This window comes from Ruegeria sp. E8, from assembly GCF_056533985.1.
The window spans coordinates 54,203-107,295 of record NZ_JBQFOY010000013.1 but is presented as its reverse complement, the minus strand read 5'-3'; the positions used below and the strand labels follow the sequence as shown (position 1 = coordinate 107,295).

Sequence of the window (53,093 nt, the reverse complement as noted above, 5' to 3'; positions counted from 1 at the left end):
TCGTCGCTGAAATCGCCGAACGGGCCATCCACCGGCAATACGCCGTGGGTGCGGCAAGCGGCGACGATGGCGGCCTGCGCCCAATGCCACGGGTCGGACCAGTGCTTTTCGCCTTCGCGCAGCATGTAATAGTTTTCCTGTGTGCCGCCGATGCCGGTGGTCTGCATCCCCATCGAGGCGGCAAAATCCGCCGCCCCAAGGCTCATGGCCTGTAGGCGGGGGGACGAGGCTGCGATCTCTTCGACATGAGCAATACCGGCAGAAGATTCGATGATAACTTCGAAGCTGATCGGTTTGGTGCGGCCCTTGGCGCGCTCGATCGCCGTGACCAGGGCATCCACCGCATAGACATCCGCCGCGCAGCCGACTTTGGGGATCATGATCTGATCCAGCCGGTCGCCTGCCTGTTCCAGTACATCAACAACGTCGCGGTACCAGTAGGGCGTATCCAGCCCGTTGATGCGCACGGACATGTATTTGTTGCCCCAGTCCACGGTGTTCAGCGCGTCGATGACATTGGCGCGTGCTGCATCCTTGTCCGACGGTGCGACCGAGTCCTCAAGGTCGAGGTTGATTACATCCGCAGCAGAGGCTGCCATTTTCGGGAACAGTTTGGTGTTTGAACCCGGTCCGAACAGCTGACAGCGATTGGGGCGCGCAGGGGCGGCGGGTTGAATGCGAAAGCTCATTTGGACCTCGTTCGGGAAAGGAAGTTGCGATTTTCTTGCTCAATGAGGTATTAAATTGCGCGCATCTTCGCAAGAACCTTTGTGCACCTGCGGCAATGCGGTCGCAGCAATCACTGCGAAAGGCGGGTATTGAGGTGGTTAAAGTTTAATCAGTTTTAAAACTTGGGAGATTCTTGCGCGATCATGCGAATTTGCGGGAAAAATTACAACGCAGTGCAATGTTGCCGGATAAAAACGCGAAACACTCGCTGAGCGCGTCTCATAGGGTGCGTCGGAATCAAAGGAGTGACCGCAATGATCGAGACACCGTACCTGCTGTTTTTGGGCGATGCGCCCGACCAATTGGCGGCCAAAGTGGCCATCGGAATCCGGGACTGGCGCCCGGAGAACGCCGTAGGCCAGTACCGTATGGAGGCCTGCAAGGCCGATCTGGGCATGAAAGACATGACTCTGGCCGAAGCCAAAGCGGCCGGAGCGAAAACTCTGGTCATCGGCGTTGCCAACCGTGGTGGCGTGATCAGCGAAGCCTGGAAGGAGGTTCTGATCGAAGCGCTGGAAATGGGTTACGATATCGCATCGGGGCTGCATAATCTGCTGCGCGACGAAGGCGATCTGGTCGCTGCCGCGCAGACGCATGGCTGCACCTTGCATGATGTGCGCGTGCCTACAGTGGGCTACCCAATCGCAAATGGTCGCAAGCGCACTGGTAAGCGGTGCCTCGCTGTCGGAACCGATTGCTCGGCGGGCAAGATGTATACGGCGATGTCGATGGATGCCGAGATGCGCAAGCGCGGTATGAAGTCGACGTTCCGTGCGACGGGCCAGACAGGCATCCTGATCACCGGTCAGGGTGTTCCGCTGGACGCAGTCGTTGCCGATTTCATGGCTGGTTCGGTCGAATATCTGACGCCGAACAATGATGAGGATCACTGGGACCACATCGAAGGTCAGGGCTCGCTGTTCCACGTGTCTTATTCGGGTGTAACCATGGCACTGGTCCATGGCGGTCAGCCTGATGCGCTGATCCTGTGTCATGAACCGACCCGGACCCACATGCGCGGCCTGCCCGAATATTCCCTGCCCACATTGCAACAGCTGCGTGATACCGCCCTGCCACTGGCGCGGGTCGGTAACCCGGACTGTCAGGTTGCAGGTGTGTCGGTCAACACGCAGCACCTGAGCGAAGACGAAGCCAAAGCGTATTTGGCAAAGGTAGAAGAAGAGATGGGTCTGCCCGCGACCGACCCGTTCCGCTTCGGTGCCGGTAAACTGGTGGATGCGCTGGCCGCATTGTGATCTAAGCGCCGCGCCGGAGGCGGAGTTGTCCGCCTCCGGCGGGAGTATTTGGAAAAAGATGAAGGAGCGGCTGCGTGCAAGTAGAAGTCTCTCGGGATGTATTTCGGCTAGCGCAGGTGTTCACCATCTCGCGCGGGTCGCGAACCGAAGCAAAGGTTCTGACGGTTCGGATTTCAGATGGAACCTATCAGGGATGGGGTGAATGTGTTCCCTATGCGCGCTACGACGAGACGCTCGAATCGGTTGAAGCCGAGATTGCCGGGCTTCCTGCCGAGTTTACCCGCCAGTCGCTGATGGATCTGCTGCCCGCTGGTGCCGCACGCAATGCCGTCGATTGCGCGCTGTGGGACCTTGAGGCCAAGCGTGCCGGGAAACGCGCGTGGGAATTGGCCGGGTTGCCGGTGCCGGGCCCCGAGATCACTGCCTATACGCTGTCGCTGGATACGCCTGAAAAGATGCAGGCTCAGGCGGCTGAGAATGCGCATCGCCCCTTGCTGAAGATCAAGCTGGGAACGCCGGATGATATGCCCCGGCTAGAGGCCGTTCGTGCGGGCGCGCCGGAATCGAAAATCATCGTGGACGCGAATGAAGGCTGGTCCGCCGAAGTGTATGCCGATCTTGCCCCGCATCTGGTTCGCTTGGGCGTTGCGTTGGTCGAACAGCCTCTGCCCGCCGGGGAAGACGATGCGTTGATTGGGATGAACCGCCCGGTGCCCGTCTGTGCCGACGAATCCTGCCACGACCGGTCCAGCCTGCCTAAGCTGAAAGGCAAGTATGATGTGGTAAACATCAAGCTGGACAAAACAGGCGGCCTGACCGAGGCGCTGGCGCTGCGTCAGCAGGCACTGGCGGAAGGCTATCGCGTGATGGTCGGTTGCATGGTTGGTAGCTCACTTGCAATGGCGCCTGCGACATTGTTGGCGCAGGGTGCGATGGTAACGGACCTTGACGGCCCGCTTCTGTTGGCCGAAGACCGCGACACCCCGCTGATTTTTGATGATGCCGGAGTGCACCCGCCTGTTGCGGCGCTCTGGGGGTGACGAACGTCTGGAAAACGATCCAGTGGATCGTTTTCAGTGAGGATCGGGCGAAGCCCGGAGACGAAAAGGATATGACATGACCCGTACCGTTTACGTAAATGGCGAATACCTGCCCGAGACCGAGGCCAAGGTGTCCATCTTTGACCGTGGCTTTCTGTTCGCAGACGCCGTTTACGAAGTGACCAGCGTTCTGGACGGCAAGCTGATCGATTTCGAGGGTCACGCTGTGCGCCTCAAGCGGTCACTGGATGAGCTGGAGATGGCCGAGCCCTGCACCAAGGACGAGCTGCTGGAGATTCATCGCAAGCTGGTGGAACTGAACGGCATTGAAGAGGGCCTTGTTTACCTGCAGGTCAGCCGCGGTTCGGACGGCGACCGGGATTTCGTGTTCCCTTCGGCGGATACAAAGCCCAGCCTTGTCCTGTTCACCCAGAACAAACCCGGTCTGGCCAACAGCCCGGCGGCGCAAAAAGGTGCCAAGGTTATCTCGATCGACGATATCCGCTGGGGTCGCCGCGACATCAAGACCGTGCAGCTACTCTATCCGTCGATGGGTAAGATGATGGCCAAGAAAGCGGGTTGCGACGATGCGTGGCTGGTTGAAGACGGTTACGTGACCGAAGGCACCAGCAACAACGCCTATTTCGTCAAGAACGGCAAGATCGTCACCCGCCCGCTGTCCAATGACATCCTGCACGGGATCACCCGTAAAGCAGTTCTGCGCATGGCGGCTGAGGCGCAGATGGAAATCGAAGAACGTCTGTTCACCATCGACGAAGCCAAAGAGGCCGACGAGGCCTTCACCACGTCAGCCAGCGCCTTCGTCATGCCGGTGGTCGAGATTGACGGTGTGGCGCTGGGCGATGGTACGCCAGGGCCGATTGCCAAGCGCCTGCGCGAGATTTACCTGGACGAAAGCCGCAAGGCGGCAATTTAAAGAAAAGGCCCGCCATATCGGCGGGCCTTGTTCGTTTCAGGGCTCAGCCCTTTTTGGTGACGTTCTCGTCGAAGGCAACTTTGAAGGCGGCCTGTTTCTCGGGGCTGGCCTCGGTTTGGTAGTTGGCTTTCCATTCATCCATGGTCATGCCGTAGAAAACCTGACGGGCTTCGTCCTTGCCCATCTCGATGCCTTTCTCATTGGCGGCTTCCTGATACCAGCGCGACAGGCAGTTGCGGCAGAACCCGGCCAGATTCATCATGTCGATATTCTGAACGTCGGTGCGGTCTTCCATCAGGTGTTTTTGCAACCGGCGGAAAGCGGCGGCCTGAAGTTCGATTTCGGTTTGCGTGTCCATGATGCGGCTCCGGGTGGCTTTGTGTGCTGTGCCTGACCTAACAATCCTGCTGCCCTGATACAACAATCGGACACAGGATCCGAACCTGCTTACATCAGTTTCAGGGCCAGCCAGGGCACAATGCAAAAGATCAGTGTGAGGATTTTGTAGTTGGCGAGGTATCTGAAATAGGCACGTTTCACGTCGGGGCGTTCCATCTGAAACATCCTGCCGTGAAGGCCTGCGATCCAATCCTGCAAAAGCAGGATCATGACGGTGGTGGTCAGAAGAACTGCGATATTGAGTGCCGCCATCCAGCCGAAAAACGTCGTCAGAAATTCATGTGTCACGATGATCCCCTTTCCCGGATGAGATGGGGATCAGAGGGCGCGTTCACAATGGCGTGAGGCGTAGAAATCCTGTGCAGGACTTGCGGTTAAAGGTCGCTGGCCTCTAACGCGTCCTGAAGGATCGGGGCCAATCTCTCGGCCCATTCCCTTTGCCCGGCATGGTCTGCGATCAGGTCGTTGCGCAGTTCAATGAGGGCGTTGGGACGGCCAAACGCGGTACAGTGCTTGTCAATCGCATCGCCCGGCAACACCCCGGTGTAAGGCTCGTTGACGCCGACACACAGATCGTCCTCGGCCTGAAGCCGGTTGATCAGAGGGCGTGAGAACCTCTCGTCCGGGGTGTGCAGCACGCCGATATGCCAGGGCCGCGGGTCACGTCCGCGCAGTTGACGGGTGAAAGAGTGCATCGAAACGATCACGGCGTGGGGCAAGGCGGCCATCTGAGCCAATGCGTCGTGATAGGGGCGATAGCACATGTTCAACCGACGCTCGCGCTCGGCGGCATCCGCATGACGATTGCCGGGAATGATCGAGCCATCATAGAGCTTCATCAGCAGTGTCGGGTCATCTTCCCCACGGTTGGGATCGATGACGAGGCGCGAGAAGTTGGCCGCAATCACCGGCGCGTTCAGGATCTCGCCAAGATGTTTTGACACCTCATACGCACCGACATCGTAGGCGATGTGGCGTTCCATATCTTCACGCGGCAGGCCGAGGTCACCGCTGCTCACCTCGGGGGGGACGGTATTGGTTGCGTGGTCACATGTGATCAGCCAGCGGGATGGACGATCCTCGCCGTGGACGAAAAACGGGGTGTATGTCATGAGCCTGTCATCTAGTTTGTCGCAGGTGTAGGCCAGTTGCTTTGAAAAGGGAATTGCGCAATAAGCATCCTTGCAATGTTTGCGGTAACACTTCGCAGTACCGTATCCGCTACCTAAGACGACGTGAGGAGGCCAAGACCAATGCGACGCCTGAGAAATGTAAAGATCGTGGCGACGCTGGGACCGGCGTCCAATGACTATGACACCATTCGCGCCCTGCACGAGGCCGGGGCGGATGTATTCCGACTGAACATGAGTCACGGCAGCCACGACGAGATTCGCGAACGGCACAAGATTATCCGGCAGGTTGAAAAGGATCTGGACAGCCCGATTGCCATTCTGGCCGACCTTCAGGGCCCAAAACTGCGCGTTGGTGTCTTTGCCAATGACGCGGAGGAATTGGAAGAAGGTGCCAAATTCCGTCTCGACCTTGATCCCGCTGCTGGGGACATCACTCGGGTCTGCCTGCCACATCCCGAGATTTTTGCAGCGCTCGAGCCGGGCGCGCGCCTTCTGGTGAATGACGGCAAGATTCGTTTGACCGTTCAGGACTGTGGTCAGGATTTTGCGAATTGCACGGTCGAAGTGGGCGGTACGATTTCAAACCGCAAGGGCGTGAATGTTCCCGATGTGGTGCTGCCGCTGGCGGCCCTGTCGGCCAAGGATCGCGATGACCTTGAATTTGTCTGTCAACTGGGCGTTGACTGGCTGGCACTGAGTTTCGTGCAGCGCGCCAAGGACGTGTTCGAAGCCCGCGCGCTGGCCGATGGTCGAGCCGCGATCCTGTCCAAAATCGAAAAGCCCGCCGCGGTCGAGGCATTTGGCGATATCCTGGATGCATCAGACGGGATCATGGTGGCGCGGGGCGATCTGGGTGTTGAACTGCCGGTGTCTGCTGTACCTCCGATCCAGAAACGTCTGGTCCGCAAATGCCGTGGCGCCGCCAAACCGGTTATCGTTGCGACGCAGATGCTGGAAAGCATGATCGAAAGCCCGATGCCCACTCGGGCCGAGGTCTCGGACGTGGCCACCGCGATCTACGAAGGAACGGATGCCATTATGCTCAGCGCTGAATCCGCCGCCGGTTCCTACCCGATCGAGGCGGTGCAAACGATGAACAAGGTCGCCATCGAGGTCGAAGCAGACCCGACCTACACCCAGATCATCGCGGCATCGCGGTCCGCCAAGGGCAGCACTGTGGCCGATGGCATCGTCGCGGCTGCACGCGAGATCGCCGAAAAGACCGATATCAAGGCGATCTGTTGCTTCACTCAGAGCGGCACAACAGCCTCGCTGACAGCGCGTGAACGCCCCGGAGTGCCGATCATTGCCATGACCTCGCAACGGGGCACCGCACGCCGGTTGTGCCTGAGCTGGGGCTGCAATTGTGTGATGACGCCGGAACTGCAACGGTTCAAAGGGGCAGTGGTCAACGCAGCCCGTGCGGCGCGGGCGGGTGGTTTCGCCACCGAGGTGGATCAGATCGTGGTTACCGCCGGTGTACCTTTCAACGTTCCCGGCACCACCAACATTTTACGGGTGGCCCCGTGTGACGAACGTCTGATTTACAGCACCGATCCCGAGTAATTCAGGCCTCATTTGCTCGGGAAAGGCCCCTTGCAAACGGCTGCACCATCGCAGCCGTTTCTGCTTTTCCGGATGAAAAACTTGATATTTAAGAGAAAATTGACCCGAGGGGATGAATTTGGCAGAATGCCGTACATTCTCAGGTAGAATTTCCTGAAGATTTTAACTGGGCAGTCTTTAGCCAAAGTTCCAAGTTCCGGCTGCCCTGCCGGGGGCGTGGGCCCCGGACCTAACAAAAATAACGGAGGAACAAGATGACAACAAAGATTGTCATAGGACTCGACGGGACAGAGACCGGTGAGCGTGCGATTGCCTTTGCCAAAGACCTGGCAAAGCTGATCGGATCATGCGAGCTGCTGGTCGCCTATGTGATTGAATGGTCCCCTTACACATTTCAGACACCGGAAGAAAACGCCTTACGCCACAAAAGGCGCGAGGAAGAGGTTGAGCTGGCAACGTCACGCATCGTGACGCCTGCGGTCGATACCCTCAAAGCGGCTGGTTTCGAGGCGCGCGGCATCGTTCGTCACGGCGACGTGGCCGAGACCCTGAACGCCATCACCGTTGAAAACGGCGGCTCTCAGATCGTAGTGGGCCGGTCTTCGGCGGATGGGATCAAGAAACGCATCTTCGGCAGTTCGACACAGAACCTTGTGATGCATGCCGACGTTCCGGTCACAGTTGTAAATTGAGGTGGGCAGAAACATGAAAACGCTTCAACACATTTACCTTTCGGCGGCGGCTGCCATGATGGCCACCGCTGCTTCGGCGCAAGAGGCTCCGGGCCTTGATGACAAGATCAATCAGGCCTTTGCCGATGCAACGGGGCCCTTCGTCAGCTTTATCTTCGCGCCCTTCCCGGGAACCGGTTTCCCGTGGATCGTGGGCTGGCTGGTGGTCGCGGCCACGGTTTTCACGCTGTATTTCGCATTCGTGCAGTTCCGCTTCTTTGGACACTCGATCAGCCTTGTCAAAGGAGACTATTCCGACCCGAACGACGCAGGTGAGGTTAGTCACTTTCAGGCGCTCGCCACGGCGCTGTCCGGTACTGTTGGTCTGGGTAATATCGCCGGCGTGGCGGTGGCCATCGGGATCGGTGGACCGGGTGCCACATTCTGGATGATCGTCGCGGGCCTGCTGGGCATGGCGTCGAAATTCACCGAATGTACGCTGGGCGTGAAATACCGTAACGAATATGACGACGGCACCGTTTCCGGTGGTCCGATGTACTATATGTCCAAGGGCTTTGCCGAGCTGGGCCTGCCCGGTGGTAAGATTCTCGCGGTTCTGTTCTCGATCTTCTGTATCCTCGGCGCGTTGGGCGGGGGCAACATGTTCCAGGCCAACCAGGCGCACCAGCAGATTGCCGGGATTGTCGGCGACTATCCGGGCTGGATCACAGGTCTGGTCTTTGCGGGCATCGTCTTTGCAGTCATCGTGGGTGGCCTGAAATCCATCGCGCGTGTGACCGAAAAGGTCGTGCCGTTCATGGGTGTCATGTACGTGCTGGCGGCGCTGGTCATCATCCTGATGCACGCGGACCAGATCGGCTGGGCCTTCGGCCAGATTTTCGCGGGTGCCTTCACCGGCCTCGGCGTTGCAGGCGGCATGGTAGGCGCGCTGATCCAGGGCTTCCGCCGTGCGGCGTTCTCGAACGAAGCGGGTGTTGGTTCGGCAGCGATTGCCCACTCGGCGGTACGGACCAAGGAACCGATCACGGAAGGGTTTGTCTCGCTGCTTGAGCCGTTCATCGATACGGTCGTGATCTGTACCATGACCGCGCTGGTCATCATCATCACGCAACAGCTGATCGTTGATCCGGCAACCGGCAACTACATGCTGAACGAAGCAGGCAATGCGATTGCGACCGTTGATGGCAATACCGGCGTCAGCCTGACCTCGGCAGCCTTCGGCAGCGCGTTCAGCTGGTTCCCGTTCATCCTGGCGATTGCCGTGGTGCTGTTTGCATTCTCGACCATGATCAGCTGGTCCTATTACGGCCTCAAGGCCTGGACCTACCTGTTCGGCGAAGGTCACACCAAGGAACTGGTGTTCAAGATCATCTTCTGCGTCTTCGTGGTGATCGGTGCCGCGGCCAACCTTGGCCCGGTCATCGACTTCTCGGATGCGGCGATCTTCGCCATGGCTGTGGTGAACGTCTTTGCGCTCTATTTCCTGATGAAAGTGGTGCGTCAGGAGCTGGCATCTTATGCCGAACGGCTGAAAACCGGTGAAATCCGCAAGTTCGAGCACTAATCCAATCCACCGGGGCGGCATTTGTCGCCCCGGTGCCTGACCGCCCTGCGAAAAGTGCAGATTCCGGTCTCAGACCCCTTGCCAGTATGACAAAACTTGCGTAAACGGCGCTTCTGATCGCGTGACCGGCCGAGATGGCATGCCGAGTCGCGTTTGGAACCGAACCCGGAAAAGGAGACGGAAATGCCTAAGATGAAGACCAAATCGAGCGCCAAGAAGCGCTTCAAGGTGACTGCGACCGGCAAGGTCATGGCAGGCCAGGCCGGTAAACGGCACGGCATGATCAAGCGGACCAAGAAATTCATCCGCGACGCCCGTGGCACCACCACCCTGTCCGCCCCCGACGCCAAGATCGTCAAGGGCTACATGCCCTACGACCGCTAAGAGGAGATTAAGAGATGTCCCGCGTTAAAGGTGGAACCGTAACTCACGCCCGTCACAAGAAGGTTATCAAGGCCGCCAAAGGTTACTATGGCCGCCGCAAGAGCACCTTCAAGGTTGCCCGTCAGGCCGTCGACAAGGCCAACCAATACGCAACCCGCGACCGTAAGAACCGCAAGCGCAACTTCCGCGCGCTGTGGATCCAGCGTATCAACGCTGCTGTCCGTTCGCATGACGAGGCACTGACCTATTCCCGCTTCATCAACGGCCTGAACCTGGCCGGTATCGAAGTGGACCGCAAAGTTCTGGCCGACCTAGCCGTGCACGAACCGGAAGCGTTCGGCGCGATCGTCGCCAAAGCTCAGGCCGCTCTGACTGCCTGATCCTCTTTCGAGAGACAGTGAATGAAAGGCCGTCCCGTTGGGGCGGCTTTTTTTTGTTCAAGCACCGGGGCGATCGCACACCGGTGACCAAAACTCCATTACACAGTGCGCAGCCGAGAGAGCATTGGGCAGTAAACGTTTCCGCTTTCACAGTTTGCTGTGAGCTTTTTCAACGCCACTTCCAAACGCTTAAGTTCTGTTATCTTTTCGCGCACGTTGGAAATATGAAGCTCGGCCAATCGCTTGACGGATTGGCAATCCTCGCTATCGCCCTCGGACAGATCGAGAAGTGTTTTTGCGTCTGCAAGTGGAAAACCCAGATCGCGACACTTCTTCAGAAAACGAAGCCGTTCAATATCGTTTGTGGAGTACATGCGCCGATTTTTTGGTGTCCGTTCCGGCTTTGGCACGACCCCTTCGCGTTCGTAGTAGCGGATAGTTTCAATTCCCACGCCGCTTTGCCGGGACGCTTCTCCGATCGCAAACATGTGAGCTTTCCTGCCTTGCTCCTGTAGTGGCTACAGAAGTTATACGAATGGACACTGCCACGACAACGGGGGGTGATCAGAGCCATCAGGGGGGGCGGAATGCCAAAATACCTAAGCCTCAGTTATTTTGGGTCGCTGTCGGCGCTAGGGGTCGCGACTTGCTGCGTGCTGCCCATGGTGATGATGCTGTTGGGGTTGGGCGGCAGTTGGATGGCGATCTTTGGAAGGATTGCTGCAATAAGCTACTATGTTCTGGCGGTTTCGACCGTGCTTGTCGCGGTGTCGTGGCTGATATCCTATCGCCGCGGATCACTGCCAAAACTGAAATGGTGGCTTTGGGGAACGACCGCGATGACCATCCTGGCCTGGTTTGTTGTGTTCTACGAGGCTCGGATCAACGACTACCTGATTATGCAGATGTGAGACCATGACAGACCAGACTGTAGTGCTTGAAAGCACCCTGACCTGCCCAAAGTGCGGGCACAGCGAAACCGAGGAAATGCCGACGGATGCCTGTCAGTGGTTCTACGAATGCAAGTCCTGCGGCACGGTATTGAAGCCGAAGGAAGGCGACTGTTGTGTTTACTGTTCGTACGCCACAGTGCCGTGCCCGCCAATTCAGTTGGGTGATTGCTGCTGTGGATGATACTTAGGGCGCTTGCCAGTAGGCCCGGCCACATAAAACCGAGCCTATCAACAGAAAACCGGCGCGATTTCCGCGCCGGTTAGTTGGTTCAATCCTGCTAAATTCTACCCAAATACACGTCCCAATGCGCCATCGACCGCGTCGGTGATCTGGTCGATATCATCCGCCGTCGCGATCAGCGCGGGCGAGAAGCACAGCGTGTTGTTGCGGCTGGGGATCGAGCGGTTGGTGACGCCGATGATCACGCCCTGATTCATACAGTCGGCCACAACTGCTTGCGCCAGTTTCTCGTCCACCGGTTCTTTGCTGCCGCGATCTGCGACCAGTTCAGCGCCCAGGAACAGGCCCTTGCCGCGCACGTCGCCGATGACCTTGTGCTTTTCCATCAGCGCCTGAAGGTTACCCATCATGCGGTCACCCATGGCTGCGCAATTGTCCAGAAGGTTTTCATCCTGAATAATGCGCATGTTTTCGATCGCCGCAGCTGGGCCGGCGGTGCAGCCGCCAAAGGTCGAGATGTCGCGGAAATAGCTCATCGGGTCCGAGGCATCATCCTTGAACATGTCAAAGACTTCTTCGGTGGTGACCATGCAGGCAATCGCGGCATAGCCCGAGGCAACGCCCTTGGCCATGGTCACGAAATCGGGTTTGATGCCGTATTGCTGATAACCGAACCAGGTGCCGGTCCGGCCCACGCCGCAGACAACCTCGTCGATATGCAGCAGCACGTCGTATTTCTTGCAGATCTCCTGCACACGCTGCCAATAGCCCTCGGGCGCTTCGATGACACCACCGCCTGCGGTTACAGGCTCAAGGCACAGGGCACCGACGGTGTCGGGACCTTCGCGCAGGATAACCTCTTCGATCTGATCTGCGGCCCATTCACCAAAGTTCTCTTCGGGCGCGCCGTCCAGCTCGTGCTTGCGGTATTCCATGCAGTGGGGCACCCGTACGAAATCAGGCGCGAAGGGGCCGTATTGCGCGGTACGCTCGTCCTGACCGCCCGCCGACATGGTCGCCAGGGTCGAGCCGTGGTAGTCACGGTCGCGGTACAGGATCTTGGTTTTCTTGCCGCCGTATTTCTTGTGCGCGATCTGGCGCACCATCTTGAACGCTTTCTCGTTCGCCTCGGATCCCGAGTTGGTGTAGTAGACGCGGCTCATGCCGGGCATCTTTTCGATCAGTTGCTCGGCGAAAATCGCGCCGGGAATCGAGCCGGCCGAGTTGGCGAAATAGCACAGCTTCATCAGCTGGTCGTAAACCGCCTTACAGATCGATTCGCGGCCATAGCCCACGTTCACTGTCCAGACACCGCCGGAAACCGCATCCAGATGCTCTTTGCCTTTCTGGTCCCAGACTCGCATGCCCTTGCCTTCGACAATGATGCGCGGATCATTGGTTTCAAAGGGTTTATGCTGGATCAAGTGATGCCAGATATGGGCCCGGTCGGCTTCGACGACGCGGGATAGATCGTTTTCGTTGAACGTGCCGTCCATGACATGTCCTTTCAATGAGGTGCGGTGCACGGGATATGGAAATGCCATCTCCCGGCATGTGTTTAAGATGCTTCAGATCACCGCGAAAGGCCCTGTGTAGATAGGGCCAGATCGCATCATCCCGTATCGCCAGACGACAGTGCTGCCGTATTTTTACGGGTTTGTCAGCGCGCCCGCTTTGTGCTCAAGTCGCGCAAACTGCGACTGGGGAGGATCAGCGAATGGCAGCGGCAAACATCTACGAGCGTCATTTGGACAAATGTCGGGCGAATTACACACCCCTGACGCCTTTGTCGTTTATCGAGCGCACGGCGCAGGTCTATCCGGATTACCCTTCGGTGGTCTATGGCGAGCGCCGTTACACATGGGGCGAAACCTACGCCCGGTGCCGTCGGCTGGCGGGGGCGCTGACGGCGCGCGGTATTGAAAAGGGTGATACCGTTTCAATTATCGCGGCAAATATTCCCGAGATGTATGAGGCCCACTTTGGCGTGCCCATGTCCGGGGCCGTTCTGAATGCCATCAACACACGTTTGGATGCGCCGAGTGTTGCTTTCATTCTGAACCACGCCGAAGCGAAGGTGCTGTTGGTCGATCCCGAGTTTTCAGGCGTGGTAAAAGACGCGTTGGAGCAAGTTGATCGTGACATTCTGGTCATCGATATCGAAGACGCCAGCTATGACGGCGGTGAAAGACTTGGCACTCTGACCTATGATGCCCTGCTTGCCGAAGGTGACCCCGAGTTTGACTGGACGCTGCCGGACGATGAATGGGACGCGATCACGCTGAACTACACTTCAGGTACGACGGGCAACCCCAAAGGCGTGGTCTACCATCACCGGGGCGCGACCCTGAACGCGCAGTCGGACTTGCTGGACTGGAATATGCCCCAGCATTCGATCTATCTGTGGACGCTTCCAATGTTTCACTGCAATGGCTGGTGTTTCCCGTGGGCCATGGCAGCCAACGCTGGCGTTTCCGTGTGTTTGCGCGCTGTAAGGGCCGAACCGATCTATGCCGCGTTCCGCGATGAGAAAGTTACCCATTTCTGCGGTGCGCCCATCGTTCTGAACATGCTGGCCCATGCGCCGAACGAGCTGAAAGATTTCGAACACCAGATCAAGGTGATGACGGCGGGGGCTCCGCCGCCTGCGGCCGTGATCGAAGCGATGGAGGCGATGGGCATCGCAGTCACCCATGTCTATGGCCTGACCGAGACCTACGGGCCCTCGGTCGTTTGCGCCTGGAAAGACGAATGGAATGCCAAAGGGCCGGTGGAAAAGGCTGCTCTGAAAGTGCGGCAGGGGGTTCGGTATACGGCCCTGTCCGGCCTGATGGTGGCCGATCCCGAAACAATGGAACCCGTGCCTGCGGATGGCGAAACCATGGGCGAGATATTCATGCAGGGTAACGTGGTGATGAAAGGGTATCTCAAGAACCCAGACGCCACGGACGGGGCCTTTAAAGGCGGTTGGTTTGCATCCGGCGATCTGGGCGTTCTGCACCCCGACGGCTATATTGCGCTCAAGGACCGCTCAAAGGATATCATCATCTCGGGCGGCGAGAACATCTCGTCTGTCGAGGTCGAGGGTATCCTTTATAAACACCCGGCGGTAATGGAAGCGGCCGTGGTTGCACGTCCAGATGAAAAATGGGGTGAAACCCCCTGCGCCTTTGTCGAGCTGAAGCCCGATGCAGCCGCGACCGAAGCGGAACTGATCGCCTTCTGTCGGGATCACATGGCCCATTTCAAAGCGCCCAAGACCGTGGTGTTCTGCACCCTTCCGAAAACATCGACTGGCAAGGTGCAAAAGTTCGCTCTGCGGGATCAGGCGCGGGCGCTCTAGGCGTCCGTCTCGTCGAAGATCGACAGGTCCAGATCCAGCAACTCACCCATCCAGAGCGCGTGATCCCGGTGATCGGCCAGAGGATCACCGGTGTTCGGGTGGGTGAACACTGTCAGACCCCGCCGGTTCAACATCAACCAGGGAATGACCTGATCGAACGCGTCGGTGGCAAAGCCCAATTGGCAACTCCAGCGCGGGTGGGGGCCGACATTGCGGGCATGCATGCGGCCCATCTGAACGCGGAACAACCGGGCAGCCTCTTCACAGATCTGTTGCGCCACGTCCTGTGTGTCGGCATCGAAGTAAACATGGGCGTGGTAGCCGGTGATCTCGGACATTGGAACCTCATTTCTCTGATGGAGCCAAGGTAAGACCGATCAGACCGGACGCATAGGCCGACGTGCACACAGGGTCTGTGCAATGTTATTGGGGCGCGTGTGCGTCAGGATGCGCTGCGACAAAGGCCGGGTGACTGGCGCAGGCCGCCTCGACGCCCAGAAGGTGGGGCATGTCCGACAGATCAACCTGCCAGCGGCGCGCGTTATAGATTTGCGGGATCAGGCAGATATCGGCAAGGCCGGGCCGCGCACCAACACAATAGGGGGCCTGTTCAAACTCACCCAACATGGCCTCAAAGGCCTGCAAGCCGGGCCGGATGAAGTGCCGCATCCAATCTCCGGGCATATCAGCTGCGCCTTTGCTGAGGGCGGTCGCATGACGCGCCACCGACAGGTTGCAGACCGGGTGAATGTCCACCGCAATCGCATATGCCAGCGCCTGCACATGTGCGCGCTCTGCCGCGTCATCGGGCAGAAGGTTCATTTGGCGGGTCTGGTCCAGATAGTCGAGGATCGCCAAAGATTGCGTCAGCCGCCGCCCGTCAATATCCAGAACCGGCACAAACCCCTGTGGATTTCGCGCGATATGTTCGTCGCTTTTATGGGCGCCGCCCACCAGATCGACGACAACCGCGCGGTAATCGATTCCGGTCAGATTCAGGGCGATTCGCACCCGATAACTGGCCGAGGATCGCCAATAGTCAAAAAGGACGGTTTCGTTCACGCAGGAACCCTTCACTTGTCGGTCAAAGCTGCGGCACGAATGGCGTCAGACAATATTGCTTCGTCGCCGATGTGGTTGGCCAGAACCAGCACCAACCGGGCGTTCAGCGCGTCGCTGTCGGCTTTTTCAAGCCCCTCATGCGCTGCCAACAGCTCGGCATAGAAGTCGTCGGCTTTGTCGATATTCGGAGTTAGAATCAGATCTGACATGGCGCTTACTCCTTACCACAGGCTCTGCGGATCGCATGCCGGAAACTGTTTTCTTCAAAATTGTCCCGCCGCGCCGCCACGTGCTGATCCGGGCGGATCAGGTACACCGCGCTGGTGGCATTGCCCAAATAACGGCGCTTAAGAGCCAGTGTCTGGTCGTCCTTTACCGAAAGTGCCAGCCGCGTGACCTCAACCCCGTCTTCTTCCAACACATCCGGCGCGTCCGCGTCGATGGTCAGCAGGGTAAATTTGCCCGCCAGTTTGGGCAGCAGGAATTCATCACCCAGCGGCGCGTCCGGGCAGGCCGAGCCGGGGCGTGTTCCTGCCGGGCCGTCCAGGGCATCGGCAGAATTAAGAGTTGAGCCATCATAGGTGCAGGGCTGGCTCAGGCGTCCCGAATTCACAAGCGGCCGTGCAAACTCGTACTGTTCGCTCAGGTCCAGCACAGCATCTCGCAGAACCCGGGACATCTCGGATTTAGGCGTGATGAAATCGGTCGACTGGCTGGATTTCTGAATGTTCTCGTCGGCGCCGTGCACGCGTTCTGAATTGTAGCTGTCCAGCAGGCTTTCGGGGGCTTTGCCTTCAAGCACCAGTTTCAGTTTCCAGCAGAGGTTGTCGGTGTCCTGCAGACCGGAGTTGGCCCCGCGTGCGCCAAACGGGCTGACCTGATGCGCGCTGTCACCGGCAAACAGAACACGGCCCTTGCGGAAGCTTTCCATGCGGCGACACTGGAAGGTGTAGATCGAGACCCACTCCAGCTGAAACTCGACGTCGTCGCCCAGCATCGCCTTGAGGCGGGGGATCACATTCTCGGGGCGCTTTTCACGTTCCTTGTCGATGTCCCAGCCCAGTTGCAGGTCGATACGCCAGACATTGTCGGGCTGTTTGTGCAACAGCGCGGATTGTCCCCGGTTGAATGGCGGATCGAACCAGAACCATCGTTCCGAGGGGAAATCCGCGTCCATGACCACATCGGCGATCAGGAAGTTGTCTTCGAATACTCGCCCCTCGAAATCGATACCCAGCATGCGCCGGGTGGGTGACGTCGCACCGTCGCAGGCAATCAGCCATTCGGCCTCAAGCGTATACGGGCCTTCGGGTGTTTCGACCTCAAGCCGAACGTGATCGTCATGCGTGCCGATTGCATCGACCTTGTTACGGCCACGGATTTCTATCGGGGCACCCTCTGCCTGCAACTCCCGCACCCGTTGAACGAAGGAATCTTCGAAATGGTATTGCTGAAGATTGATGAAGGCGGGATTGGCATAGCCTTCATCCGGTTGCAGGTTGAAGTCATAGACCTGACGATCATCGAAAAAGACTTTGCCGCGGTCCCAGAGCACACCTTTGTCGACCAACCGATGCCCGCAGCCCAGCCGGTCCGCAATTTCCAGGGTACGTTGAGAAAAACAGATGGCGCGGCTGCCAAAGCTGACCTTGTCATTCTCGTCCAGAATCACAACTTCGACCCCGTGTTGGGCCAGATCGATGGCGGCTGCCAGACCAACCGGACCGGCCCCGATGACGACAACTTTGCGCCTGACGGGCGTCGGGCTGTCCTGATCCGGGCTGCGTTCATATCCGTAAAGCGGTGTTTCAAAGATCTTGTTCATGGGCTCCCCCAAACAGACGCACCAAGGTGCTGCATATCTTGTCCCCGGCGACAGGCGCCGGAGGCCTTGGCTTATGGTTTCACTGAATCCCGCCGCGTAAAACGATCTGGATCAAACTCGGCCGTTTTTCCTCAGCTTTGCAGGGCTTCCCACATCTCAAGGTCGCGTTGGGCGGTCCAGATGCGGGGCGTGTCGATGCCGCGCGCCTCGTCATAGGCGCGGGCCACGTTGAACGGCAGGCAGTGTTCGTAGATCGCGTAGTCGGCGAATTTGGGGTCACATTCCGCGCGCACGGCGTCCCAGGCTTCTTTCAGGGATCCGCCACGTGCGGCCACCTTTGCTGCGGGACGGTAGGTGCTGCTGACGAAATCGCGGGTGTTTTCGATAGCGGCGTTGACCATATCCTTGCCGACCAGCGCATCACCCCGACCCGGTGCAATGGCGTCCACATCGAACCATTTGATCGCGTCCAGAGTGTCGCCCCAGTCGTTGAAATGCCCGTCTCCGCAATAGCAGGCCGAGTGGTATTCGACGATATCACCGGTAAACATGACGTTCTGGTCTGGCACATGGATCACGATATCACCGGCAGTATGTGCGCGGCCCAGATGCATCAGGTCAACGCGGCGGTTGCCCAGATAGACGGTCATCGTGTCGCTGAACGTGGTTGTGGGCCAAGTCAGGCCGGGGATGCTTTCATGCCCTTCGAACAGGCGCGGAAAGCGTTGGAACTCGCTGTCCCAATCCTCCTGCCCGCGCTCCACCACCATGGCGCGTGCCATGTCCGACATCAGAATCTGCTGCGCGCCAAACGCGCTGGCGCCCAGAACGCGTACGGCGTGGTAATGGGTCAGCGCGACATGGGTGATCGGTTTGTCGGTGACCGACCGGACGCATTCGATCACCTTGTTGGCCAGACGTGGGGTCGCCTGTGCCTCGACGATCATCACACTGTCATCGCCGATGATCACGCCCGAATTGGGGTCGCCTTCGGCAGTAAAGGCATAAAGCCCTTCGCCGACCTCGGTGAAGCTGATCTTTTTCTCTGACATGTCCCCCTGGGACGCGAATGCTTTGGCCATGTTGGTTTTGTCCTTTTGCGGTTGCACGGAAAGCAGAGGTTGGATGCCTCCGGCGGGAGTATTTGGAAAAAGATGAAATTCAGTGCGTCATCGTTCGAAAGGGGAAGTGAAGGCGGGTAAAACGGTGCCAATGCATTCACCGAACCCGATTGTGTAGCCGTCGCCATTGGCCGCGCCGGTCAGGGTCAGGGTGTCGCCATCTTCGATGAAGCTGCGGGTTTCGCCGGTGTCCAGCGTCAGCGGCTCCTTGCCACCCCAGCTGAGTTCGAGAAGGGAGCCGCGTTCCGGTTTTGTCGGCCCGGAAATCGTGCCCGATCCCAGCAGGTCGCCGGCATTCATCGGACATCCGGATGTGGTGTGATGGGCCAGTTGTTGCGCGGCGGAATAGTACATCTGATTGTAGTTGGTTTGCGCAATTGTCGTGGCAGGTTGCCCGGCGGGCGCCATGGTGACCGACAGGTCAATGTCGTAGAGCATCGGGCCGCAATCCTTGAGGTGATCCAGCAGCTCGAACTCACGGGCTGGCGTGCCACAGCGGAACGGCTCAAGCGCTGCCTTGGTCACGATCCAAGGGCTGATCGAGGTCGCCGTTGCCTTGGCCTGAAACGGGCCCAGCGGCTGGTATTCCCAGGCCTGGATGTCCCGCGCTGACCAGTCGTTCAGCAGGACATAGCCAAAAATGTTGTCATCCGCTTCCTGCACAGTGATCGGACCATCCGAAGGGGTGCCGACAATCGCGCCCATCTCAAGTTCGATGTCAAACCGGCGGCTGGGCAGAAAGGCGGGCAGGTCCTGATCGGGGGCTTTCAGCTGACCCCAGGGGCGGCGAATATCGGTGCCCGAAACCACGACCGAAGACGCGCGGCCGTTATAGCCAATGGGAATATGCAGCCAGTTCGGCGGCAATGCGTTTTCCGGACCGCGGAACATGGTGCCAACGTTGAAGGCATGATTCCGCCCGGCATAGAAGTCGGTGTATTCACTGACCGCGAAGGGCAAGTGCATCTCGGCGTCGTCTTGCCTGACTAGCAGCGGTTCAACCTTGCTCCGTTCGTCCGAGCCTTCGGTCAGCAGACTGATCAACCGTTCACGCAGGGCAGCCCAGACAGCCGGGCCTTCCTCCATCAACGGGTTCCAGAATGGCATGTCGAACAGTGGCTCATCGCTCAGGTCAATCAGACCTTCAGCTTCGGCGGCAGTGACGTCGAGGATCATGTCACCGATGGCCACACCGCAGCGGGGCTCGCCGCCCTCGGTCGAGAATACGCCGTAAGGCAGGTTGTTCAGTGGGAACGGATGCGTCGCGTCATTGGCCGACGTCACCCAGGATGTCACTAAAGGCATACGATGTCCCTGTTTTTGAAGGTTAAGAAGGGGTTCGGAGGGATTTCAGCCCCAACAAGATGGCAGCCAGGATCATGAAGCTGCCGCCAATTCGATCAAGCCAAAGATTAGCCGGGCCTTGCAATCGACGGGCCAGCCAACTTGCGCTGCTGCCATATGCGGTCAGGAACATTCCGTCGATGACCAGATAGGTCGCCGACAGAATGGCGAATTGCGGCCAGAAGGGCAGCGTGCCATCGATGAACAGTGGAAACAGCGCGGCAAAAAAGACCACGGCCTTGGGGTTGGCGGCAGAGGTAACAAAACCCTGCATCCAAAGCGCCTTGCGGCTGGCCTTGGGCGCGGTTTGCGAGGCAGACACGCGCGCCTTAAGGATCTGTTTAACGCCGAGGTAAACCAGATAGGCGACACCAAGCCATTTGATGACGGTCAACGCGGTGGCGGATGTGGCGATCAGGGCGGCCAGGCCAAGCCCAGCCGCCAGCATCTGCAGGAAGTTCGCCGTCAGATCCCCGACAGCGGTGAACATCCCGCGCCGCAGCCCGTTAGTTGCCGAGTTTGATAACATCAGCAACTGGCTGGGCCCCGGCGTGCTCATCAACAGCAGGACAGTTGCGACATAGGTGAACCAGATGTCCAAGCTCATTTTTTCCCGGGGCTCCCGTCGAACTTCTTCTCCAGCGATGTCCAGCAGTCGATATAATCATCCTGCAACGGCGCTTCATTGGCCGCAAAGGGTGTCAGGTGCTGCGGGAAGCGGGTTTCAAACATGAACGACATCGTTTGATCCAGCTTGTCCGGCCCCAGATTTGCGTTGGATGCCTTTTCAAAGGCTTCCTTGTCTGGGCCGTGTGGGATCATCATGTTGTGCAGGCTTGTGCCGCCGGGGACAAAGCCCTGCGGTTTCGCGTCGTACTGGCCATAGATATTGCCCATCAGTTCCGACATGATGTTCTTGTGATACCACGGCGGGCGGAACGTGTCTTCCATCACCATCCAGCGTTCGCGGAACAGAACAAAGTCGATATTGGCCGTACCCGGTTGACCCGACGGAGCCGTCAGAACGGTGAAGATCGACGGGTCAGGATGGTCAAACAGGATTGCACCAACGGGGCAGTAAGTGCGCAAGTCGTATTTGTAGGGCGCATAGTTGCCATGCCATGCGACCACGTCCAGCGGGCTGTGCCCGATTTTGGTGGTGTGGAATTGCCCGCACCACTTGATGGTCACGGTCGACGGGGTTTCTCGGTCCTCGTAAGCCGCCACCGGCGCCTTGAAGTCGCGCGGGTTGGCCATGCAATTGGCCCCGATCGGGCCGCGACCCGGCAGTTCGAACTTCTGGCCGTAATTCTCGCACACAAAGCCACGCGCGGGGCCTTCCAGAACCTCGACGCGGTACAGCAAGCCGCGCGGAATGATTGCGATTTCCTTGGGCTCCAAATCGATGATTCCCAGTTCCGTCGCAAAGCGCAGCCGACCTTCCTGCGGTACAACCAGCAGCTCGGAATCGGCCGAGAAGAAATAGTCATCGACCATGGATTCCGTGACCAGATAGATATGGCTGGCCATGCCCACCTGCGTGTTTACATCCCCCGCGGTCGTCATGGTCCGCATCCCGGTCATCCAGTTCAGACCTTCATCGGAATGCGGGACGGGATCCCAGCGATACTGGCCCAGGCTAATCACATCCGGGTCGATGCAGGGGGCCGATTTCCAATAAGGAAGATCGATTTTTTCATAACGATGCGAGTGCTTTACGGACGGGCGAATGCGATAGCACCAGGTGCGCTCGGGCGGGTTGGCGGTAAAGGCCGTGCCACTCAGTTGCTCGCCATACAGGCCGTAGTTGCACCGTTGCGGGCTGTTCATACCCTGCGGCAGAGCGTCGGGCAGGGCCTCGGTTTCAAAGTCGTTTCCAAAGCCGGGCATATAACCGGCATGTGTGCCGACGGGCGTTGCAGCTTGTGTCAGCGTGTGTGGGTCAGTCGGACGATTCATGGTGTTTTCCTCCGTTTGCTGCTTGTCGGTTAATAGTTGATTTTGTAACTAACAAGCATGACACACGATGAATCCCAAAAAAATGATGACTTTGATCTGCAGAATTTTCTGCCTTTCCTTCTGAATCAGGCCGCAGAACAGGCGTCGCTAGAGTTTCAGGCGGTCTATAAGGGCCGTTACGGGATGCTTCGAACCGAATGGCGGGTGCTGTTTCATCTGGGGCTGTTTGGCGAGATGACAGCGAAAGAGATTTGCGAGCGTGCCAGAATGCACAAGACCAAAATCAGCCGCGCGGTCGCCAAGCTGGAACAACGCCGGTATCTGAAACGTACCCGGGATGAGGCTGATCGGCGGGCGGAATGGTTGACACTAACACCAGCGGGGCAAACGGTATATCGTGACTTGCGGACTGTCGCGGCAAACTACGACGCCAAACTATCAGGGGTGCTCAATGACGAAGAGGCTGCGCTGCTGCGACACATGCTGCGGCAGTTGGCCGGACTGGATTGACCACTGGTAATCGGGCCATGCCGCCCCCAGTTGTATCCCATGCTTGATACGGATTTTGGAATGACGTCATTTGAACCTGCTTCATCCTCGACCAATGACCTGATCAACTGGCTGGTCAACAAGGGGCTTGAGGGTGCTGGACAGGAAGAACTGCTAGAAGGGTTTTGTAACAGCCTCGTGGATATGGGTATCCCGTTGATGAGGTTTCACGCGGCGCAATCGACCCTGCACCCGGTCTACGGTGGAACCGGCTATAGCTGGTATAATGGTGCTGGCGGAGAATCCGAGAAATTCGAAAACACGGACGCGCCCAGCGAAGTCTGGCAGCAAAGCCCGTTATATGCCCTGCTGCACGAGGATCTCGATGAAATCCGGGTCAAACTGGTTGATCAGAATGAGCCCAGCCGCTTTCCTCTGCTGAATGATCTGCGCGAAATCGGGGCGACCGACTATTACGCGACCGGGCTTTCCTATGAGGGGTCTCAGAAAGTGCGCCTTGAGGGCGAGAAAAAGGTCAGCGATGGCGTCCTGATGTCCTGGACCAGCGACGCCCCCACCGGGTTCGAAGATAAGGACCTGAGCCGGATCAACAGCGTATTGCCGCATCTGGGGCTGGCGCTCAAATCCGCCAAGAACCAGACCCTGACCAAGGATCTGATGCGGGTCTATCTGGGCCGTGACGCCGGTCGCCGTGTCCTGTCGGGTGAAATCCGGCGCGGTTCGCTGCAACAGATCGATGCGGTGATCTGGAACTTCGACCTCGAAGGCTTCACCAACCTCGCCGAAGACCTGCCGGGCCATGAGATCATCGACATGCTGAACGATTATCTGGCTGTGGCTGTCGGCGTGGTGCATGACAGGGGCGGGAACATTCTGAAATTCATGGGCGACGGCTTGATGGCCATGTTCGACGTTGGCGAGATCGACGAAGACGCCCGCGCCGCGCTCAGCGCCGTGCCTCTGTTGCAAGCCCGTATGGATGAACTGAACGCCAGACGTTTGGATCAGCGCCTGCCAGTTGCTAACTTCACTCTGGCCCTGCACGCGGGTGAGATCCTCTATGGCAATATCGGGTCCGAGACCCGGTTGGATTTCACGGTCATCGGCCCCGCCGTCAACCAGGCCGCGCGTATTGCAGGGATGCACCGATCATTGGGCCAAAGGATACTGATCTCGGACGACGTCGCCCGTGCTGCACAACCCTGCGCGCAGGAGCTTGTGTCGGTCGGCCGCTACATGCTGCGCGGTGTGCACGAACCGAAAGAGCTGTTTGCGGTGTATTCTCCGGATGGGGTATCAACGACCAATTGATCCTCCAGCCTGAGAACCCTCTGACGCTGCAAAGTAACCTAAGAACACCTATGAAATGGTTGCTGCCATTTCTTGGCACCCTTCGTGTTGCCGTCCGGACGTTCCGATGTTGAAAACCGAACGGAACGTGGTGTTTCCGATGGCAGTGACCGGCAGATTTGTCCGGATGGTCGACCTTGGTGCAGATAGCGTCCTATGGCCGGATTGATCTCAAATTGACATCTACGTTTCACTGTGCGGACAAATGGTTATGGTACTTAACAGTGAGAACGGCTCGTATCCTCGCATCAAGTCTATGCCAACAACCTAATGACCTCACAACTCAATGCTATTTCGTATTAGGAGAACAAATTGACCGAACACATAACCCTCAGAGATGGTAGAACGCTCGCTTTCAGCACTTACGGCGACCCAGATGGAACACCGGTGATTTTTAGCCATGGGTTTTCAGACTCTCACGTCATTCGTCAGCCCGACGACAGCCTAACCGCTTCGCTTGGTGTGCGTTGGATTGCAGCAGACCAGCCCGGTGTCGGCGGGTCGAGCCCGAAGAAGGATCGGAAAATGATCGATTGGGGCGCTGATATGGAGGACCTGGCGGACCATCTTGGCCTCGATACATTCAACGTCGCGGGTCATTCCGGAGGCGGCCCCCACGCTTTGGCGGTGGCATTTCACATGCCCGAACGTGTGCGCAAGGTTGCGCTCGCGTCTCCGGTGGCGCCATTCGATGAACCCGGCGTTACCAAAATGCTGGTACTCAAGGATCTGAAGACCATCGCGAAACTGCGCCATCTGACTGTATTGATCCGCTGGGCAGAGCGTATGGGCGCGAAAAGTGCTTTGAAGGACATCCCTTCATATGTGGAATCTGTCGTTGACCAAATGCCCAACGAAGCCAAGACAATGCTCCGCAATCCAGAGCAGCAAGCCTTGTTCGAAGAGAACTTTCGTCTCGGTTATCAACAAACCGAGGAAGGCGTTTTCGAAATGACGATGGCTCTTTGGGACTGGGGGTTTTCGCCAAAGGAGGTCCAGCAACCAGTAGAGATGTTTTATGGGACTGCGGACGACATTATCTCACCGGAGATGCCTCGACACCTCTGCTCCGAGCTTCCCAACTGCACAGCGCACGAGTGGGTGGACGCAGGACATTATGGGTTTGTTGACCGCGAACGGTGGAGCGAATTTGTCGGCGCGGTCGCAAGTTTGCCTTAGCAAGTCAACGTTGGCTATGTCCTAAAACCGATCAGCACGGTAGTTGATCAGAAATCGATCTCAACACCCGGCAGGTTCAGCTCTTTCATCATGTCGCGCAGCTCTTGCCGGGCCGCGATGTTCGAGATGTTCAGTTGCTTGACGCCGATATCCTTGAGGTCCAGCAGGGTCAGGCCGCGAGGGAACAACTCGCGGAAGATAACCCGTTCGGAAAAGCCCGAGGCGACGCGGAAGCCGATGCGCTGTGAAAGCATCTCGATTGCGCGTTGCATCTTTTCCTTGTTGACCATGCGCTGCGTACCGACCCGGTTGCGAACCACGACCCAGTCGATGGGCTTCAGCCCGGCCTGTGCCCGCAATTGCCGCGCGTTCCAGACCATCTCGGAATAGACCGAGGGGCCAAGGATTTTTTCGCCCTTCGAGTCGATCCGCGCCAGCAAGTCAAAGTCGATGAAACTGTCATTCAGCGGCGTGATCAGCGTATCGGCCAGCGAATGCGCCACCTGGCTGAGACGGGTATGAGAGCCCGGGCAGTCGATCAGGATGAAGTCGCTGTCGCTTTCCAATTGGGAAACAGCAGCGGACAGGCGATGGTCATAGATGTTTTCACCCGGTTGCAACGTGGCGGCATCGATCTCGGGCAGATCGTGATGGCGTGGGCTGGGCAGCGTCAGGTCCGAGCTTTTGAGAAAGTTGTTCCGGTTCTCGAAATAGCGTCCCAGACTGCGTTGCCGCAGGTCCAGATCCAGCGTGCTGACCTTGTGTCCCAATCGGGCCAGCGCGGTTGCCACATGCATCGACACGGTCGATTTGCCTGCGCCACCCTTTTCGTTCCCGACCACAATGATATGTGCCATGCTTGTATTCCCAAGTCTTGCCGTGTTTCACTACACGTTGTTGGCAGCCACTATATGTTGTGTCGCCTTCGATGAAAAGAACCTCAAGCGGCGCTTTCGGGCAATATCAGACTCTAATTTGGAAAACCCTGCGCAACGCGCGGGTTAGACAGGGGCGCTTGCCAAAACATTGTCCCTGATTCACAGTCTGAACACGGTTTCGGCAGGGAGAATACGGCTTGGAACACCTGTTCCTGAACGTTTTGAACGTGGTTCTGCCGGTTCTGATCTGCGCCGGGGTGGGCTATGGCCTTGCTGTGATTCAGGCGCCATTCGACAACAAGGTGATCGGCGGGATCGTCTCAAAAGTCGGTTATCCGACACTGATCATCTCGCATTTATCGACCACCACACTGGCGGTAGGCACCTTTCTCGACATGATGGCGGCGGCCGCTCTAGCGGTGACAGGGTTCGGAGTGTTGGGGTTCGTGGTGCTCAAGGCACTGCGCCTTCCGGTGCGGGCGTTTCTGACGCCGCTGATGCACGGGAATGTCGGCAATATCGGGCTGCCGATCACACTGCTTGCGCTGGGCGATGCGGGCATGGCTTATACGATGGCTTTTGTCGTGGTCGTGCTGATCAGCATCTTCACCGTGGGCATGTGGATTCCGGCCGGAGAGTTCTCGCCAAAGAAACTGGCGACTTCGCCGATAATCTACGCGGTTGCGTTTTCGCTGATCCTGATGACGACGGGAACCAGCCTGCCGCAACCGATTGCCAAATCCTTTGACATACTGGGCGGGTTGTCGATTCCGCTGATGCTGCTGACGCTGGGCCATACCCTTGCGACATTGCGGGCAAAAAGTCTGGGCAGGGCCGTTTTGCTGACGGTTCTGCATCTGGCAATGGCGGTTCTGATTGCCGCTGCCCTGATCTGGTTGTTCGGGTTTACGGGCGCTGAACGCGGTGCGCTGATCCTGTGCTGCCTTATGCCGTCATCCGTGGCGACCTATCTGTTCATTGACCAGCATGTGCCTGAATACGGACCTGACGTGGCCGGGTTTATTCTCGTGTCAACGCTCAGCACAATCCTGGTTCTGCCGATTGCGCTGTCCTACTGGATCTGACGCCACCCTATGCGCAGGGGCAAAAATCGCTAAACTGCTGAATAATTGTATTAAACAATCCTAGTCCGAGGGCAATTTCATGCGCAACAAGACCTCGACAGATGTATCACCGCAGTCCCGCGCCCGTGTGGTGCTGGCGATGACGGCGATCTGCATGATGGTCGTGGGGTTTAACACCACCGCTGTGACCACCATCCTGCCCAACCTCAAGGCCGAGTTCGATCTGACGCCCTCGGGGCTGCAATGGGTGATGGCCACCTATTCCGTGGCCAGTGCCACGCTTGTTTGCATCGTCAGCCGCCTGGGGGACATCACTGGCAAGATGGGGGTGTTCTTCTTCGGCATGATTGTCTTTGCCATCGGGTCGGCCTCGGCCCTGTTTGCGCAGGATGGGGCGATGCTGCTGTTCGGGCGCGGTGCGCAAGGGGCAGGCGCGGCGGCGCTGTTCGGCACCTCATTGTCCCTGTTGACGGCGGCCACACCCGAGGAGCAGCGCGCCAGCGTCACAGGCTTTTGGGGCGCGATTGTCGGCCTTGCGATCGGTGTCGGCCCAATCGTCGGCGGCGCGTTCGGGCATTATGTCAGCTGGCGCGCGGTCTTTGCAGTTGACCTGCTTTTGCTGGCGATGGCGTTCGCCATCGGTCTGCATGTCAGCAAACGGAAGTATGTTCCCGACACGCGCCTTGCCGGGGCACAATTCGATTATGCGGGGGCTGTGGCCATCCTGTTTTTCCTGGGGCCCTTGTCCTTTGCGCTTAGCAATGGGGAAAGCGGCGGGTGGACCTCACCGCTGACACTTGTGCCACTGGCCGTGGCAGCGGTGTCGACAGTGGCCCTTGTGATCGTGTCCCGACGCAGCGACGACCCGCTGATCGAGCTGCGGTATTTTCGTCATCCGCGTTACTTCATGGCCGCAGCGGGCATGTTCTTTACCGGCTTCACACTGTTCTGCTTCTTTGTCTATTTCAACGTTTTCGTCCAATCACCGGATGCCTTCGGGTACTCGTCCATCGGCGCGGGGTTGGCGATCATGCCGCTCAGCCTCAGCATGTTCGTGATCTCGGTCGTCGCGCCCCGCTTTCTTGCCCCCTACAGCTTTCAGTGGCCGGTTGCGTTTGGCCTTGGGGCGATGGGGATTGGGTTCCTGCTGCTGATGGCGACCGAGAACACCACGCAATACTCGGAAATCTGGTGGAAGCTGCTGATTGTCGGGGTTGGGCTGGGCATCTGTTTTTCCCTGCTGCCGCGTCTTGGCCTGCGCCTGTTGCCCGAAGAACATGTGGGGCAGGGGTCCGGTGTCATCAACGCCTGCCTCTATTTCGGGGCGACCCTGGGCGCCGTGGTCGGAGGGCTGGCCGAAGCCATCACCAGACGTCGGGGCCTGTCCGAAGTGATCGATGCGCTGCCCGCTGGTTCCACCCAGCGTCAGGATCTGGCCCATGCTTTGACACACGGAACGCCGGGCCAGATTCAACAACTGATCGCCGGGATGGACCCTACAAGCGGGGCTGCATTGGCCAAGGCCCTGCGAGATTTGCAGGATAACGCGTTCGACAGCGCCATGCTGGTGGCAGCAATTGCGGCGCTGACCGGAATGATCCTTGCGTTACTACTGCTGCGCGGACCGGTGCCGCCTGTGCATAGCGCGGCGGACCTGACCCGCGATCCGAACTAACCGCCCAGGTACACCCCGTTTTTCGGGCGGTAAAACACCTTTTGGTCGTGCAGCTTGCCCAGAAGATCGTGAATGCGCCGCAGAGTGTCTTCGCGATCGACCTTGCCGTCCTCGACCTCATCCAGCGCGGCTTGCGACAAGGACGCGACCGAGCTGCGCAACGCCGTTTCGATCAGGTCCATATCCTCGATCGAAAGCTCGATCATGTCATTGTATTGGGGCATGTCGTTAATCTCCGTGGCAGCTGAACCTGGGTCACCATACAGTGTATCACCTCCGGGCCTTAACCGAAAACGCGATTTCCGGAGTGACCTCATCAGGCCAATGAAGGCCGAAAAAAGAAAAAGGCCGCCCAAAGGGACGGCCTTTCGCATTTGAATCGGGACAGGCTTAGAAGCCCAGACCTTCGTATTTCTTCTTGAATTTCGAAACACGGCCACCAGCGTCCAACAGGCGGGACGAACCACCGGTCCATGCCGGGTGCACGGAGGGGTCGATTTCCAGTGCCAGCTGGTCGCCTTCGCTGCCCCAGGTGGATTTCATCTGAACCACGGTGCCATCGGTCATTTTGACGTCGATGATGTGGTAGTCGGGATGGATGTCTTTTTTCATCTTTCCGCTCCTTACGCCTCGGCGCCAGCCTTGGGCTTGTAGTTGGTGACCTCTGCGATACGCGCGGATTTACCACGACGCGAGCGCAGATAGTACAGTTTGGCGCGACGGACGCGGCCACGGCGGACAACGGTGATGCTGTCGATGTTGGTCGAATGCAGCGGGAACACGCGCTCCACACCTTCGCCAAACGAGATTTTGCGGACGGTGAACGAACCGGCGATGCCGTTGCCACCTTTGCGCGCGATGCAGACGCCTTCGTAGTTCTGCACACGGGTACGCGACCCTTCGGTCACTTTAAAGCCGACACGGATGGTGTCACCGGCTTTGAAATCGGGGATGTCTTTCCCCAGGGCGGCAATCTGTTCCGCCTCAAGCTGTGCGATCAGGTCCATCGCATTCACTCCTATCTGCTCGTGGTTGGTCCACGAAGTTTGGGCACGGCCTGAGAGCTCTTGGTCTTCACCGGGTCCTGCGTACAGCCCGCCAGAGGTCAGATCGAATGTTCCTTTGGTCCGGTTCGATCCGACACGTCCATGCAGAAGAAAGCGGGACGCCATGCCGTGATGCAAACCAAAACACCGGAGTCGCAGGAAGCGGCACCGGATTGCGGTCGTTTAAGGGTATTGCGGGCAGGGATCAAGAACAAATTGCGCGTCCCGGCGGTGGGAATCCGCCTTTGCGAAACTGTACCGTTGCCATAGCGGCCAGATCAGGCATTCTGAAGGAAATTGAAAGAGCAGAAATTTCAGACAGGAACCAATGATGCGAATTGCATTTGCGCTGGCGGTTACGGCTGCTTTGCTTATGTCGTGTGGACGCGGCGGCCCGAAACCCCAGATCGTGGAACCAAGTCCGGGCGTGGACAGGACAGCACCGTCCGTGATCTACCCCGATTTCGGCGATGCCGACCCGCATGACTGGGAGGGCCGCCATCCCGGGCACTACCCGATCCACGGCTTGGATGTCTCACGCTGGCAGGGGCCGATTGACTGGCGCAGGGCCAAAGCCTCAGGGGTAAGCTTTGCTTTTATGAAAGCGACCGAGGGTGGCGATGTGGCCGACCCGCTGTTCGACGAGCACCGGCGCGGGGCGCAGGCGGCGGGCGTGCCTTGGGGGGCCTACCACTATTACTACTTCTGCCGATCGGCCCGGGAACAGGCGCGCTGGTTCATCCAAAACGTCCCCAAAGGGGCAGACCTGCCGCATGTGCTGGACATGGAATGGACGCCGCATTCCAGAACCTGCACATTGCGGCCCGATGGCAGAACCGTCCGGGCCGAGGCGCAGCGTTTTCTGGACATTCTTGAACGGCATTATGGTCGCCGCCCGATTGTCTATACCACCGTGGATTTCTTTTCAGACACCGATATCGGTCGCCTGCCCAAGACCGAATTCTGGCTGAGATCCGTCGCTGGCCACCCGCGCCAGGTCTATCCCCGAACGGTATGGCGGTTCTGGCAATACACCGGCACCGGGCTGGTGCCGGGAGTTCAGGGCAAGGTGGACATCAACACCTTCAACGGTACGCCAGAGACCTGGGCCAGCTGGAAAGCCGGGCGTTAGCTGTTCGGTGTTCCGTAGGTTTCGATGGTGCCGCCGCTGACCAGATGATCTAGCCGACGCTCACGCTCTTCCCCAAAGGCATTGCGCACCCAGAATGATTCGCCTGCGCTGAGTTCGCGACGCTCGAACCCGCGCTCGCGCAGGCAGCGATCCACCTGATCGATTTCACCCTGCGCACGCAGCTCGTCCTGAAACGGAGCTGTGACCGCAGGCCCGATAATGATGCCCCAGAGAAGAATGTTGGTGGCATAACCCCCGATGACCGCGCTGTTGCCGCCCTCGTCAGCTTCCTGAGAGCAGGAGTCAACCGCAACCCGTGCCGCGTGCAAATTGTAACCGGCTTGTGTCGGAACGGACATACCAAGAGGTTTGGTGGTACAGGCGGAAGCAACCAGCAACGCGCCAAGCAATAGCTTTTTCATTATGTCGTCAGTCTCACTAAAACGTTTTCCAAAATCGTATGGAATTCAAAAGTGATTAAATTGAGGCGCGCTCAACTTCAAATGGCATTCTGACATACATTGGACCTGCGGCATGTCCGCCACATTCCGTGTCCTTAATCCGGTGCCTCGTCGCTGTTTTTCACGTATTCAGCCCAGATATCGGGACGCCGTTCGCGGGTCAGATCCTCGGCTATGTTATGACGCCACTCGGCGATGCGGCCGTGATGGCCGGACATCAGAACCTCAGGGATCGCACGGCCTTCCCACTCCGCCGGGCGTGTGTATTGCGGGTGCTCCAGCAGGCCCGAGGAAAAGCTTTCCTCTTCGGTCGACGCCTGATTGCCCAGTACGCCGGGGATCAGGCGCACGGTTGCATCGATCAGGGCCTGTGCAGCGATTTCCCCGCCGGTCATGACGAAATCGCCCAGCGACACCTCTTGCACGCCGTAATGCTCCAATACACGTTCGTCCACACCTTCGAAGCGGCCACATAATAAGGTCATCCCGTCACAGCGGGCGAGGTTCTGCATCATCCGCTGGTCCATGCGACGCCCACGCGGGCTGAGGTAGATCAGCGGCCAATTCCCCTGAATGCCAGCCATGCTGTGTTCGATCGCATTGCCCAGCACGTCTGCTCGCAACACCATTCCTGCACCACCCCCGGCAGGGGTGTCATCCACGTTGCGATGCTTGCCGACACCGAATTGCCGCAGATCCACGGTCTCCAGTTGCCACAGCCCCTCCTGCAGGGCCTTGCCGGTCAAGCTTTCACCCAGAACACCGGGGAAGGCTGACGGGAACAGCGTGATGATCTTGGCTTTCCACACCCCATGGAGGTCCGGGGTTGGGGTCATCAGCTCACGTGGCTTCAGGGTCGGACGGATCGCCTTGCGGCCATGGGATCTGCTGGGTTTGTCTGTCATGTCTGGCGGGCCAGTTCGTTCTGCGCGGATTGAATCACAGCCTTCTTCTGGGTGATCATGGCGGCTTCGTCCAGCGATGAACGGTTCAGGGCCAGCAATTCTTGCAGCACATCGGTGGAAAATCCGGGGCTTGTCCGCGTTGGGCCGACAAGCTGCGTGGATTTTTCACGTGGCAGGTTCAGGAATTCCGCCAAAGGGGCACCTGAGCCAAGTCTGTGGCTCTGAACCTCTTCCATCCATCCGGTCCGCACAGTTACCGATGGCAGCCGCTCCTGAATCCTGTCCACCGTGTCCTGCAAGGGCGGCAAATGGCCAAGGTCGTCGCAATAGTCGTCCAGATCCTGAACCAGGCGGGAATGCTGCAAATCATGCGCCCAGAGGCTGCGCAACCATTGGTCGCGCTGGCGCAAGGACAGGTAGACAGTAATCTCCATTTCCTGCCCCACGAAACGGCGGCGCACCACGCTGACCAGAGTATTCGCCAGTTCCGGCGCAGCGCCATAGCCTTCGCTTTTGTTTCTGCTGGGGCGCAGGCCCAGAAAGTTCTCTTCGCTCAGGATCAGCCCGCGCCGTGTCCCGAAATTCAGACCGTCGAGGAATTCGCGCATCTGGCCACCGAACCCTGCCAGAGTCGCATCCAGACGATAGATCGAATGGCGTGTGGCTGCCTCGCTCAGCCCCAGCTTGCGCGTTTTATACGGAAGAACCAGCGAATAGCGCGGCCAGATCAATTCCCGGTTTTGATACAGAAAGGACTGTGCTGCAGTCATGCCTGTCTTGTGCAGGCCCAGATGCAGCAGGACCCGACGCATCAGATCAGGCCTTCGGGCGGGTCGGCCACGATACGGCCTTTCTCAAGGTCCACTGTGGGCACCACCTGCAGCGTGAAGGGCAGCAAAACGGTGGCTTTCAGGCCCGGCCCATGCAGTTCCAGCAGATCAGCGGCACCGTGGTTCTGTACGGATTTGATTTTGCCCAGCAGAGTGCCGCCGGTGTCATAAACCTCAAGCCCGATCAGGTCGGTGTGGTAGAATTCATCATCGGGAAGCGAGGGCAACTGATCGCGCCGCGCAAACAGCCTTAGACCATTCAGGGCATCCGCCTGTTCCTTGGTTTCAACCCCGCCAAGACGCGCCGCAAAGCCGTTCTTGATCGCGCGTGTCAGAACCACCGGATAGCGTTCCTTGCCCGCTTCATCGGTCAGTGGCGAATAGGCCTCGATATCCTCGGGAATCGCGCAAAAGCTTTTCAGGCGCACTTCGCCGCGTACGCCATAAGACCCTGCAATGCTGCCGACGCAGATCAGATCACTCATGGGCTGCCCCCGCTGTCAAACAGATCCCGTTTCTCCATTCGCCAAGCCCTTCACAGGCTTCGCGCTGATTGTTGCGTTCAAAGAACACGCCGACAATAAAAGCGATCAGCAACAGAATGGGAAGTCGTATCAATCCGAACATAAGGCCTTACCGTATCTCGATCTTCAGGTCTTCGGCCCGGTTTTCCCAGCCGACCTGCTCCAGTTCAGGCGTATCCGATACGTTTTCCGGCCATCCGACACAGAAGTATCCGATCAGACGCCAGTCATTCGGGATGTCCAGATCGCGCATCATCTGCTCGGGGTTCAGGATTGAAACCCAGCCCAGCCCCAATCCTTCGGCCCGCAGGGCAAGCCAGAACAGGGTGATGGCGGAGACGACGGAATAACGCCGCATCTCGGGCATCGTACCTGCTCCAAGACCCATCCCCTTGTCAGTGCTGTCGTCGCAGAAGACGGCCAGTTGCACCGGGGCTTCTTGCATTCCGGACAGTTTCAGGCGGCTGTAAAGCTGCGCCTTTTCGCCGGAATACCCCGCCAGAGCGTCGTCATTGGCGGTTTGAAAATTCTTCAGCGCCGCAGCTCTTGCCGCTTTGCTTTCGACGCGGATCACGCGCCAGGGTTCGCTGAGCCCCACCGAAGGCGCCAGTCGAAATGCGTCGAGGCAGCGCGCCAGCACTGCCTCGTCCACAGGATCGGTGCGAAACCGGCGCACATCGCGCCGGAGCCGCAACAACAGTTCGAACTGCGTGCGAAAATCGTCGGTGAAAGTCTGATCCCGCACGCGCCCGCCTGCTTATTCTTCTGCCGCTGCTTCTTCAGCAGGCGCAGCAGCCGCTTCGGCAGCTTCAGCAGCCTTTGCCGCTTTCTCTTCCGCGCGTTCCTGAGCTTTCTTGCCCGGTGTACCCTTGTTGGGGTTGTTGCGCTCGGCCTTGTCGCGTGTTCCGGCGGCTTCCAGCATACGCGCGATACGGTCGGTGGGCTGAGCGCCCTGATCCAGCCAGTACTGAACGCGCTCCATGTTCATTTTTACGCGCTCTTCGCTGTCTTTCGGCAGCAGCGGGTTGTAGGTGCCCAGTTTCTCGATGAAACGGCCGTCGCGGGGCATACGGCTGTCAGCCGCAACGATGCGATAGAAGGGACGTTTTTTCGAGCCGCCGCGGGCGAGACGAATTTTCATTGCCATGGTGGTATCTCCTTTGAATGGCATCACGCCAGAGGCGTGTCTTTGTTTGAGCCGGCGTGGGTGCCGGTTAGTTCTGGTGTTTCTTATGGTGTCGGATGACTTCCTGAATGATGAAATTCAGGAAAGCCTTGGCGAAATCGGGGTCCAGATCGGCCTCTTTCGCCAGGTCTTCTAACCGTGCGATCTGCGCGGCTTCGCGCGACGGATCGGACGGGGGAAGGTCGTGTTCGCCCTTGAGCTTGCCAACGGCCTGGGTGTGCTTGAACCGCTCGCCCAGCGTATAGACAAGGATGGCATCCAGCCGGTCGATGCTCTCGCGATGCTCTTTCAGCAGCGCCGCGGCGCGTGTCACGGGGTTGTTCATTGGCCAGTCCTTTCGGCGGTCAAGGCGGGTTCAGACAAATCGATTTGCGGGTGCCGCCAGATCTGGGCACGTTTGCCCAACAGCTCGGCGTCCTGATCTTCCAGCGACGCGCCAAGACGCCCAGCCAAAGCGCGCGAACGGTCGTTGGCATGCGCGATATAGCTGATGACGCCATTCAGCCCCTGATGACGGGCGGCATACTCTCGCGCGGCTTTCGCGGCTTCAAAAGCCAGCCCCTTGCCCTCGGCTTGTTCCATCAGTGTCCAGCCCAGCTCGGGTTCCTTCCAACCCGGAGCATCAATCATGCCTGCCCAGCCTACGAAATCACCACTCGACTTTTCGGTCAGGTGCCACAGGCCAAAACCATTCAGAGACCAATGACCCAAACGTTTAACCAGTGCGTCCCAGCTGCCAAGCGAGTCCTTCGGCCCGCCAACCATATGGCTGCGCTCGGTCGCAAAAAATGCGGTCATCGCGGGCAGATCGTTCAGATGCGGCGCACGCAGGATCAGACGCTCGGTCTCGATTTCAGGGATCGTGAAGGTCGTCATGGGCGCATCTCCGACAATTGGTCGGGGCCGGGATGGCGATAGACCATTTCGGTGGCGTGGGTGACGTTTTCATAGCTGCGTTCGTAATGCGCACCCATCCGCTCGGCCAACGCGACAGAACGATCATTGCCGGGCATGATGTTCGAGCTCAGGGTTTCAAAACCCAGCACTTCATAGCCATAGCGACGGATCTCTTCCGCTGCTTCGCGGGCATAACCCTTGCCTTCGCTGCCTTCGAACATGACCCAACCCAGTTCGGGTTCGGGCCAGCCTTCGGGATACCAGAGGCCAACGAAACCGACAGGCTCTGCGGCGCGCGTTTCTACCATCCAAAAGCCATAGCCGTGCAGCACCCAGTGGCCGATCATGCTGGCAAACCAGCGCCAGGCTTCATTTCGGCTCAAAGGACCGCCAAAGCCCCAACTGCGGTCCTTGTCGGCAAAGAACTTTGCGACGTCATCGAAATCGCGGGCTTCGGGGCCACGCAGGATCAAACGCTCTGTTTTCAGTGTCGGAATTTGGAGGTCGATCATGCGTAAGCCTCCATCCCGCCGTTCACCAGATCGGCCGGGGCAGGGTGCCGCCAGATCTCGGATTTGCCGAACTTGGGGTGATCGTAATGATACTCGAACTCAGCACCCAGCCGCTTGGCCACCGCCTTGCTGGCGTGGTTGTCCAGATCGATCAGCGAGATTGCTGTCTCCCAACCCAGAACGTCATAGGCATAGGCGCGCGCGGCCAACCCGGCCTCGGTCGCATAGCCCTTACCAGTGGCATGGTTCAACAATGTCCAGCCAACCTCGGGTTCCGGCCAGCCGTCGGGGCACCACAGACCGACCCGCCCGACATAGGTTCCGGTGTCTTTTTCCTCGACACTCCAGTACCCGTAACCGCGCATCGCCCAATGCCCCAGCAGCGAGGCGACGACCCGCCAAACCTCATCCCGGCGCAGCGGGCCGCCGACGAACTTTGCGGCATCACTGGCGAAGAACGCGGTATCCGCGTCGACATCGGCCTCGGACGGTGCGCGCATGATCAGGCGCTCGGTCTCAAGTGTGGGGATGTTGAGCAGCGTCATGTGCTAGCCTCCATCCCACCGGGTTTGTGGCGGAAAACACAAACTGGCGCGTCGAAAGCGGCCTCGGCCCGCTGGTCGCGTGTCGCGCCGACGCGTTCGGCGAGCTTCGCTGAGCGCGTGTTCGCAGGGTCCACGTAGCTGACCAGCGAAGGCAGGGCATGCGGGCCCAAGGCAAAATCCCGTGCGGCGGTAACAGCTTCTGCGGCGATGCCCTGGCCTTCGGCCTCGGTTGTCAGCAGATAGCCAAGCTCGTGCTCGTGATCACCGAACTCCATCCCGGTAGAAACAAACCCCAGTACCCTGTCATCGTCCCGGTCAACGATGGTCCAGAGCCCGGCACCCCGCAGCAGCCAGCCAGCGACGTACTGCATGAAATCCAGCCATGCACCCTCACGATCAAATGGCCCGTCCATGTACCGTGCGCGGTCAGACATCAAAATGTCAGCATACTTATCGAAATCGCCAATCACCGGCGCACGCAGAACCAGCCGCGCGGTTTCAAGCCGCGGCAAAGCTGCGCCCAGCCGCCCAGACAGGGCGGCTGCAGGGCCGGTGGCCGGAGCCTCCCAGGGATATGCCGATTGGGCGATCACTTACTTCTTCTTCCCGAAGCCGCTGAGGCCCGGAGGCAGACCCATGCCGCCGCCCAGACCGGGCAGGCCGCCGGGCATCTTGCCGCCCATCGCCTTGGCCGCCTGTTCCAGCGCCTTGGGATCCATGCCTGCGGCCATTTCCTCGGGCGACGGGCCGCCTTTGCCGAACATGCCCTTCATGGCCTGTTTCAGCATCTTGCCTTTGCCCATTTTGCCCATCTTCTTCATCATGTCCGACATCTGCCGGTGCATTTTCAGCAGCTTGTTGAGGTCGCTGACCTCCATGCCCGAACCGGCGGCGATGCGCTTCTTGCGGCTGGCCTGCAGCAATTGCGGGTTGGCACGTTCGCGTTTGGTCATCGACTGGATCATGGCGATCTGCTGGCGCAGGATTTTGTCGTCGAGCCCCGCCTGATCCATCTGCTTGGCCATTTTGCCCATGCCCGGCATCATGCCCATCATGCCCTGCATGCCGCCCATCTGGATCATCTGTTCCAGCTGCATCTTCAGGTCGTTCATATTGAACTGACCTTTGACCATGCGCTTCATCATGCGCTCGGTCTGTTCGATCTCCATCGTTTCCTGGGCCTTTTCGACCAGAGCAACGATGTCGCCCATGCCCAGAATACGACCGGCGATCCGGTCCGGCTCGAAGGTTTCCAGGGCGTCCATCTTCTCGCCCAGACCGACGAAGCGGATCGGCTTGCCAGTGACTGCGCGCATCGACAGCGCCGCACCGCCGCGCCCGTCACCGTCCATACGGGTCAGGACCACGCCCGAGATGCCGACCTTGGCGTCGAACTCCTCGGCCACCTCGACGGCGACCTGGCCTGTCAGGCCGTCGACGACCAGCAGGGTTTCACGCGGGTCAACCACGTTGCGGACCTGCTCGACCTCGTCCATCAGCACTTCGTCGATGTGCAGACGGCCCGCGGTGTCGAGCATGTAGACGTCATAGCCGCCCAGCGTTGCCTGCTGTTTGGCGCGCTTGGCGATGTCGACCGGCTTTTGGCCCGGAACAATCGGAAGCGTATCCACACCGACCTGTGTACCAAGAACCGCCAGCTGATCCATCGCCGCCGGGCGATAGACATCGAGCGAGGCCATCAGGACCTTCTTGCCTTCTTTCTCTTTCAGGCGCTTGGCGAGCTTACCGGTGGTGGTCGTCTTCCCCGAGCCCTGCAGACCAACCATCAGGATCGGGGCAGGCGGGTTGTCGATCTTCAGCTTGCCGGGGTCTTCCTCGCCGCGCAGGGTGTCGACCAGCTCGTCATGCACGATCTTGACGACCTGCTGACCGGGGGTGATCGACTTGGTGACGGCCTGACCGGTCGCCTGTTCCTGTACTTTCTTGACGAAGGCGCGCGCCACCGGCAGCGAGACGTCAGCCTCAAGCAGGGCAACGCGAACCTCGCGCAGGGCGGTCTTGACGTCCTCTTCGGACAGCGCGCCTTGTTTCGTCAGCCGATCAAAGACGCCAGAGAGGCGTTCGGATAGATTTTCAAACATGCCTTCGGCCTCCTATGCCGGTTATCTGGTGGCGCCTCCTAGATAGGATGCGCCGGTTAAATGCACAAACGCCCCCACGGGCGAAACTCGCTGGTGGGGGGCGATCCCTGAACGACTCAAGGGACCGGAAGGGTCGTCTCTTCCGGATGTTTGCGGCGATTTAGGCCGATTGGCTGGCAGAGTCAACCTTGCGCGCGGGCAGCCAGTCATTGACCGCGTCGACCATCCGCTGCGCGCCGCGTCCGCTGACATAGGCTTCGACAATCGGATGTCGTCCGGCGCTCATGCCCTTTCCCAGGATCAGAACCGGACGATGCATCTTGGACGTGGTCCCGTCGCGGGAAGAGGTGGTGGTTTCCACCTCGGCATGGGACAGGTTCGACAGCTCATGTTCTACAGTGTCATATCCAAAGAGCGATTGGCGACGGATCAAAATGCTATTGCTGTTGCGATCCAATATGACCTGAACGCGGCGCACAAAGACGCAGAACGCGCCAAAGCCTAACCCGCCACCGAACAGCGCAAAGATAGAGCCGAACCAGATGCCCTCGCCGCCTTCGGTCGCCATGAAGAGGCCTGCGCCGACAAAGCAAAGGATAAAGACGACCAGCATGATGCCGATCAGCCAAGGTGTGTTGGACAGGATCAATTGATCTGGGGTGTTGCGCGTCACTTTCATGGCGGCACGCTACCACTGAATTCTGGCACTGTCGTGACTTGAATTCGTCGACGTGTTGCGCGATGAGCGCGCCAAACAGGAGGTTCCCATGGACGCGTCATCTGCTTTTCAGGATACTTTGCCGCTCAGTTCCGACGCGCTGTTGGCGCAATTGGATGCGTGGGGCCTGACCTATCGGTTGCATACACATGTTCCGCTGCGCACTGTCGAGGATGCCAAGTCCGTCGAGGATCAGTTCATGGTGCCGGGTGAAAACGCCCTGCGGGTCAAGAACCTGTATCTGCGCGACAAGAAAAAGCGCAACTATCTGGTGACGCTGGAACAGAGCCGCGAGATTGACCTCAAGGCGCTGGGGGCCGAGCTTGGCATTGGCAACCTGTCCTTCGGCTCGGCAGACCGTCTGTTGCAGAACCTGGGCATCCGTCCCGGCGCGGTCAGTCCGCTGGCGATGATCAACGGGGTTCAGAATGACGTGCGGTTCTTCATGGACGCCGCCGCCCAACAGGCGGATGTCATCTACATGCATCCGTTGGTCAATGATCGTACCGTTGCGATGTCGCGCGATGATCTGATGGCGTTCTTCGGTCGGATTGGGTGCGAGGTGACCTGGCTGCCGTAAGGAACGCGCCTTGCGGCGCGTGTCTCCGACGGAGGTATTTTTGAACAGAAGAAGGGGCGGGCGGTTATTGCGGCTCGCTCAGGGCTTCGTTCAGGGCTGCGGCGACATGCGCAGCTGACGGGTTGACGAACAGGTGCCCGGCGGCCTCGAATACCGGATCGTCCAGATGGTCGGGAAAGGCCAAGGGCAGCTCGGTACAGGCCAGCAGGATCGCGGTTCCGGGGGTTGCGTGTTTGCTGCAAAAGGCCAGCAGCCGCGCGCGAGCCGTGTCGGACACACCACCGTAGAAATCACTGTCGATCATGGCCTGCATTTCGGAAATCTCGGGTTCGGGCAGTCGCTCATTCGCCGTGATGCCCTCGGCGGCCAGACGATCCGCATAATTGGTGGCCTGCATTGTCACGGTTGTTCCCAGAACCAGAGCTTTGGACGCGCCGGTGCCTGCCGTGGCGTCGGCGGTTGCGTCAAAGATGCTGAGGATGGGCATGGAAATACCTTCTCGGATCGCATGAAGGCGCGCGTGAGGCGTGTTGGAGGCGATGATGCCGAAATCGCAGCCCGCACGTTCCAGTGTCAGCAATGCATCTCGGAACACCGCGTCAAACCTCGCCCAGCTGGCCTCATCCCCGGCGACGCCGCGCAAGGCGCGTGTTTTGGACTGCGTGACGGATTCGATCGTCATCGGAGGGATTGGCAAGGGAGAGCCATAGCCGCGTTCCGCGTGATAACGCCCCGCCCCTTCGGCAATCGCCCGGTAATAATCAACGGTCGAGGCCCAACCTACACCGCCCAGAATGCCGATTTTCTTCATTTGCCCGTCCAGTCTGCCAGCTACATCTGAGCGGCAGACTGGACGTTTCCGGGTTCATTGACCAGAGGCGATCAGGCAGCAAGCTCCTCAACAGCCTTATGGGCACTTTCCAGCGCCGCGTCGGGGTTCACTGCCATCTGATCCGCGGCGATGATCTCCACGTCGTGAATGCCGATAAAGCCTAGAACATAGCGCGCGTAGTTGGTGGCGAAATCTGCATCAGAGCCGACTTGGACACCGCCCGAGGCGACGGCCAGAATGGCGCGTTTCCCATCCAGCAAGCCTTTGGGGCCAGTTTCAGAGTAAGCAAAGGTCAGCCCTGCGCGTGCGACCAGGTCGATCCAGGCTTTGAAGGCGGCAGGCACCGAGAAGTTGTAGATCGGCAGGCCGATGACGATGGTGTCGGCGTCTTGCAGTTCGCCCACCAACTCGTCGGACAGGGCCAGCCGATCGCGCTGTACATCGTCACGCTGATCGGCAGGAGTGAAGTTGGCGGCAACCCAGTCTTCGGTCAGCAGGGGCAGCGGGGTGGCCAGATCGCGGCGAATGATGCGGTCTGCGCCCAGTTGCTTGACCACGCGGTCGGACAGATCGCGGGTGGTCGAGTCTACGCGGCGGGCGGATGAATCGATATGAAGGATGGTATTGGGCATTGTTCAGGTCCTTTGGATCAGGGAAATCTTGTTCCGGTCCCAATATGATTGTTGCACCTGCGAACAAAACTCGGATATATCAACAGTAATTGTTAGAAATTGCACAGTGACGACATTGCCATGGACAATTGGGATGAAGTGAGAACCGCCTATCAGGTCGCGCGGATGGGTACGGTCAGCGGCGCGGCCGAGGTCCTGGGGGTGCACCACGCCACCGTGATCCGGCACATCGACGCGATTGAATCGCGGCTGGGCGTCAAGCTGTTTCAGCGCCACGCGCGGGGCTACACGCCGACCGAGGCGGGTGACGATCTGCTGCGTGTGGCACAAGCCACCGAGGATCAGTTCAATCAGCTTGTCGGGCGAATGAAGGGCCGGGGTGACGATGTCTCGGGCGAATTGGTCGTGACCTCGCTGGGATCGCTTGCGCCTCTGATCGTGCCGACACTCAGCGCGTTTCAAAAGAAACACCCGGAGCTGATCGTGCGATACCTGACCGGTGACCGGTTGTTCCGTCTGGAATACGGCGAAGCGCATGTAGCCATCCGCGCGGGATCAGCCCCCGATCAACCCGACAACGTGGTCCAGCCCTTCCATCAGCAGGAAGTCGGTCTTTATGCCAGCACGTCCTATGTCGAACAATTTGGCAAGCCGTCTGGTGTCGAGGATTTCGGCAACTATCATTTCGTCAGCTCTGATGATGAAGACAGTCGCGCCCCGTTTGCCCGGTGGTTGCGCGGGGCGGTACCTGCTGAATGCATCACGTTTCGCTGCACCAACAATTTCAGCATACGCGAAGCCGTGCTGGCCGGGGCCGGAATTGGTTTCATGGCCCGCTGGGAAGCCGCCCGTCACGACAATCTGGTCGAGGTGATGGACCCGCTCCCGGAATGGTTCGGCCACCTTTGGCTGGTGACTCATGTGGATCTGCACCGCACCACCAAGGTGCAGGCCTTTTTGAGCTATCTGAAACAAGAATCCAAAGGCTGGCAGTCGTGAGCCCTCAGGCGCGTGGCCATATGGCCATGCTGATCTTCTCGGCCCTTGTTGCGGGCAGTTTCTCGCTGGGGTCGATGATTGCCAATGAGATTGCCCCTGCCGCACTGAACGCGGTACGCTTTGCCATTGCGGCTGTGGTGATCGGCGTGGTGGCTCTGGCGACAACCGGCCTGCCTAAGAACGCTGTGCTGGCACCGTGGCGCTATCTGGTTTTGGGCGGGCTGTTTTCCACCTATTTCGTGCTGATGTTCTACGGGCTGCAAACCGCCCCACCGGTCAGTGCTGCGGCGGTATTCACCCTGACACCCGTCGTTTCGGCCCTCGCAGGATGGGTTCTGCTGCGCCAGATCACCACGCCCCGCATGGCGCTGGCCTTGACCATTGGCGCGGCGGGCGCGTTGTGGGTGATTTTTCGGGCCGACTGGCAGATGTTTCGCGCCTTCGAGATCGGCAGCGGCGAGATCATCTATTTCTGGGGTTGCGTCGCCCACGCGATCTACACACCCATGATCCGAAAGCTGAACAGGGGAGAGCCCGCAGTGGTGTTCACGTTCTGGACACTGGTTACCGGATGCCTGTTACTCACAGTGTTTGGGTGGTCCGACCTGATGACAACCGATTGGGCGGCGCTTCCCGCCATTGTCTGGATCGGGTTGCTCTATATTTCCTTCTTTGCAACGGCCGCCAGTTTCGTGTTGGTGCAGTTCTCATCCCTCTGGCTGCCTTCGGCCAAGGTGATGGCCTATACCTATCTGGTGCCCAGCTGGGTGATCCTGTGGGAAATCGCGCTGGGTCAACCTGTGCCCACCGGTTTGATCTTCGGCGGCGTGGCGCTGACAATCATCGCCTTGCTGATGCTGCTGAAAGAAGAAACGCCGCGCAGTGCGCCCGTTCAGCACGCTTCGGACTGAAACCTGTTCCAGACTAAAACAGCGCGCCACGGTAAAGCATTCCGAAGGTGGAATTTGATTGAGCCAGATCAAGGCGCGACCGTGACGCCTCTTTTACCTTTGTACCAACGGCTAAAGGAGGAGATCATGTTCAAACATATCATGTTGCCGATTGACCGGCATCTACCGCCCGAGGTTCGCAAGGCCGCCGATATTGCCGCGCAGGTGGCGAAATGGCAGGGGGCCAAAATCACTCTGGTCAGTGTCACCGGGGCCCATATGGGTGAATCCACCGACACCGAGGCCGAGATCGACAAGGAACTGGCCACCTTCACCGAACGACTGGCCGCTGAGGGTGGGGCCGAGGTTTCCATACGCAAAATTCACTCGGTCGACGTCGCAGCCGAAATCGACAGCGATCTGACCCGTGCTGCGGAAGAGATTGGCGCAGATCTGATCATTGTGGGCACCCATGCGCCGCGGATTACCGACTATATCTTTTCCAGCCACGCCGGTTACCTGGCCAAACATGCCAGCATGTCGGTCTTTGTGGTGCGCTAGGCGTCGTCCGACGTCGGCAGTTCCACTTCCAGAAACCGTTCGAACGCGTCCAGATTGACGGGTTCGAACTGCCCGAACCCCTGCATCCAGACCGAGGCTGCACGCAGGGCGTCGGGTTCCAGCTTGCACCATTTCACCCGCCCGCGTTTTTCCTGACTGATCAGACCCGCTTTGGTCAGTATGACCAGATGCTTGGAAATCGCCGCCAGCGACATCTCGAATGGCTCGGCTACATCCGTCACGGCCATATCATCCTCCAGCAGCATCGCCAGAATGGCGCGGCGGGTGGGGTCGGCGAGGGCTGCAAAGACAGTGTCGAGATCGTTGGACATGCCCTTTCCTAAAGCGCAGGAACCGGTTTGACAATTTCCGCCATCGGGTCACTGTTCCCCGGAATAGGGATTGGAGCGGGCGATGGCGCTGAAATATTGGCTGGTGATCTGCATCCTCGGCATCGGCTGGGGCATGTCCTTCATGTTCAACGCGATCCTGTTGCGCGAATTGGGCCCCCTGTCGGTGTCGATGGGACGGGTCGGTCTGGGTGCGCTGGGGTGCTGGGCCTATGTGCTGGGTGCGCGCTTGCCGGTGACGCTGAGTTTGAAGCGAGCCATCGGGCTGCTGGGCTTCGGTGCGCTAAGCTACGCGGCCCCCTTCGCGTTCTATGCCCTCGGGCAGCAGCATATCGGCGCGGGCGTGGCCGGGATCGTAAACGCGACAACACCTGCCTTCGCGGTCATCGTCTCACATTTCTGGCCGGGAAGTGAGCGCGCGACCCTGCTCAAGTCCTTGGGTGTGATCTGTGGTTTTGCCGGTATCGTGGTGTTGTCCTTGCCGGTTTTGCAGTCTGGCAAAGGATCCGAGTTCTGGGCGATCCTGCTGACCCTTTGCGCGCCGATCTGTTATGCGTTTTCGGTGAACATCGCGCGGGCCTTTCGCGATATGCCACCGGTGGTTCTGGTGGCGCTGGCCCTGACCGGCGCAACCCTGGCCATCGCACCGCTGGCCCTGTGGCAAGAGGGGCTGCCCCACGTGACCCGACCCGAAACCTGGGCCTCGCTGTTCATGATCGGATTCGTTCTGACCTCGGCGGCCTTCATCGTGTTTTATTGGTTGCTGCCGAAAGTGGGGCCGACCAATATCTCGACCGTGACGCTGATCGCGCCTGTCTCGGCTCTGGTGCTGGGAACATGGGTGCTGGGCGAAACTTTGCGGCCCGAGCATCTGCTGGGCATGGCCGCGATCTTTGCGGGTCTCATACTGATCGACGGGCGGGTTCTCAGACCCTTGCGACGAGGGGTGTCAGATAAAGATCAACCAAAAGGTTGAATATCCTGAATCCCGTCAACACAGGCTATGTGGCTGATCTGGATGCGTCTGGTGCAGGTGCAGTGTGTTAAATTTCATAATAAAAACAGACTTCTAAGCTGCGTCAATTCGAGCGTTCAACACCGTTGACTCTGCGCCCTCCGCGCCTTAGCACCGTGCCCAAGACTGTGCGAGGGAAACGCCCGTGACCGATGACGACCAAAAGCAGCGTATGGCGCAGCTTGAGGCCAAGATCGAGGCGGCGAAAAAGGCCAAAGCGCCAAAGCCTCGTGCGGATGCTGACGTGTCCGGGGGCGAGCTTGCCTGGAGGATGGTCATCGAAATGGTTTCCGGTCTCGGGATCGGATTTGGCATCGGATACGGGCTGGACAGCCTGCTCGGGACGATCCCGATCTTTCTGGTGCTGTTCACATTGCTGGGCCTTGTCGCGGGCGTGAAGGTTATGCTCCGCAGCGCGAAAGAGGTTCAAGAGAAACAAGCGGCCTCAACACAGGCCGAGAAGGACGAGAGGGACTGAACGTGGCAACTGAGACCACCGCAGCAGAAGGCAGCAGCCTGGTATTCCACCCGATGGATCAGTTCATCGTCAAGCCGCTGTTCGGCGACGGCGCGGTTGGCATGTTCACCGTCACAAACGTGACCCTTTGGCTGTTCTTTGCGATTGTCGCCATCGTTCTGCTGCTGGTCGTACCGACGTCCAAGCGCGCGATTGTTCCGACCCGGATGCAGTCGGTGGCCGAGCTGGCCTACGGCTTTATCTACAAGATGCTGGAGGACATCTGCGGTAAGGAAGGCGTCAAGTTTTTCCCCTATGTCATGACACTGTTCATGTTCATCGTCTGCGCGAACTTCCTGGGCATGATCCCCACGTCCTTCACCACCACATCGCATTTTGCCGTGACCATTCCGCTGGCGCTGGCCGTGTTCCTGACCGTGACTATCCTGGGTTTCGTCAAGAACGGCGCCGCCTTCCTGGGTTTGTTCTGGGTCTCCAGCGCACCCTTGGCGCTGCGCCCTGTTCTGGCGATCATCGAGCTGATCTCGTACTTTGTGCGCCCGGTCAGCCACTCCATTCGTCTTGCCGGTAACGTCATGGCAGGCCACGCCGTGATCAAGGTGTTCGCAGGCTTTGCCGCGATTTCTTTGATCTCGCCCGTGTCCGTTCTGGCGATCACCGCAATGTATGGCCTTGAGGTCCTTGTGTCCTTCATTCAGGCCTACGTATTCACCATTCTGACCTGTGTTTACCTGAAAGATGCGCTGCATCCTTCGCACTAAGGTCCGATACCCCAACATCGAAACTTCCAATTCGTAAGGAGATACATCATGGAAGGCGATCTCGCACACATCGGCGCAGGCCTGGCAGCAATCGGTTCCGGCGCAGCCGCAATCGGGGTGGGCAACGTTGCAGGCAACTTCCTGGCCGGCGCCCTGCGCAACCCTTCGGCGGCTGCTTCGCAGACCGCAACCCTCTTCATCGGTATCGCATTCGCAGAAGCGCTGGGCATCTTCGCATTCCTGGTCTCGCTGCTGCTGATGTTCGCCGTCTAATCTGCGGAACCTGATCCTTACGCGCAGGTGGGCCCAAGCCATAGCGGCCCACCTGTTGTAAAGACAACGTTCCGACGGAGGACATCATGGCGACTGAACCCATTAGCGAAGAAGTAGTAGGCTCGTGCGTCGATGCCGGTGGTTCGGCCATCGGGATGCCGCAGCTCTGCTTCGATTGGTTCCCCAACCAGATTTTCTGGCTGGTCATTACGCTGGTCGTCATCTTTCTGGTCCTGTCCCGCGTGGCTCTGCCCCGCATCGCGGCAATCCTGGCTGAACGTCAGGGGACCATTACAAATGACCTGGCTGCGGCCGAAGATCTGAAGGCCAAGGCGGTCGAGGCCGAAGAGGCCTATAACAAGGCGCTGGCCGATGCCCGTGCCGAAGCGCAGCGTATCGCTGCCGAAGCACGCGCTGAAATCCAGTCTGGTCTGGATGACGCAATTGCCAAGGCGGATGCGGAAATCGCTGCAAAGGCGGCTGAATCGGAAAAGGCAATCGCCGAAATCCGTGCCGGCGCGCTGGAAAGCATTCAAGTGGTTGCCAAGGATACGGCGGCTGAACTGGTAACTGCGCTGGGCGGCGAAGCGGATGCTGATGCCATTGCCAGTGCTGTCGACGCGCAGACGAAAGGATAAGTGACATGCGGAACACTCTTGCCCTTATCCTGACTTTCGGTGCGGCGACCCCGGCCTTTGCGGCCAAAGGCCCGTTCTTCTCGCTTGGCAACACCGACTTTGTCGTCCTTCTGGGCTTCATCGTCTTCATCGCGGTCCTGTTCTACTTCAAAGTCCCCGGCATGATCGGTGGCGCGCTGGACAACCGGGCCGAAGGCATCAAGGCCGATCTGGACGAAGCCCGTGCCCTGCACGAAGAAGCCCGCACCCTGCTGGCCTCGTACGAGCGTAAGCAGCGCGAAGTGCAGTCGCAGGCTGATGCAATCGTCGCAGCTGCCAAGGATGATGCGGTTCTGGCTGCTGAACAGGCGAAGGTTGACCTTGAAAAGTCAATCGAACGTCGTCTGGCCGCTGCTCAGGACCAGATCGCCTCGGCTGAGGCTTCTGCCGTGAAAGAAGTGCGCGATCAGGCGATTTCGGTTGCGGTTTCCGCGGCAAGCTCGGTTCTGGCCAAGCAGATGACTGCGGCACAGGCCAACAAGCTGATCGATGCGTCGATTGCAGATGTGGGCACCAAGCTGCACTGACGGGTGACCCCGACAGAAAAGTGATACAGATGACCCGAGAGCTTTTGGCTGTCGGGTCTTTTGTTTTTGGCGTGCTTCTGCTTCTCTTGTTGGACACTCCGAATCCTGCAACCTGATGGGGATCAGGTTGACAGGAGCGCTTGGAAGAGAGCGTGACAATACAGGGAAAGACGGGCCGTGACTGGCAACACAGTTTCGATGAATATTGTTGGTGTGGTCAGAAATGGCGGCTCAGCGCTGATCGACACGATCAACCGGATCGAAACCCTGTCTGCGCAATTGCATCGGTATTTCGTCACCATCGCGACCAACGACAATGTGGATGGCACCGACCGGGTGTTGTCGGACTACGCGGGTCGAAATCGGCATGTCGATATTGTTCAACTGGACGGTCTTGCCTCAGATTTCCCCGGCCGGATCGAACGCATCACGGCGGCCAGAAACGCAGTGCTCACCAGGCTGGAAGAAAAAGACAGTGACCTCGATCTGACTTTGGTTTTGGATATGGATGGCCCGAATGCCTGTCTGGATGTTCAGTCGGTTCTGACGGCAGCCCAGCGGGTTGCCCCTCTATGGGAGGGGGTCTTCGCCAATTCCAAGCCCGCTTATTATGACATTCACGCACTGCGTTGTCCGGGCTGGTGCGACGAAGATGTCTGGCAGCGCATCCAAAGCACGCGCAGACCGTTGTTCGGCCGCCGGAAATGGCGTCAGGCTTTGTTGAAATCAGCCGTTTTTGACCGGCAGTTTCATATTCCTGCCGACACGCCGCTGATCCCTGTCGAAAGCGCCTTTGGCGGCGCTGGCCTGTATAAATCGCGCGCGCTGCGGGGCCTGCGGTATTCCTGCCGGGACGAAAACGGTCACATGGTGTGCGAACATGTGATGCTGCACAAACAGCTCAGAAACCGCGGCGCACGGCTGTTCATCGACCCGGCTCTGACCACGCTGGCCCCCGATGATCATCTGGGAGAAGGCAGCGGCAGACCCTTCCCGCAACAACTGATCCCCGCTGCAACCGGGGCCGCCTAATCCACCTTGGAACGGGTAGAACACCTGCGTTCAGGGCCGCCAGGTTTCGTGTTGCAATCTTTGCTGAGCGATGGCTTCGTTCCGCTCTGTCTTCTGTTGATCCGCCATACAGCGTTCGACAAAGTCCAGATGCTGTTCAATCGCATCCCGCGCGGTCGAGGGATCGCGGGCCTGCAACGCTGCATTGATGGCGCGGTGCTGATCCAGAATAGCCTCTCGTGTGGCCCGCTGGCGGAACATGGTCTGGCGGTTATAGAACACCCCTTGCACCAGCAGATCATACATCGACCGCATCATGTGCAGCATGACCACGTTGTGGCTGGCCTCGATGATGGCCATGTGAAACTCGGCATCCAGCCGCGCCTCGTCATCCGCTGCGTTCCGGTCATGGGCGGCCTGCATCTTGTCAAAAATCGTCTGAACCACTTTCAGGTCGCTCTCTGACCCCAATCGCGCGGCCCGTTCTGCCGCCAGCCCTTCCATGTCGCGGCGAAAGGACAGGTAGTCAAAGACAGCTTCGTCATGGCTGCCGAACAATCTGATCAGCGCAGGGGAAAAGGCCGATCCCAGCACCTCGGCCACATAGATCCCGGACCCGGCTTTCGCCGTCAAAAGCCCGTGTTCCTGAAGCTCTGAAATCGCATCGCGCAGGGACGGGCGCGACACGCCCATGCGCTCGGCCAGTTCGCGCTCGGATGGTAAACGCTCACCGGGGCGCAGAATGCCGCGCAGGATCAAAAGCTCGATCTGGCGAACGACGGCGAGCGACAGTTTTTCCGTTTGGACTTTGTGAAAGGGCATTGTTCGTTCCGAAATTGGTGAACTCATTTGACCATGGACGACGGGGCTGTTCAAGAATACCCGGTCACATCCGTTGAAATATTAGGTCAGTAATATTGACTTTAATTTGAGGAAGCATAGTCTGCGCCGAAATGAGATCGGAGGAGCCTCATGTCCCAACACCCTTTGTTTGCCACCCGGGCCTCCCGGATGAAGGCGTCGGAAATTCGCGAGTTGCTGAAACTGCTCGACCAACCCGGCATCATTTCTTTTGCCGGAGGTATTCCTGACCCTGCTCTGTTCCCCGCCGACGCGTTCGCGCAGGCGTTTCAGCAGACGTTGGGGCCGGATACCCAAGCACAGGCGCTGCAATATTCGGTCAGCGAAGGCTATGTTCCTTTGCGTGAATGGCTGGTCCAGCATATGCGCGAGATCGGGGTGGAATGCGACATCGACAACATCCTGATCACCTCAGGCTCGCAACAGGCGCTGGATTATCTGGGCAAGCTGTTCCTGTCCCCCGGTGATACGGCCCTGGTCGGTTGGCCCACCTACCTGGGCGCGCTGGCTGCGTTCAATGCCTATGAACCCCGCTTTGACAGGCTCAATGGCAACCTTGGGGCCAAGGAATACAAGGCCGCAGCGGGCGAGGGTGCGGTAAAATTCGCCTACCTTTCGCCGGACTTTGCCAACCCGACAGGCGAGACGGTGGATTTACAAGGCAGGGAGGCTCTGCTGGAACTGGCCGACGATCTGGACTGTGCACTGATCGAGGACGGGGCCTATCAGGCGCTGCGCTACGACGGCGATCCGATCTCTCCGATGTTGTCTCTGGAACTGGCCCGGAAAGGGTCGATCGAAAAGTGTCGGACGATCTATTGCGGCAGCTTCTCGAAAACACTGTCGCCGGGGTTGCGTATGGGGTGGGTCGTTGCGTCCAAGCCAATCATCTCTCAGATGGTTCTGCTGAAACAGGCCGCTGATCTGCATTCTGCGACCATCAACCAGATGGCCGTGCATCAGGTGGCGCAGGCCTGCTTTGACACCCATATCCCCAAAGTACGCGATGTTTACAGAACCCGCCGCGACGCGATGCTGGACGCGTTGGAACAACATATGCCGGACGGGGTCGAATGGACGCGGCCCGAGGGCGGCATGTTCATCTGGGTCACACTTCCTGCCGGGACCAGCGGATCCGACCTGCTGGCGCGGGCACTGGACACGGTGAAGGTGGCTTTCGTGCCGGGACAGGCGTTCTTTCCGGATGGCAGCGGCGCAAACACCATTCGCCTCAGCTTCTCGAATTCTGATGAGGCGACGATCCGTGAGGGTATCCGCCGGTTGGGAGAGGTCTTGCGCGCTTGAATCGGGAAAGGTTTCGTTAACCATAGTGCCGCTAGAAAGGCGGCATGATCCGAGTGCTTGCCTTCCTGTTCCTCGCCGCGTGTTCGGGCGGCTCGCCCTACTTCCGCGACCTGCCCGCAACACGTGTCGCCGTAAACGGCAGCATCTTTGACGTGCGCGTTCGCAATGAACTGGCCGAGGCTGTCCGTGTGAACGCCCAATACGCTCCGCGCCTGGGCCCGATCCGCGACCGGGCCGCGCTGGCCATGGCGCAGGTTTCGGGCTGTCCGCTATTGGATGTGCTGGGCGATGCGGCCGTCACCGTCGGCGTGCTGGGATGTGACGAGGAATTGGGCGAAAAGCTGATTTTCGGCGCGCTGCTCCGCCGCCCTTATGAATGCGTCGATTATGGCTATTACGAAGACTACGGGTATCAGGTCTTCGAATGCACGCCGTATTGAGATACGCGGTTCTGCGCGTAGTTTTGCCAAGATATTGTGGATAACTCAACTCAATATCCCATATCCTGCGCAATCACGTTGACACCTCCCCCATCCCTTGCGCAGACTTCTAGACCATAGGAATCATACCAAGAGCAGCCATTGCGCTTTAGCAAACTCAAACTGACCGGCTTCAAAAGCTTCGTGGACCCGACCGATCTGATCATCGCGGACGGGTTGACCGGGGTGGTTGGTCCCAATGGCTGCGGCAAATCCAACCTGCTGGAAGCTCTGCGCTGGGTGATGGGTGAAAACCGCCCCAAATCCATGCGCGGCGGCGCGATGGAGGATGTGATCTTTGCCGGGGCCGCCACGCGGCCCGCGCGCAACTTTGCCGAAGTTGTCCTGACCATGGACAACTCGGAACGTCTGGCGCCATCCGGGTTCAACGACAGCGACCAGCTTGAGATCGTCCGCCGCATCACCCGCGACGTAGGCAGCGCCTACAAGACCAATGGCAAGGACGTGCGCGCCCGTGATGTGCAAATGCTGTTTGCCGATGCCTCGACCGGCGCGCATTCACCCGCGCTGGTGGGACAGAATCGCATTGCCGAACTGATCAACGCCAAACCCCGCGCCCGCCGCCGCATTCTGGAAGAGGCCGCCGGTATCTCGGGCCTCTATCAGCGCCGGCATGAGGCCGAGCTGAAGCTGAAAGGCACCGAGGCCAACCTGACCCGCGTCGATGACGTGCTGGAGCAATTGGGTGGACAACTGGCCCAGCTTGCGCGTCAGGCCCGACAGGCCGCGCGTTACCGCGAAATCGGAGAACAGCTGCGACAGGCCGAAGGCATGTTGCTCTACCGCCGCTGGAAAGAGGCCGACATGGCCCGTCAGCAGGCCGAAGAAAAGCTGCGGGACCGGATCACCGAAGCCTCGCGTGCCGAGGCCGAAGCCCGCGCCGCCGCGGCGAAACGGGCTGAGATCGAGGAAACCCTGCCACCGCTGCGCGAGGAAGAGGCAATCGCCGCCGCCGTTCTGCAGCGCCAGCAGGTGCAGCGCGATCAGCTCAGTGATCAGGAAACCCGCGCGCGCCAGACGATTGAGACGCTGACCAACCGTATCCAGCAACTTGGCAACGATATCGAACGCGAAACCGGCCTGAACCGCGATGCGGGTCAGATGATCGAGCGGCTGGAATGGGAGGCCCGTGAACTGGCCAAAGCTGCCGAAGGCCATGACGAGAAAGTGGCCGAGGCGGCGGAAATCGCCCGCGAGGCGGCCTCGATCCTGCAGGAACGCGAAGACCACCTGTCGCAACAGACCGAGGATATGGCCCGCCTTGTCGCCCGGCACCAATCGGCCCAGCGTCTGGTGGAAGACAGCCGCAAGACACTGACCCGGTCCGAGGGTGAAGAGGAAAAAGCCCGGCTGGCCGTGGATGAGGCCAAAACGGCGCTGTCCCGTGCCAGCGAAGCGTTTGAAGCGGCTCAGGACGGCGAGGAAGAAGCCCGCGAAG

General features: G+C 59.0%; 66 protein-coding genes (2 of these 66 running past the window's edge). 31 read left to right on the top strand and 35 right to left on the bottom strand.

Going from position 1 to position 53,093, the window contains the following annotated elements; translation table 11 throughout:
• A protein-coding gene (locus ACR0LF_RS16520) for an L-malyl-CoA/beta-methylmalyl-CoA lyase (protein WP_480581640.1) crosses the window boundary here: on the bottom strand, positions 1-689 show its 5' portion. 274 nt of this gene lie to the left of the window's left edge; only the first 689 of its 963 coding nucleotides appear in the window; the start codon lies at positions 687-689; the stop codon falls past the left edge of the window.
• Between the two features lie 294 nt (positions 690-983).
• Here ACR0LF_RS16520 and dgcN point away from each other — a divergent pair, with 294 nt between their 5' ends.
• From dgcN to ACR0LF_RS16505, 3 genes are all read left to right on the top strand, one after another.
• Positions 984-1,985, top strand: coding sequence for an N-acetyltransferase DgcN (gene dgcN, locus ACR0LF_RS16515; RefSeq protein ID WP_480581638.1), 1,002 nt, complete (start codon positions 984-986; stop codon positions 1,983-1,985).
• A 74-nt stretch (positions 1,986-2,059) separates the two neighbouring features.
• On the top strand, positions 2,060-3,025 hold the full coding sequence (dgcA, locus tag ACR0LF_RS16510; protein WP_480581636.1) for an N-acetyl-D-Glu racemase DgcA: 966 nt from the start codon (positions 2,060-2,062) through the stop codon (positions 3,023-3,025).
• 76 nt (positions 3,026-3,101) lie between these two features.
• Complete coding sequence (locus ACR0LF_RS16505; RefSeq protein ID WP_480581634.1) at positions 3,102-3,962, top strand: D-amino-acid transaminase; 861 nt, start codon at positions 3,102-3,104, stop codon at positions 3,960-3,962.
• 43 nt (positions 3,963-4,005) lie between these two features.
• Here the strand turns inward: ACR0LF_RS16505 and ACR0LF_RS16500 are convergent, their stop codons facing one another.
• The 3 genes from ACR0LF_RS16500 to ACR0LF_RS16490 all read right to left on the bottom strand — a co-directional run bounded on the left by ACR0LF_RS16500 (position 4,006) and on the right by ACR0LF_RS16490 (position 5,473).
• A complete protein-coding gene (locus tag ACR0LF_RS16500; RefSeq protein ID WP_480581632.1) occupies positions 4,006-4,320 on the bottom strand; it encodes a DUF1244 domain-containing protein in 315 nt (104 codons plus the stop codon).
• A gap of 89 nt (positions 4,321-4,409) precedes the next feature.
• On the bottom strand, positions 4,410-4,649 hold the full coding sequence (locus ACR0LF_RS16495; RefSeq protein ID WP_480581630.1) for a DUF6868 family protein: 240 nt from the start codon (positions 4,647-4,649) through the stop codon (positions 4,410-4,412).
• Positions 4,650-4,735: 86 nt separating this feature from the next.
• Positions 4,736-5,473 carry an N-formylglutamate amidohydrolase gene (locus tag ACR0LF_RS16490; RefSeq protein ID WP_480581628.1) on the bottom strand — a complete coding sequence of 246 codons (738 nt, stop codon included), beginning with the start codon at positions 5,471-5,473 and terminating at the stop codon, positions 4,736-4,738.
• Between the two features lie 141 nt (positions 5,474-5,614).
• On the opposite strand from ACR0LF_RS16490, the gene pyk reads away from it, so the two are divergent.
• The 5 genes from pyk to rplT all read left to right on the top strand — a co-directional run bounded on the left by pyk (position 5,615) and on the right by rplT (position 10,080).
• Complete coding sequence (gene pyk / locus ACR0LF_RS16485; protein ID WP_480581626.1) at positions 5,615-7,060, top strand: pyruvate kinase; 1,446 nt, start codon at positions 5,615-5,617, stop codon at positions 7,058-7,060.
• A gap of 254 nt (positions 7,061-7,314) precedes the next feature.
• Positions 7,315-7,752, top strand: coding sequence for a universal stress protein (locus tag ACR0LF_RS16480; protein WP_480581624.1), 438 nt, complete (start codon positions 7,315-7,317; stop codon positions 7,750-7,752).
• 13 nt (positions 7,753-7,765) lie between these two features.
• Positions 7,766-9,316 (top strand): alanine/glycine:cation symporter family protein, encoded by a 1,551-nt coding sequence (locus tag ACR0LF_RS16475; protein ID WP_480581622.1) that lies wholly within the window; start codon positions 7,766-7,768, stop codon positions 9,314-9,316.
• A 183-nt stretch (positions 9,317-9,499) separates the two neighbouring features.
• Positions 9,500-9,700 carry a 50S ribosomal protein L35 gene (rpmI, locus tag ACR0LF_RS16470; protein ID WP_005981143.1) on the top strand — a complete coding sequence of 67 codons (201 nt, stop codon included), beginning with the start codon at positions 9,500-9,502 and terminating at the stop codon, positions 9,698-9,700.
• Positions 9,701-9,714: 14 nt separating this feature from the next.
• Positions 9,715-10,080 (top strand): 50S ribosomal protein L20, encoded by a 366-nt coding sequence (rplT, locus tag ACR0LF_RS16465; protein WP_152457001.1) that lies wholly within the window; start codon positions 9,715-9,717, stop codon positions 10,078-10,080.
• 98 nt (positions 10,081-10,178) lie between these two features.
• On the opposite strand, the gene ACR0LF_RS16460 is transcribed toward rplT, so the two are convergent.
• On the bottom strand, positions 10,179-10,568 hold the full coding sequence (locus tag ACR0LF_RS16460; RefSeq protein ID WP_480581620.1) for a MerR family transcriptional regulator: 390 nt from the start codon (positions 10,566-10,568) through the stop codon (positions 10,179-10,181).
• Positions 10,569-10,667: 99 nt separating this feature from the next.
• Between ACR0LF_RS16460 and ACR0LF_RS16455 the strand changes: the two genes are divergently transcribed.
• The gene (locus tag ACR0LF_RS16455) at positions 10,668-10,991 is read left to right on the top strand and encodes a hypothetical protein (RefSeq protein WP_480581618.1); all 324 of its coding nucleotides are present in this window, start codon (positions 10,668-10,670) and stop codon (positions 10,989-10,991) included.
• Between the two features lie 4 nt (positions 10,992-10,995).
• On the top strand, positions 10,996-11,214 hold the full coding sequence (locus tag ACR0LF_RS16450) for a GDCCVxC domain-containing (seleno)protein (protein WP_480581616.1): 219 nt from the start codon (positions 10,996-10,998) through the stop codon (positions 11,212-11,214).
• A gap of 104 nt (positions 11,215-11,318) precedes the next feature.
• Here ACR0LF_RS16450 and ACR0LF_RS16445 read toward each other — a convergent pair whose 3' ends face one another.
• Entirely contained in the window at positions 11,319-12,710 is a 1,392-nt protein-coding gene (locus ACR0LF_RS16445) for an aminotransferase family protein (protein ID WP_480581669.1), read from the bottom strand.
• A 221-nt stretch (positions 12,711-12,931) separates the two neighbouring features.
• Here ACR0LF_RS16445 and ACR0LF_RS16440 point away from each other — a divergent pair, with 221 nt between their 5' ends.
• On the top strand, positions 12,932-14,557 hold the full coding sequence (locus tag ACR0LF_RS16440) for an acyl-CoA synthetase (RefSeq protein WP_480581614.1): 1,626 nt from the start codon (positions 12,932-12,934) through the stop codon (positions 14,555-14,557).
• On the opposite strand, the gene ACR0LF_RS16435 is transcribed toward ACR0LF_RS16440, so the two are convergent.
• The 8 genes from ACR0LF_RS16435 to hmgA form a co-directional block, all read right to left on the bottom strand.
• On the bottom strand, positions 14,554-14,895 hold the full coding sequence (locus ACR0LF_RS16435; protein ID WP_480581612.1) for a DOPA 4,5-dioxygenase family protein: 342 nt from the start codon (positions 14,893-14,895) through the stop codon (positions 14,554-14,556). The two genes, ACR0LF_RS16440 and ACR0LF_RS16435, sit on opposite strands and share 4 nt — an antisense overlap.
• Positions 14,896-14,980: 85 nt before the next feature.
• Positions 14,981-15,619: a maleylacetoacetate isomerase gene (gene maiA, locus ACR0LF_RS16430; protein ID WP_480581610.1), complete on the bottom strand. Its 639-nt coding sequence runs from the start codon at positions 15,617-15,619 to the stop codon at positions 14,981-14,983.
• 11 nt (positions 15,620-15,630) lie between these two features.
• Entirely contained in the window at positions 15,631-15,828 is a 198-nt protein-coding gene (locus tag ACR0LF_RS16425) for a DUF2783 domain-containing protein (RefSeq protein WP_480581608.1), read from the bottom strand.
• 5 nt (positions 15,829-15,833) lie between these two features.
• A complete protein-coding gene (locus ACR0LF_RS16420) occupies positions 15,834-17,444 on the bottom strand; it encodes an FAD-dependent oxidoreductase (protein WP_480581606.1) in 1,611 nt (536 codons plus the stop codon).
• Positions 17,445-17,575: 131 nt separating this feature from the next.
• Positions 17,576-18,526, bottom strand: coding sequence for an MBL fold metallo-hydrolase (locus ACR0LF_RS16415; RefSeq protein WP_480581604.1), 951 nt, complete (start codon positions 18,524-18,526; stop codon positions 17,576-17,578).
• Between the two features lie 87 nt (positions 18,527-18,613).
• The gene (gene fahA / locus ACR0LF_RS16410; RefSeq protein ID WP_480581602.1) at positions 18,614-19,870 is read right to left on the bottom strand and encodes a fumarylacetoacetase; all 1,257 of its coding nucleotides are present in this window, start codon (positions 19,868-19,870) and stop codon (positions 18,614-18,616) included.
• Positions 19,871-19,892: 22 nt separating this feature from the next.
• The gene (locus tag ACR0LF_RS16405; protein ID WP_480581600.1) at positions 19,893-20,516 is read right to left on the bottom strand and encodes a LysE family translocator; all 624 of its coding nucleotides are present in this window, start codon (positions 20,514-20,516) and stop codon (positions 19,893-19,895) included.
• Positions 20,513-21,868 (bottom strand): homogentisate 1,2-dioxygenase, encoded by a 1,356-nt coding sequence (gene hmgA, locus ACR0LF_RS16400; RefSeq protein WP_480581598.1) that lies wholly within the window; start codon positions 21,866-21,868, stop codon positions 20,513-20,515. Before hmgA ends, ACR0LF_RS16405 begins: the two co-directional genes overlap by 4 nt.
• 57 nt (positions 21,869-21,925) lie before the next feature.
• On the opposite strand from hmgA, the gene ACR0LF_RS16395 reads away from it, so the two are divergent.
• The 3 genes from ACR0LF_RS16395 to ACR0LF_RS16385 all read left to right on the top strand — a co-directional run bounded on the left by ACR0LF_RS16395 (position 21,926) and on the right by ACR0LF_RS16385 (position 24,907).
• Entirely contained in the window at positions 21,926-22,378 is a 453-nt protein-coding gene (locus ACR0LF_RS16395) for a MarR family winged helix-turn-helix transcriptional regulator (protein ID WP_480581596.1), read from the top strand.
• 60 nt (positions 22,379-22,438) lie between these two features.
• Complete coding sequence (locus ACR0LF_RS16390) at positions 22,439-23,689, top strand: adenylate/guanylate cyclase domain-containing protein (protein ID WP_480581595.1); 1,251 nt, start codon at positions 22,439-22,441, stop codon at positions 23,687-23,689.
• A gap of 351 nt (positions 23,690-24,040) precedes the next feature.
• Positions 24,041-24,907, top strand: a complete 867-nt coding sequence (locus ACR0LF_RS16385; protein WP_480581593.1) for an alpha/beta fold hydrolase — start codon at positions 24,041-24,043, stop codon at positions 24,905-24,907.
• 47 nt (positions 24,908-24,954) lie between these two features.
• On the opposite strand, the gene ACR0LF_RS16380 is transcribed toward ACR0LF_RS16385, so the two are convergent.
• Positions 24,955-25,764 carry a division plane positioning ATPase MipZ gene (locus tag ACR0LF_RS16380; protein ID WP_480581591.1) on the bottom strand — a complete coding sequence of 270 codons (810 nt, stop codon included), beginning with the start codon at positions 25,762-25,764 and terminating at the stop codon, positions 24,955-24,957.
• A gap of 218 nt (positions 25,765-25,982) precedes the next feature.
• Between ACR0LF_RS16380 and ACR0LF_RS16375 the strand changes: the two genes are divergently transcribed.
• On the top strand, positions 25,983-26,870 hold the full coding sequence (locus ACR0LF_RS16375) for an AEC family transporter (RefSeq protein WP_480581589.1): 888 nt from the start codon (positions 25,983-25,985) through the stop codon (positions 26,868-26,870).
• Positions 26,871-26,949: 79 nt separating this feature from the next.
• Positions 26,950-28,545 carry an MFS transporter gene (locus ACR0LF_RS16370; RefSeq protein ID WP_480581587.1) on the top strand — a complete coding sequence of 532 codons (1,596 nt, stop codon included), beginning with the start codon at positions 26,950-26,952 and terminating at the stop codon, positions 28,543-28,545.
• On the opposite strand, the gene ACR0LF_RS16365 is transcribed toward ACR0LF_RS16370, so the two are convergent.
• The 3 genes from ACR0LF_RS16365 to rplS all read right to left on the bottom strand — a co-directional run bounded on the left by ACR0LF_RS16365 (position 28,542) and on the right by rplS (position 29,552).
• Positions 28,542-28,769, bottom strand: a complete 228-nt coding sequence (locus ACR0LF_RS16365) for a hypothetical protein (protein WP_480581585.1) — start codon at positions 28,767-28,769, stop codon at positions 28,542-28,544. The genes ACR0LF_RS16370 and ACR0LF_RS16365 overlap by 4 nt on opposite strands.
• Before the next feature lie 166 nt (positions 28,770-28,935).
• Positions 28,936-29,157, bottom strand: coding sequence for a 50S ribosomal protein L31 (gene rpmE, locus ACR0LF_RS16360; RefSeq protein WP_480581583.1), 222 nt, complete (start codon positions 29,155-29,157; stop codon positions 28,936-28,938).
• An 11-nt stretch (positions 29,158-29,168) separates the two neighbouring features.
• Positions 29,169-29,552: a 50S ribosomal protein L19 gene (gene rplS, locus ACR0LF_RS16355; protein WP_010437578.1), complete on the bottom strand. Its 384-nt coding sequence runs from the start codon at positions 29,550-29,552 to the stop codon at positions 29,169-29,171.
• Positions 29,553-29,922: 370 nt separating this feature from the next.
• Here rplS and ACR0LF_RS16350 point away from each other — a divergent pair, with 370 nt between their 5' ends.
• The gene (locus ACR0LF_RS16350; RefSeq protein WP_480581582.1) at positions 29,923-30,723 is read left to right on the top strand and encodes a glycoside hydrolase family 25 protein; all 801 of its coding nucleotides are present in this window, start codon (positions 29,923-29,925) and stop codon (positions 30,721-30,723) included.
• Here ACR0LF_RS16350 and ACR0LF_RS16345 read toward each other — a convergent pair.
• From ACR0LF_RS16345 to ACR0LF_RS16285, 13 genes are all read right to left on the bottom strand, one after another.
• A complete protein-coding gene (locus ACR0LF_RS16345) occupies positions 30,720-31,145 on the bottom strand; it encodes a hypothetical protein (protein WP_480581580.1) in 426 nt (141 codons plus the stop codon). The two genes, ACR0LF_RS16350 and ACR0LF_RS16345, sit on opposite strands and share 4 nt — an antisense overlap.
• A gap of 134 nt (positions 31,146-31,279) precedes the next feature.
• Entirely contained in the window at positions 31,280-32,089 is an 810-nt protein-coding gene (gene trmD / locus ACR0LF_RS16340) for a tRNA (guanosine(37)-N1)-methyltransferase TrmD (protein WP_480581578.1), read from the bottom strand.
• On the bottom strand, positions 32,086-32,901 hold the full coding sequence (locus tag ACR0LF_RS16335) for a hypothetical protein (protein ID WP_480581577.1): 816 nt from the start codon (positions 32,899-32,901) through the stop codon (positions 32,086-32,088). The genes trmD and ACR0LF_RS16335 overlap by 4 nt, the downstream gene beginning before the upstream one ends.
• The gene (gene rimM / locus ACR0LF_RS16330; protein ID WP_480581575.1) at positions 32,901-33,404 is read right to left on the bottom strand and encodes a ribosome maturation factor RimM; all 504 of its coding nucleotides are present in this window, start codon (positions 33,402-33,404) and stop codon (positions 32,901-32,903) included. The genes ACR0LF_RS16335 and rimM overlap by 1 nt, the downstream gene beginning before the upstream one ends.
• A 148-nt stretch (positions 33,405-33,552) precedes the next feature.
• Entirely contained in the window at positions 33,553-34,188 is a 636-nt protein-coding gene (gene bluB / locus ACR0LF_RS16325; RefSeq protein WP_480581573.1) for a 5,6-dimethylbenzimidazole synthase, read from the bottom strand.
• Positions 34,189-34,200: 12 nt separating this feature from the next.
• Complete coding sequence (gene rpsP / locus ACR0LF_RS16320) at positions 34,201-34,590, bottom strand: 30S ribosomal protein S16 (protein ID WP_170561254.1); 390 nt, start codon at positions 34,588-34,590, stop codon at positions 34,201-34,203.
• Positions 34,591-34,657: 67 nt separating this feature from the next.
• A complete protein-coding gene (locus ACR0LF_RS16315) occupies positions 34,658-34,954 on the bottom strand; it encodes a chorismate mutase (RefSeq protein ID WP_480581570.1) in 297 nt (98 codons plus the stop codon).
• Positions 34,951-35,505, bottom strand: a complete 555-nt coding sequence (locus tag ACR0LF_RS16310; RefSeq protein WP_480581569.1) for a GNAT family N-acetyltransferase — start codon at positions 35,503-35,505, stop codon at positions 34,951-34,953. The genes ACR0LF_RS16315 and ACR0LF_RS16310 overlap by 4 nt, the downstream gene beginning before the upstream one ends.
• The gene (locus tag ACR0LF_RS16305) at positions 35,502-36,038 is read right to left on the bottom strand and encodes a GNAT family N-acetyltransferase (protein WP_480581567.1); all 537 of its coding nucleotides are present in this window, start codon (positions 36,036-36,038) and stop codon (positions 35,502-35,504) included. The genes ACR0LF_RS16310 and ACR0LF_RS16305 overlap by 4 nt, the downstream gene beginning before the upstream one ends.
• Complete coding sequence (locus tag ACR0LF_RS16300) at positions 36,035-36,583, bottom strand: GNAT family N-acetyltransferase (RefSeq protein ID WP_480581565.1); 549 nt, start codon at positions 36,581-36,583, stop codon at positions 36,035-36,037. The genes ACR0LF_RS16305 and ACR0LF_RS16300 overlap by 4 nt, the downstream gene beginning before the upstream one ends.
• The gene (locus ACR0LF_RS16295; RefSeq protein ID WP_480581563.1) at positions 36,580-37,176 is read right to left on the bottom strand and encodes a GNAT family N-acetyltransferase; all 597 of its coding nucleotides are present in this window, start codon (positions 37,174-37,176) and stop codon (positions 36,580-36,582) included. The genes ACR0LF_RS16300 and ACR0LF_RS16295 overlap by 4 nt, the downstream gene beginning before the upstream one ends.
• A complete protein-coding gene (gene ffh, locus ACR0LF_RS16290; protein WP_480581562.1) occupies positions 37,177-38,685 on the bottom strand; it encodes a signal recognition particle protein in 1,509 nt (502 codons plus the stop codon). It lies immediately after the preceding gene.
• Positions 38,686-38,845: 160 nt separating this feature from the next.
• Positions 38,846-39,364: a hypothetical protein gene (locus tag ACR0LF_RS16285; protein WP_480581560.1), complete on the bottom strand. Its 519-nt coding sequence runs from the start codon at positions 39,362-39,364 to the stop codon at positions 38,846-38,848.
• Positions 39,365-39,452: 88 nt separating this feature from the next.
• Here ACR0LF_RS16285 and ACR0LF_RS16280 point away from each other — a divergent pair, with 88 nt between their 5' ends.
• Positions 39,453-39,983 carry a prolyl-tRNA synthetase associated domain-containing protein gene (locus ACR0LF_RS16280; RefSeq protein ID WP_480581558.1) on the top strand — a complete coding sequence of 177 codons (531 nt, stop codon included), beginning with the start codon at positions 39,453-39,455 and terminating at the stop codon, positions 39,981-39,983.
• A 64-nt stretch (positions 39,984-40,047) separates the two neighbouring features.
• Here the strand turns inward: ACR0LF_RS16280 and ACR0LF_RS16275 are convergent, their stop codons facing one another.
• On the bottom strand, positions 40,048-40,794 hold the full coding sequence (locus tag ACR0LF_RS16275) for an aspartate/glutamate racemase family protein (RefSeq protein WP_480581557.1): 747 nt from the start codon (positions 40,792-40,794) through the stop codon (positions 40,048-40,050).
• A gap of 71 nt (positions 40,795-40,865) precedes the next feature.
• Positions 40,866-41,447, bottom strand: coding sequence for an FMN-dependent NADH-azoreductase (locus ACR0LF_RS16270; RefSeq protein ID WP_480581555.1), 582 nt, complete (start codon positions 41,445-41,447; stop codon positions 40,866-40,868).
• 120 nt (positions 41,448-41,567) lie between these two features.
• On the opposite strand from ACR0LF_RS16270, the gene ACR0LF_RS16265 reads away from it, so the two are divergent.
• The 3 genes from ACR0LF_RS16265 to ACR0LF_RS16255 all read left to right on the top strand — a co-directional run bounded on the left by ACR0LF_RS16265 (position 41,568) and on the right by ACR0LF_RS16255 (position 43,897).
• On the top strand, positions 41,568-42,446 hold the full coding sequence (locus ACR0LF_RS16265) for a LysR family transcriptional regulator (protein WP_480581553.1): 879 nt from the start codon (positions 41,568-41,570) through the stop codon (positions 42,444-42,446).
• Positions 42,443-43,357 carry a DMT family transporter gene (locus tag ACR0LF_RS16260; protein ID WP_480581551.1) on the top strand — a complete coding sequence of 305 codons (915 nt, stop codon included), beginning with the start codon at positions 42,443-42,445 and terminating at the stop codon, positions 43,355-43,357. The genes ACR0LF_RS16265 and ACR0LF_RS16260 overlap by 4 nt, the downstream gene beginning before the upstream one ends.
• A gap of 126 nt (positions 43,358-43,483) precedes the next feature.
• Positions 43,484-43,897, top strand: coding sequence for a universal stress protein (locus tag ACR0LF_RS16255; protein WP_480581549.1), 414 nt, complete (start codon positions 43,484-43,486; stop codon positions 43,895-43,897).
• Here the strand turns inward: ACR0LF_RS16255 and ACR0LF_RS16250 are convergent.
• Positions 43,894-44,229 carry an ArsR/SmtB family transcription factor gene (locus ACR0LF_RS16250; protein ID WP_480581547.1) on the bottom strand — a complete coding sequence of 112 codons (336 nt, stop codon included), beginning with the start codon at positions 44,227-44,229 and terminating at the stop codon, positions 43,894-43,896. The two genes, ACR0LF_RS16255 and ACR0LF_RS16250, sit on opposite strands and share 4 nt — an antisense overlap.
• An 82-nt stretch (positions 44,230-44,311) precedes the next feature.
• Between ACR0LF_RS16250 and ACR0LF_RS16245 the strand changes: the two genes are divergently transcribed.
• The 7 genes from ACR0LF_RS16245 (at position 44,312) to ACR0LF_RS16215 (ending at position 49,010) form a co-directional block, all read left to right on the top strand.
• Positions 44,312-45,223, top strand: a complete 912-nt coding sequence (locus ACR0LF_RS16245; RefSeq protein WP_480581545.1) for a DMT family transporter — start codon at positions 44,312-44,314, stop codon at positions 45,221-45,223.
• Positions 45,224-45,407: 184 nt separating this feature from the next.
• The gene (locus ACR0LF_RS16240; protein WP_480581544.1) at positions 45,408-45,740 is read left to right on the top strand and encodes an AtpZ/AtpI family protein; all 333 of its coding nucleotides are present in this window, start codon (positions 45,408-45,410) and stop codon (positions 45,738-45,740) included.
• Positions 45,741-45,742: 2 nt separating this feature from the next.
• Positions 45,743-46,501 carry a F0F1 ATP synthase subunit A gene (locus ACR0LF_RS16235; protein WP_480581543.1) on the top strand — a complete coding sequence of 253 codons (759 nt, stop codon included), beginning with the start codon at positions 45,743-45,745 and terminating at the stop codon, positions 46,499-46,501.
• 48 nt (positions 46,502-46,549) lie between these two features.
• Positions 46,550-46,774 carry a F0F1 ATP synthase subunit C gene (locus ACR0LF_RS16230; protein WP_005981269.1) on the top strand — a complete coding sequence of 75 codons (225 nt, stop codon included), beginning with the start codon at positions 46,550-46,552 and terminating at the stop codon, positions 46,772-46,774.
• 86 nt (positions 46,775-46,860) lie between these two features.
• Entirely contained in the window at positions 46,861-47,412 is a 552-nt protein-coding gene (locus ACR0LF_RS16225) for a F0F1 ATP synthase subunit B' (protein WP_480581541.1), read from the top strand.
• A 5-nt stretch (positions 47,413-47,417) separates the two neighbouring features.
• On the top strand, positions 47,418-47,978 hold the full coding sequence (locus ACR0LF_RS16220; RefSeq protein WP_480581539.1) for a F0F1 ATP synthase subunit B: 561 nt from the start codon (positions 47,418-47,420) through the stop codon (positions 47,976-47,978).
• Positions 47,979-48,155: 177 nt separating this feature from the next.
• Complete coding sequence (locus ACR0LF_RS16215) at positions 48,156-49,010, top strand: hypothetical protein (protein ID WP_480856435.1); 855 nt, start codon at positions 48,156-48,158, stop codon at positions 49,008-49,010.
• A 30-nt stretch (positions 49,011-49,040) separates the two neighbouring features.
• Here the strand turns inward: ACR0LF_RS16215 and ACR0LF_RS16210 are convergent, their stop codons facing one another.
• Positions 49,041-49,811: a FadR/GntR family transcriptional regulator gene (locus tag ACR0LF_RS16210; RefSeq protein WP_480581536.1), complete on the bottom strand. Its 771-nt coding sequence runs from the start codon at positions 49,809-49,811 to the stop codon at positions 49,041-49,043.
• 150 nt (positions 49,812-49,961) lie between these two features.
• On the opposite strand from ACR0LF_RS16210, the gene ACR0LF_RS16205 reads away from it, so the two are divergent.
• From ACR0LF_RS16205 to ACR0LF_RS16195, 3 genes are all read left to right on the top strand, one after another.
• The gene (locus tag ACR0LF_RS16205; protein ID WP_480581534.1) at positions 49,962-51,155 is read left to right on the top strand and encodes an aminotransferase-like domain-containing protein; all 1,194 of its coding nucleotides are present in this window, start codon (positions 49,962-49,964) and stop codon (positions 51,153-51,155) included.
• Positions 51,156-51,199: 44 nt separating this feature from the next.
• On the top strand, positions 51,200-51,595 hold the full coding sequence (locus ACR0LF_RS16200; protein WP_480581533.1) for a hypothetical protein: 396 nt from the start codon (positions 51,200-51,202) through the stop codon (positions 51,593-51,595).
• Positions 51,596-51,736: 141 nt separating this feature from the next.
• A protein-coding gene (locus tag ACR0LF_RS16195; protein WP_480581531.1) for a chromosome segregation SMC family protein crosses the window boundary here: on the top strand, positions 51,737-53,093 show its 5' end (the start). Its footprint extends 2,099 nt past the window's final position; 1,357 of the gene's 3,456 nt are visible here — the first part of the coding sequence; it begins with the start codon at positions 51,737-51,739; its stop codon lies beyond the right edge, outside the window.

Excerpts from the sequence above, each read along its gene's own strand:
- ACR0LF_RS16490 (WP_480581628.1), bottom strand. The coding sequence starts at position 5,473 with ATGACATACACCCCGTTTTTCGTCCACGGCGAGGATCGTCCATCCCGC.
- hmgA (WP_480581598.1), bottom strand. The coding sequence starts at position 21,868 with ATGAATCGTCCGACTGACCCACACACGCTGACACAAGCTGCAACGCCC.
- ACR0LF_RS16420 (WP_480581606.1), bottom strand. The coding sequence starts at position 17,444 with ATGAACAAGATCTTTGAAACACCGCTTTACGGATATGAACGCAGCCCG.
- ACR0LF_RS16285 (WP_480581560.1), bottom strand. The coding sequence starts at position 39,364 with ATGAAAGTGACGCGCAACACCCCAGATCAATTGATCCTGTCCAACACA.
- ACR0LF_RS16365 (WP_480581585.1), bottom strand. The coding sequence starts at position 28,769 with ATGCCCCAATACAATGACATGATCGAGCTTTCGATCGAGGATATGGAC.
- ACR0LF_RS16335 (WP_480581577.1), bottom strand. The coding sequence starts at position 32,901 with ATGCGTCGGGTCCTGCTGCATCTGGGCCTGCACAAGACAGGCATGACT.
- ACR0LF_RS16250 (WP_480581547.1), bottom strand. The coding sequence starts at position 44,229 with ATGTCCAACGATCTCGACACTGTCTTTGCAGCCCTCGCCGACCCCACC.
- ACR0LF_RS16280 (WP_480581558.1), top strand. The coding sequence starts at position 39,453 with ATGGACGCGTCATCTGCTTTTCAGGATACTTTGCCGCTCAGTTCCGAC.
- ACR0LF_RS16500 (WP_480581632.1), bottom strand. The coding sequence starts at position 4,320 with ATGGACACGCAAACCGAAATCGAACTTCAGGCCGCCGCTTTCCGCCGG.
- ACR0LF_RS16310 (WP_480581569.1), bottom strand. The coding sequence starts at position 35,505 with ATGACGACCTTCACGATCCCTGAAATCGAGACCGAGCGTCTGATCCTG.
- ACR0LF_RS16370 (WP_480581587.1), top strand. The coding sequence starts at position 26,950 with ATGCGCAACAAGACCTCGACAGATGTATCACCGCAGTCCCGCGCCCGT.
- ACR0LF_RS16270 (WP_480581555.1), bottom strand. The coding sequence starts at position 41,447 with ATGCCCAATACCATCCTTCATATCGATTCATCCGCCCGCCGCGTAGAC.
- ACR0LF_RS16380 (WP_480581591.1), bottom strand. The coding sequence starts at position 25,764 with ATGGCACATATCATTGTGGTCGGGAACGAAAAGGGTGGCGCAGGCAAA.
- ACR0LF_RS16440 (WP_480581614.1), top strand. The coding sequence starts at position 12,932 with ATGGCAGCGGCAAACATCTACGAGCGTCATTTGGACAAATGTCGGGCG.
- ACR0LF_RS16200 (WP_480581533.1), top strand. The coding sequence starts at position 51,200 with ATGATCCGAGTGCTTGCCTTCCTGTTCCTCGCCGCGTGTTCGGGCGGC.
- ffh (WP_480581562.1), bottom strand. The coding sequence starts at position 38,685 with ATGTTTGAAAATCTATCCGAACGCCTCTCTGGCGTCTTTGATCGGCTG.
- ACR0LF_RS16205 (WP_480581534.1), top strand. The coding sequence starts at position 49,962 with ATGTCCCAACACCCTTTGTTTGCCACCCGGGCCTCCCGGATGAAGGCG.
- ACR0LF_RS16210 (WP_480581536.1), bottom strand. The coding sequence starts at position 49,811 with ATGCCCTTTCACAAAGTCCAAACGGAAAAACTGTCGCTCGCCGTCGTT.
- ACR0LF_RS16445 (WP_480581669.1), bottom strand. The coding sequence starts at position 12,710 with ATGGACGGCACGTTCAACGAAAACGATCTATCCCGCGTCGTCGAAGCC.
- ACR0LF_RS16265 (WP_480581553.1), top strand. The coding sequence starts at position 41,568 with ATGGACAATTGGGATGAAGTGAGAACCGCCTATCAGGTCGCGCGGATG.
- rpmE (WP_480581583.1), bottom strand. The coding sequence starts at position 29,157 with ATGAAAAAAGACATCCATCCCGACTACCACATCATCGACGTCAAAATG.
- ACR0LF_RS16455 (WP_480581618.1), top strand. The coding sequence starts at position 10,668 with ATGCCAAAATACCTAAGCCTCAGTTATTTTGGGTCGCTGTCGGCGCTA.
- ACR0LF_RS16350 (WP_480581582.1), top strand. The coding sequence starts at position 29,923 with ATGCGAATTGCATTTGCGCTGGCGGTTACGGCTGCTTTGCTTATGTCG.
- ACR0LF_RS16425 (WP_480581608.1), bottom strand. The coding sequence starts at position 15,828 with ATGTCAGATCTGATTCTAACTCCGAATATCGACAAAGCCGACGACTTC.
- ACR0LF_RS16300 (WP_480581565.1), bottom strand. The coding sequence starts at position 36,583 with ATGACGCTGCTCAACATCCCCACACTTGAGACCGAGCGCCTGATCATG.
- fahA (WP_480581602.1), bottom strand. The coding sequence starts at position 19,870 with ATGCCTTTAGTGACATCCTGGGTGACGTCGGCCAATGACGCGACGCAT.
- dgcN (WP_480581638.1), top strand. The coding sequence starts at position 984 with ATGATCGAGACACCGTACCTGCTGTTTTTGGGCGATGCGCCCGACCAA.
- ACR0LF_RS16255 (WP_480581549.1), top strand. The coding sequence starts at position 43,484 with ATGTTCAAACATATCATGTTGCCGATTGACCGGCATCTACCGCCCGAG.
- ACR0LF_RS16275 (WP_480581557.1), bottom strand. The coding sequence starts at position 40,794 with ATGAAGAAAATCGGCATTCTGGGCGGTGTAGGTTGGGCCTCGACCGTT.
- ACR0LF_RS16225 (WP_480581541.1), top strand. The coding sequence starts at position 46,861 with ATGGCGACTGAACCCATTAGCGAAGAAGTAGTAGGCTCGTGCGTCGAT.
- ACR0LF_RS16345 (WP_480581580.1), bottom strand. The coding sequence starts at position 31,145 with ATGAAAAAGCTATTGCTTGGCGCGTTGCTGGTTGCTTCCGCCTGTACC.
- ACR0LF_RS16305 (WP_480581567.1), bottom strand. The coding sequence starts at position 36,038 with ATGATCGACCTCCAAATTCCGACACTGAAAACAGAGCGTTTGATCCTG.
- ACR0LF_RS16435 (WP_480581612.1), bottom strand. The coding sequence starts at position 14,895 with ATGTCCGAGATCACCGGCTACCACGCCCATGTTTACTTCGATGCCGAC.
- rplS (WP_010437578.1), bottom strand. The coding sequence starts at position 29,552 with ATGGACCTGATCGCACAGCTTGAGGCGGAACAGATTGCCGCCCTGGGG.
- ACR0LF_RS16405 (WP_480581600.1), bottom strand. The coding sequence starts at position 20,516 with ATGAGCTTGGACATCTGGTTCACCTATGTCGCAACTGTCCTGCTGTTG.
- rplT (WP_152457001.1), top strand. The coding sequence starts at position 9,715 with ATGTCCCGCGTTAAAGGTGGAACCGTAACTCACGCCCGTCACAAGAAG.
- ACR0LF_RS16395 (WP_480581596.1), top strand. The coding sequence starts at position 21,926 with ATGACACACGATGAATCCCAAAAAAATGATGACTTTGATCTGCAGAAT.
- ACR0LF_RS16475 (WP_480581622.1), top strand. The coding sequence starts at position 7,766 with ATGAAAACGCTTCAACACATTTACCTTTCGGCGGCGGCTGCCATGATG.
- ACR0LF_RS16415 (WP_480581604.1), bottom strand. The coding sequence starts at position 18,526 with ATGGCCAAAGCATTCGCGTCCCAGGGGGACATGTCAGAGAAAAAGATC.
- ACR0LF_RS16460 (WP_480581620.1), bottom strand. The coding sequence starts at position 10,568 with ATGTTTGCGATCGGAGAAGCGTCCCGGCAAAGCGGCGTGGGAATTGAA.
- ACR0LF_RS16480 (WP_480581624.1), top strand. The coding sequence starts at position 7,315 with ATGACAACAAAGATTGTCATAGGACTCGACGGGACAGAGACCGGTGAG.
- ACR0LF_RS16315 (WP_480581570.1), bottom strand. The coding sequence starts at position 34,954 with ATGAACAACCCCGTGACACGCGCCGCGGCGCTGCTGAAAGAGCATCGC.
- rpsP (WP_170561254.1), bottom strand. The coding sequence starts at position 34,590 with ATGGCAATGAAAATTCGTCTCGCCCGCGGCGGCTCGAAAAAACGTCCC.
- ACR0LF_RS16505 (WP_480581634.1), top strand. The coding sequence starts at position 3,102 with ATGACCCGTACCGTTTACGTAAATGGCGAATACCTGCCCGAGACCGAG.
- trmD (WP_480581578.1), bottom strand. The coding sequence starts at position 32,089 with ATGACAGACAAACCCAGCAGATCCCATGGCCGCAAGGCGATCCGTCCG.
- ACR0LF_RS16230 (WP_005981269.1), top strand. The coding sequence starts at position 46,550 with ATGGAAGGCGATCTCGCACACATCGGCGCAGGCCTGGCAGCAATCGGT.
- ACR0LF_RS16220 (WP_480581539.1), top strand. The coding sequence starts at position 47,418 with ATGCGGAACACTCTTGCCCTTATCCTGACTTTCGGTGCGGCGACCCCG.
- pyk (WP_480581626.1), top strand. The coding sequence starts at position 5,615 with ATGCGACGCCTGAGAAATGTAAAGATCGTGGCGACGCTGGGACCGGCG.
- ACR0LF_RS16245 (WP_480581545.1), top strand. The coding sequence starts at position 44,312 with ATGGCGCTGAAATATTGGCTGGTGATCTGCATCCTCGGCATCGGCTGG.
- rimM (WP_480581575.1), bottom strand. The coding sequence starts at position 33,404 with ATGAGTGATCTGATCTGCGTCGGCAGCATTGCAGGGTCTTATGGCGTA.
- rpmI (WP_005981143.1), top strand. The coding sequence starts at position 9,500 with ATGCCTAAGATGAAGACCAAATCGAGCGCCAAGAAGCGCTTCAAGGTG.
- ACR0LF_RS16390 (WP_480581595.1), top strand. The coding sequence starts at position 22,439 with ATGACGTCATTTGAACCTGCTTCATCCTCGACCAATGACCTGATCAAC.
- ACR0LF_RS16450 (WP_480581616.1), top strand. The coding sequence starts at position 10,996 with ATGACAGACCAGACTGTAGTGCTTGAAAGCACCCTGACCTGCCCAAAG.